Here is a 57671-nt window from a genome sequence, read left to right on the forward strand (position 1 = left end):
ACCGTCCCACCAGCCCACCAATCCCCACGAGGGGTCAGCTTGTGCGCCGCAGACTGGCTTTTTATGACATCGGAATGCCAGCCCTCAAGCCAAGGTGTTGGATCATTACCTTCCGCGAAGAAGGCAAGCCGAAGTCCTGCCAGTCTCTCCTCACGAGTAGATTTTGGATCACTAATCACAGTAATTGCATCCGAGAGTTCAGAAGGCCAAGATTTCGCAGCCCCTGCCAGAAGCACTATGCCGCGCGTCATTTCGGGATAATCCGAAGCAATCGTCTTGGCGATCCAGTGACCATAAGCATGACCAGCCACGATTGCCTCGCCACCTTCCGCAGCGACCACCGCCGCAAAATCGCCGGCAAAGTCGTGGAAAGTCACATTCTTCATCGAACCGGTCGATCCTGCGATTCCGCGTGGTTCAGGCAGAGCCACGCGATAACCTCGCGCCACCAGTCGATCTGCAAGCGGCGCGAATTCTGCCGTTCCCCGCCCTGTTGAAGCGATTATCATAATCAGAGGTCCCTCCCCGCGCACCGAATATTCAATTGATGTCGCGCCATTAGTGACAGTTTTCTGCTCTGTTTCCGTGGCCGAAACGGGCTGCGCGACGGCGAACACAATAACCAATAAACCCAATGCAAAGACGAACTGTCTCATTTTTCCTCCCTTACTGCGTTAATTACCTATTACGTTGAAGATTATCCAGACTCGCACCAAGATCCGTACAAAATCAATAAATTTATAATAGGGTTCCTATATTACACATACGACTGGAAAGACAATGCTGAAAATCCCTCTTATTGAACAGAATACATTCGAAATATATTGCAATTCAAAGATTATATTAGCAAAGAGCTATTTGTATGGTGAAAAATAAACAGAAAGATCAAATGAGAAATATATACCCAATAGATTTCAAGATGCATCGCGACGGCAAGGGAGCGAATCCCCAGGAGCATAGATAACTATGTGACTGGGGTGAGTGAGTGCAGCCAACAAAGAGGCAACTTGAAAGATAACAGGTATAAACATGATTAAGCTACATAGTAACTTAATCTAAATAACTTATTCTATCATGTGTATACATTCTCAAAGAAAAAAATAACCATATAAAATAATAACGTGAAGATAATAAATCAAACAAAAAAAGAATAACCTTTTCATAGCAATATATGAATCGTGATATAAATCACAGTTAATTTCATAACTAATTATTAATTAATAAATATTCGTATTAGTTAGCATAATAATTTATTTCATATGATAAACCACAATAAACCATGAAAAAATCCTGTTTAGTCTTTAACTATAGATAAAAATATTAAATGCAGCATATTATCGAGTCATCCTTTGGATTCTTACGAATTAATCGCTATTATCACTCACACCTTATCCTAAATAAGAAACGCCGAACAAAATATAGTCTGGACTATGGCTCTTATTACTGGATAAAAATTTTAGATATTTACATGCTGTATTGACATTTATACCCAATAGATTTCAAGATGGATCGCGACGGCAAGGGAGCGAATCCCCGGGAGCAGAGGTAACTATGTCATAGAGAACTCTGTGACTGGGGTGAGTGAGTGCAGCCAACAAAGAGACAACTTGAAAGATAACAGGTATATACAGTTTCGGTTAAATCAATTTTTCTGTTTCCCTGACATAATACTCGCCAGAGTTAGGATCTATTTAAAATGAAAGCTAAACTGATTATTTCATCCTTACTTGCATCTTCTGTATTTATTTCCGTAGCAAATGCAGCTGACGGAAGAATCAACTTTACAGGTAATATCATCACTAATGCTTGTAAAATCGATACCAATTCTGCAAACCAAAACGTGAATATGGGAACAATTAGCTCAAGTGCATTTAATGGTGTAGACAGCACCGCTGCCGCAACACCTTTCAGCATTAAACTGAGTGATTGCCCATCAGACTACAGCAATGCACAAGTTAAATTTGATGGGCAAACAGATAGTAAAAATAGCAATCTTCTAGCCCTATCCAACGATACAGGTCAAGCCGTTGCTGATGGTGTCGCTATTGGTATTTATGAAGAAGATAACTCAACGTTGATTCCTTTAATCAAGGCATCCAAATTCCAAGCGTTTACTGATCAAAAAACGGCAGAATTGAAGTTTATTGCAAAGTATATTGCAACAGCTCAAACGATTAGTCCTGGCTCTGGTGATGCAGTCGCTAACTTTACTATTGTTTATAATTAAGACAATCAAACTGAGTAACAAAAAAATATGGGCATGGATGCCCACTAATCCCACAAAATAACGTATACCCAACAATGGATTTCAAAATAGATCGCAACGGCAAGGGAGCGAATCCCCGGGAGCATAGATAACTATGTCATAGATAACTCTGTGACCTGGGTGAGTGAGTGCAACCAACAAAAAGGCGACTTGAAAAATAACGGGTATATAAACGGAGAACTTACCGTGCAGTACCAACGTTTATTGACAATGATATTTCTATATATTATCAGCATAAATTTTGCTATCGCGGGCGTCGTCATTGGCGGAACCCGCATTATCTATATCAGTGACAAAAAAGAAGCATCCATTTCTATACACAACCCAGAAAAAGATGCACCTTATCTGATCCAGTCCTGGATTCAAGATGAAAACGATAATACGAAAACCCCCTTTATTGTTACCCCGCCGATTTTTAAGCTCACAGCAGGTAATGAAAATATCCTGCGCATTGTCAAAACAGGAACTAACCTACCTGACGATCGGGAATCACTTTTTTGGCTCAATGTGAAATCTATTCCTGCCTCGGTAAAATCAGATCAAAATCAATTACAGATTACAGTTAAATCAAAGTTTAAATTATTTTACCGTCCTGTAAATTTAGTGGAAAAGTCAAGTATCGCCCACAAACAGCTAAAATTTCGATCAGAAAATAATATATTAGTTGCAGAAAACCCTACCCCTTACTTTATTTCATTATCGTACCTTAAGGCTGATCAACATGAAATAAAACCGGCAGGAATGATTAAACCTTTTAGTCAACTGAATTGGCACTTACCTGTAAAGAACATAAAGCAAGTTAGTTGGAAAGCGATTAATGATTTTGGTGGTGTAACTGCCGAAGAAAAAACAAGCATTTAACAAAGTAGTTACATTAATGTATTCTATGCTAGAAAATTAATTATGGAAAAGTACTCACGGCATAAAATTAATAAAAATCCATATCATATTGAACACCCGTGGTGCTTATTACCTCTATTTATGACAATTGGAGCGCTTTTTCACTCTACTAACGTTTATTCTGAAGATTATTTCAATATTCATGCCTTAGAAACAGGTACTGATTCCCCCGAAGATATTGATCTCTCTATTTTTACACAAGATGACTACCCTCCAGGTACTTACTGGGTAGATATTTATCTTAACAAAGATAAAGTCAATACCCGAAACGTGACCTTTGTCATGATAAATAACAAATTGCTGCCTAAACTGACAATTCAACAATTACAGGATATGGGAGTAAAAATAGATACATTTCCAGAATTAGTCAGTTTACCGCCAGAAACAGAGCTGTCTGATTTGGGACAATATATTCTATCAGCAAGTACAGCTTTTAATTTTAGTCAGCAAAGGCTGGATATCAGTATTCCCCAAGCGGCGTTAAACAATCAGGCAAGAGGTTATGTTTCACCTGAACGATGGCAGCAAGGATTAACTTCATTGTTAATTAATTACAGTTATAGTGGATCAAATAGCTGGCAAGACAACAAATCTGGCTCTAAACAAACCAACTATCTGAATCTCCGAACAGGTGCTAATTGGCAAGCATGGCGCTTACGTAATTATTCCACCTATACCAGCCGTAATAAGAGCTGGAAAAGTATTAACACCTATTTACAACGGGATATTCATTCACTGAAAGGACAATTAACCTTAGGTGACAGCTTTACATCCTCCCATATTTTTGAAGGTAACCAATTTCGTGGTCTACAGCTAGCTTCTGACGATAATATGTTACCAGACAGCTTAAAAGGGTTTGCTCCTACTGTCCGTGGAATTGCGCAAAGCCATGCGCAAGTTACGATCAGGCAAAATGGTTATATCATTTATCAGGCTTATGTCGCACCTGGCCCATTTATCATTAATGACCTTTTCTCAACCACATCAAGCGGAAATTTGGAAGTTATTATTAAAGAAGCAAATGGTCAGGAACGTCGATCTACCCAATCATTTTCGACTGTTCCCATCATGCTACGGGAAGGGGGAATTCAATATTCGGTGACGCTGGGTCAGTATCAATCATCAAATAACCGTGGAAGAGAACCTAATTTTACCCAAAGCACATTAATCTATGGTCTTTCCAATAATCTCACCACCTATGGCGGTACTATTTTATCAAAAGATTATCAATCAATTGCTTTGGGATCAGGCTATAATTTGGGTACATTAGGTTCTCTCTCTTTTGATATAACCCACGCAAATACTGATTTACAGTCAAATACCCGTACCGAAGGACAATCTTACCGTTTTCAATATGCAAAAGATCTTTCATTAACAGGGACTAATTTTACTCTGGCGGGTTATCGCTATTCAACACGTGGCTTTTATGATTTTAAAGAAGGCAATGATATAGATAATTCTAATAATAGTGACTGGCATTATCGCACCAATAAGAGAAGTAAGCTGCAATTGCACGTTAATCAGTCTCTGGGTAATTTAGGGAGTTTATATCTATCTGCTTTTCAGCAAAATTATTGGCAACAAAATGGCTATGAACGCAGTATCAATGCCGGCTATAGTATCAGTTATAACAACATCAATTACAGTCTGAATTATACTTACAACCAACTCCCCGATACGAATAAAAACGAGCAACTTTTTTCATTTAGCATACAGGTTCCATTAGATCGCTGGTTGAAAAATAGCTGGGCCTATTACAACCTGAATACAAATAAAAACAAAGATATTTCCCACCAAACAGGTTTAAGTGGTTCGGCACTTGAAGACAATAATTTAACCTATAGCTTGCAACAGAGTTACGCAAATCACGGCACCGGTGTTGGTGGTCATGCTCATGCAGAATATAAAGGATCTTATAGTCAGATTAGTGCCGGTTATAGTTATGACCGACATTCTCGCCAACTGAATTACGGACTTCAAGGCGGAATTGTTGCCCACCCATATGGCATCACTCTTTCACAACATTTAGGTGATACTTTAGCATTAGTCAGGACTGATGGTGCTAAAGGAATAAAGATCCATAATAATGTGGGTATTACGACCGATTGGAACGGCCTCGCGATTATTCCTTATGTTAGCAGCTACCGAAAAAACCGCATTGCACTCGATACCCATTCATTAGCTGATAATGTCGATATTGATGTTAATGCCCAAACGGTTATTCCTACTCAAGGTGCTTTAGTTCTGGCTAATTTCCAAACCAGAATAGGTCATAGGGTTCTGATAAACCTATATTATCAAAGTAATCCTATTCCTTTTGGAGCGATTGTTACGTTAGAAAAACGCCATGAAATTGATGAAACAAACAGTGCAATTGTCAGTCATGAAGGACAGGTTTACCTCACTGGTTTACCCGATAGTGGACGATTATTGGTTAAGTGGGGTTATCAGGATATTCAGGAATGTAGTGTCAATTACAAGTTACCAGAAAAAAAACCTCTATCTGGCATCTATATAATAGAAGCTCACTGTGAATAACGACTTTCAGGAAAATATGATGCTTAATATTTACAATATAATTAAACATTTACTAATGATCACTCATTTATTTATCGGTTTAACAATGAGTTCTTATATTTCTGCCGCTAGCTGCCAGTTTGACAAAGAATTTAAACCGGAAATTACTAATCTGTCTTTTGGTACCTTATATGTACCAAGAGATCACGCTATTGGTACAACCATTTATGAATATCGTGCTGATGAATTAACCAATAAGGGCAATATCTTCTATTGCGATACAAGTGTTAAAACATCATGGGGATATACATCCTATAAAAGCGCCGACTACAATAAGGACGCTATTTACGAATCCGGTGTTCCTGGTGTTGGTATAAGAATAAATACTTGGGGTCCCGGTTATGGTTTGGACTGGTTACCCCGTATTGTTCACGACCCTATAAGCTGTGACAATTCAGCCCATTGGTATTGTGGTAATACATGGGGATATCTGACAATTCAACTGATAAAAATAGCACCAACAACCGGCTCTGGCTTTGTTAAAAACGGTCAGTTAATTCAGGCACGAATAAATGATAACATCGTTCATACCTACCGCTTGGGAAATACCCGGATTATGACTAAAAGCTGTTCGCTAAAAGATACCAATATTATTGTTCCTATGGGCGATATCAAAAAAAGCGATTTTTCTGGTGTTAACAGTACCGCAGGAGGAAAGGATTTTGAGGTTATTTTAGATTGCGATGATGATGTTAATATTCAATTAATGCTTGATGGAAAGCAAGCAAAGAATAACTTATATCATGTCTGGGCACTCGATCAGGATAATAACCAGACAACAGCTTCCGGTGTTGGTCTACAAATACTTCACAACAATCAACCCGTAATTATTCATTCACAAATCAATATCGGTAACAGCTATTCAGGTGGGAAATTATCTATTCCCTTACATGCTCGCTATTTCCAGATCGATCGCAATATAACTCCCGGACAAGCAAATGTGACCGCAACAATCACATTAACCTATCAATAATAAATTAATCTGCATCAGCTATAGGAGATTTAATTTCTTAGCTGGCGCACTGTTTGTGATTAATTTTTTATCAAGATTAAGGGCAACAAACCTTAGCGTTTCATTAAGAAATTTGGTGAATACCATTATACTTTTTCGAGGTTTTCATTCGACTATAATTCAGGTTTATCTTACAACAATATTAGTTCTTAATTTATTGTTTTAAATAGCCATATTTACAAAAATATTATATTTTTTACATAATTATACTTTAAAAAATTTTATTACATTTAAATTAATCCCCTTGGTTCATATAAATTTTTAATGAGGATAAATATGACTTGGCAATATTCACAAGGCACTGGCGTATTGACACATAATGGCTCTTTTATCGCAAAAGGCTATAGCGGTCATGGCGCTGGGATAAATAATTCATCTATGCAGGACGTATACTTAACAGGCCCCATTCCACAAGGCCATTATAGAATTAATGGGTACAATAACCATAAAGGTCCATATACTGTAAAACTTGTTCCCATTTTAGGAACAAACACTTATGGGAGAGACGTTTTTAGAATCCACGGAGATAGGAACGATGGTTCATACCATCAGGCTTCTGAGGGTTGTATCGTTATAAATGGTGCAGCATTGAGAAAAAGTATTGCTTCATCTAGCGATGATATATTGGTTGTAGTACCATGAAAAAATCACTTCCAATAATAGTTTTAACCCTTTTGACTTTTAATTCTTTTGCAGCTGAGTTAAAGAAACATAATCCATACCCTAATCTGACACCAGAGCAAGTTGCTGAAAAAGTAAATTCAATGGGAGCAAGGAAGATTGAAAAAGAAGTCGATTCGTCATCACCCTATCTTTATAAGGCATTAACCACAGGGCAAACATTAAAATCAGCAGAGTTAAAATGGTATAAAATAAATGAACATGGGCAAGAAAAAGAATACTTCAATACTTTCATGGAGAATGTAAAAGTGGTTAATATTGTTCCTGTTATGCTCGATATAAAGGACGCATCAAAAGAGAAATTCAATCATATGGAAATCGTTGAACTTCGCTATGAAAAAATCACTTGGAAGCATAATGATGGAAATATAATTCATGCCGATAGCTGGAATGAGACAATCTGAATAAGATCATAGAATATGGTCTTTCTATATTATTCCATTAATGACGACAATTTAATGATTATGCATTATCACTGATATGATAATACCCATTTCCTTGCATTGCCCTCTAACTATGGAATATTTAAGTAAATATAATAGACGATGAAGTGCTCCCTAATTTTTAAGCGTTCAACTTTCTGGGTTCACTTCAGTCTTAATCAGACAGATATAGAAAACCCGTGAGAGATAAGTTTATGAATGAAGATCTTTACTAATGATGTTAACTATATGGTGGCAAGATTCGGGAGATAAAGGTCTTGGGTCCCACTTAGATAACTCACTAACAGGCAAGTCTAAAGCACTCCAAGGAATAATACCATTAATCCCTATACCATATGGAGTTAATACATCTATGAACTGTTTTTTAATAACGTCGTAAATACGGACATCACCCAACTTAATAATACCAGAAGCCCACAAAGAACCACCCGCTAAACTCTGAATATTGTCGCAAATAATATGTCCATGTTTTAATAACAAGGTGTTATAAATCGAACGAGCCAAACCAGATCTCCGAAAATCTTCTGATATTTCAATGGCTCTTATTTGCTTGCCAGTTTTGGTTATTCCTTTATTGACAAAGTTAAAGTCATTATATGCAATTCTGCCAATCAGAGTGTCCTCTGATCCCTCATGCATATCAAGAGAAAGCAATTCATTAATAATCCGCTCAGAGCTATACCCGCATTCTTTTAAGTGTTCGGCATATTCAGAATAGAAATTAGAGGTCGAACACCCCACATAAACTATTTCTGAATAGTAATGATATTCACTCCCGATAAGGGCGTACTCTGTAATTTTCAACAAATCATCTTCCAGTGATAAATGATGAAATTCGTCAATAATATTCTCTGAAACACAACTTGGCTTTCTGCTCAAATCCTTTGAATATGAACTAATAAGATTGGGAGCCATCGCTATCCCTGTAAGATTTAATGGACAGTCGTTAGTTTGAAATTATCAATAAAATTCTTAACAACGGATTCAATATGTTTCATGATAACATCAATATTGCCATTGTATTCTGGATATTGATTCTCAGGAGAAACAAGATATTTCACTCTTTCCCTTCTGACAACTAATTCGGCGAATGGGACCACATAGAAATTATCACTCTTATTATCATCTTTAAGAGTTACTATGAATAACTGCTTATTAACATCTTGTCGTTCACTGAGACGGAGAACAAAAAAGAATTTATTTGTATTAAAATCTTTAAAAGAGTCAATAACTTCTGTTGAGTGGCTAATAGTCTGTATAGATCTGGTGTGTTCAGTTCTCATTATAGCCTCCTAACATTACATTATGAAATTCAAGCGAATAGATGATTAGCAGTTATCAAATTGATGTCACTTAACATGATATAAATTTATATCACATAATATGATAATAGTTCGATCGCTCCCCTAGTTCAACAAATTTAACAACCAGCATGGTGTTCTACTGTTCTGTAAAGCCACCTCTAAAAGAGGTGGCCTCGCTCTGTTTATAAAAAACGACCTCGCCGAAACCATGAACAGTTTCCGGCCTTTCTTCTCATCAGGAAGCAATTTGCTCCATTGCTTGCAAAATTCTCTTATCAGAAACTGGATATAGTGTACCCAGTTGCTGGGCAAACAAACTAACCCGTAATTCTTCTATCATCCAACGAATTTCTTGTACCTCAGGTAGCTGTTTCTGTTGCAACGATAATTTCGCTAGCCATTGCTGCCATTGTTGCTGAACATTCTCAATACGTCCCATTTGTGTCCGGTCCCGATGTGGGTCAACGGCCAATTTTTCCAAACGACGCTCAATACCATGCAAATAACGCAAAACATCGGGCAAACGTTTCCAGCCATTAGCGGTAACAAATCCTCTGAAAACCAAACCAGAAATCTGTGCTTTGATATCAGACAACGCTAACGCCAGTGAGATATCGACCCGGCCTTTAAGACGTTTGTTAATAGCAAAAACGGTAGTGAGTATCTGTTCTACCTGCTTAGCAATTTCCACAACCGTATCATTTAGCTCAGCCCGAACCTTATCCTGTAACTGAATAAAAGCCTGCTCATTCCAAACCAGACCTCCATGCCCTGCTATCAATTTATCAACACCACAGGCAATACAATCGTCGATTAAATCCAGCACTTTGCCATAAGGATTAAAATAGAGACCCAATTTGGATTTGTTAGGTAATTTCTCATGTAAGTATTTTATTGGTGAAGGAATATTTAGCAATAGCAGGCGACGAGTGCCTTCCCACATAGCAATCTGTTGTTCAAGTTCAGTTTCAAACAACTTAATACCAATACTCTCTTTTTCATCCACCAATGCTGGAAATGCTTTGACGGAATAACCCCCACGCTTTTGCTCATACCGTTCCGATAATTCACCGAAGCTCCAAATATGCAACCCACTCTGTTCAATACCATCATCAGCAACGGCTGAAAGTGTCTCCTGAACTTTGTCTTTCAATCGTAATTTCAACGCAGATAAATCTTTGCCTTCAGCAATAGTTCGGTTCTTCTCACCTACAATTCGGAACGTCATTTTAAGGTGATCGGGGACTTGTCCTAACTGCCAATCATCACGTGACACTGTCACACCCGTCATGCGCCGTAATTCTTTCTCAAGACTATCCAGTAAGGTAGATTGTGGCTGAGATACTCGTTCCATAAATGCCTGAGCATAGTTTGGCGCAGGTACAAAATTACGACGAACCGGTTTCGGCAATGATTTAATCAAAGCAACGACGAGATCGTAACGAATACCTGGGATTTGCCAATCAAATCCGTCATCTTTAATCTGATTCAGCACTGGCAGCGGAATATGAACTGTCACGCCATCGGCTTCCGTACCCGGTTCAAACTGGTAGCTTAACCGTAATTTCAGTGCATCCTGATACCAGTAATTAGGATAATCCAATGCGCTGATTTTATCTGCATCACCTTTGATCAACATATTTTTTTCAAAGCTGAGCAGCTCTGGCTGTTCTTTCCCTGTCTTCTGCCACCAGCGATCAAAATGGCGGGCAGAAACTACATTCTGAGGTATACGTTGATCATAGAAGCTGAACAAGGTTTCATCATCCACCAGAATGTCGCGACGGCGGGATTTATGTTCCAACGCTTCAATCTCTTCACGTAATTTCAGATTCGAGCGGAAAAATGCGTGCCGAGTTTGCCAATCACCTTCCACCAGCGCATGGCGAATAAACAATTCACGGCAGAGCATTGGGTCAATTTTACTGTAATTAACCTGACGGCTAGCCACAATTGGCAGGCCATATAAAGTGACTTTTTCCTTAGCCATTACCGCGCCCTGAGATTTTTGCCAGTGCGGTTCGCTGTAATGATATTTCACCAAATGTACCGCTAACGGTTCAACCCACTCAGGCTCCACTCTGGCAGCAATACGCCCCCACAAGCGGCTAGTTTCAACCAGTTCCGCCACCATTGCCCATTTAGGCGGTTTTTTAAATAAACCGGAGCCAGGGAAAATAGAAAAACGAGCATTACATGCGCCGGTATATTCCTGTTTATCTGTATCTTTCTGGCCGATATGCGATAACAACCCGGAGAGTAACGAAACATGAATACTGCGGTAATCTGCATCCTGGCTATTTACTGGTAAACCAATTTCTTTCACTACTTGCCGTAACTGGGTATATATATCCTGCCATTCTCTGACTCTCAGATAGTTAAGATAATCCTGACGGCACAATTTACGAAATTGCGCAGAAGATAGCTCCTTTTGCTGCTCTTTCAGAAAATCCCATAATTTCAGGAATGCGATAAAATCGGAGTCTTTATCAGCAAATCGACGATGTTTCTCATCGGAAGCCTGCTGTTTCTCCAGTGGCCTTTCTCTTGGATCTTGAATAGACAACGCAGCTGTAATGACCATCACTTCACGCACACAACCATGATTGCGCGCTTCCAGTACCATACGCGCCAATCGAGGATCAACGGGAAGCTGAGCCAATTGGCGCCCTATTACAGTAAGACGGTAATTACCCTGAACAGTTGCTTTCTGATCAATAGCACCAAGCTCTTCCAGCAGCCGGATACCATCCTGAATGTTACGTTTATCAGGAGGTTGCACAAACGGAAACGCGCTGACATCCCCAAGACCAATTGAAGTCATTTGTAGAATGACCGATGCCAGATTAGTACGCAGGATTTCTGGATCAGTAAATTCTGTCCGTGAAAGGAAATCATCTTCTGAATACAAGCGGATACAAATCCCATCAGATACACGCCCGCAGCGCCCTTTCCGTTGATTCGCCGATGCCTGAGAGATTGGCTCTATCGGCAATCTCTGGACTTTCGTCCGATAACTGTAACGACTGATACGCGCATAACCAGTATCAATCACATACTTAATTCCCGGTACCGTCAAAGACGTCTCTGCCACGTTAGTTGCCAATACAATTCTCCGGCCAGCATGTGACTGAAAAATCCGGTTCTGATCACTGTTAGAAAGACGCGCAAACAACGGCAATACTTCGGTATGACGCAAATTCAGTTTATTCAAAGCATCAGCGGTATCGCGAATTTCCCGTTCACCACTCATAAAGATCAGGATATCCCCAGCCCCTTCATGACTCAACTCATCAACAGCATCAATAATTGCTTCAAGCTGATCCCGTTCTCCATCATTATCATCCCCCATAACAGGCCGATAACGCACTTCTACCGGATAGGTTCGACCAGAAACTTCAATAATCGGTGCATGATTAAAATGGCGAGAAAAACGTTCAGGATCGATAGTCGCTGAAGTGATGATGACTTTCAAATCAGGACGTTTTGGCAGTAACTGACGTAAATAGCCCAGAATAAAATCAATATTCAGGCTACGTTCATGCGCTTCATCAATAATCAGAGTGTCATACTGTTTAAGCCATTTGTCATTTTGCAGTTCCGCCAGCAAAATACCATCCGTCATCAGCTTAACCAATGTATTATCGCCTACATGGTCACTGAAACGAACTTTATAACCCACAGCCGAACCTACTGAGGTTTCTAATTCTTCCGCCAGACGGTTAGCAACAGCACGAGCCGCCAACCGTCGAGGTTGAGTATGGCCAATCAATCCTTTTATTCCCCTACCCAGTTCAAGACAGATTTTCGGGATCTGCGTTGTTTTACCTGAACCGGTTTCCCCAGCGATAATCACAACCTGATGGTCACGAATAGCCTTATAAATATCATCTTTCTTCTGGCTGACAGGCAGGTTTTCTGGATATTTGATTGTTGGACAGACAGCCTGACGATTAATGATTTTCTGAAATTCTTTCACCTTACATTGGTCCTTTGATTTCTTATTTTGCTGATTAGCCAGTGTTTATTGATAGCTCAGTTTTTATTGGCAACATAGCTCTTATTGGCAATATAGTAGCACATCCTAATTTATTGGAGATAATTTCAGCGAGTACTCCCGCGAATGGGTATTGGTACGGGTAAAGTTATTCAATAAATTTGAATTCTAATCTCTAAATATTGATCTGTTACCAGAAAGTAATAACTCATAGAATGACGGTGTCGTGATTAACAAGTGAACTATCAAAAGTTAATTTAAGGAATAAAAATGAGTAAAGTTCTGGTTCTGAAATCCAGCATTATGGCGCAACATTCACACACTAACCAAATGGCAGATTTCTTTATTGAAAAATGGCAAGCTAACCACGCTGATGACCATATCACAGTACGCGATTTGGCAGCACAACCTGTCCCTATTCTGGATAACGAACTGGTTCATGCATTACGTCCAACGGGTAATGAAATGACTGCTCGTCAGAAAGAAACTCTGGCGTTATCTGACGAATTCATTGCTGAATTGCAGGATCATGACGTCATTGTTATGACCGCGCCTATGTACAACTTTAACATTCCAACCCAACTGAAAAGCTATTTTGACCTGATAGCCCGAGCGGGTGTGACTTTCCGTTATACCGAGAATGGCCCTGAAGGTTTGATAAAAGGCAAACGTGTAATTGTTCTAACCAGTCGCGGGGGTATTCATAAAGACGGCCCTAGTGATCTGTTAGTACCTTATCTAAGTCTATTTCTGGGTTTCCTTGGTCTCACTGATATAGAATTTGTGTTTGTTGAAGGTGTCGGATTAAGTCCTGATACCGCAAATCAAGCGCAACAGGCTGCCCGTGAAACTCTGGAAAAAATAGCGACCAGGTAGTCATTTTTATTCATCATTCACACGTGACTTTATTATTTTGCGCGCTACCTAGCGCGCTTTTATTTCTTTAGCCATTGACCATTAATACCCTGTACATACTCTCCAGGCTCTGCTCTATTTACCCGTTTTTCACCTGCCAGTTTAACGACTTGCTCCGCAGAAATGTTATTACTGGCAGCAACCTCAGCGTATTTTCTCTCACGAGCCTGATTTATTTTTATCACCAAAGCCTGTGCCTGAACATCTGTTTTCACTATAGCCAAATAACCATTGAAAGTTTCACCTACCAGCCCCTTCTGCTTTGCCTCATTCAGAAGCAAAAGAACTGAACAATACGCCAGTCAACAACAATATGCCCGCCCATCTCTTTTTCATATGCCAAGCTCTTGGAATAAACCCACATTATTCTTAAGCATCTCTTCAACCTGTCTGTCTATCTTTACATGAATTTCATGCTCAATTTTGACATTCATATTAATTGGCTTCTCAGGTGTTACCACTTCAAGGCGTACACAACCTGACATTATTCCATATTTTAGCAGACACACCTCAAACTAAGACATTGATTAATAAGAAAATTATGTTGAACATATAGGGAGAAACGAGCAATACATCTATAGAGTTAATTAATTTATCGGTTTATTTAACCCTTTACGTCAGCAATAATTTAAGCCCTAAACAATTTATTAGCTACTTAAATTATAGCGGAGATAATTCCATGAAATTAGTCGTTTACAGTACCAAACAGTATGACCATAAACATCTGGAGCTGGTTAATCAAAAACTCGGGTTTGATTATGATTTCGAGTTTTTCGATTTTCCTCTCAGTGCACAAACCGCTAAAAACGCTATTGGTGCAGATGCTGTTTGTATTTTCGTTAACGATAATGCTGACCGTGAAGTACTCAAAGAATTGGCTGAAATGAATGTAAAAATCCTCGCATTGCGTTGTGCAGGTTTTAATAATGTTGACCTAGATGCAGCTGAAGAGCTGGGTATTCAGGTTGTACGGGTGCCAGCCTATTCCCCCGAAGCAGTTGCCGAACATGCCATTGGGTTAATCCTGTGCTTAAACCGCCGTATTCACCGAGCTTATCAACGCACCCGTGACGCCAATTTTTCTCTCGAAGGCTTAATTGGTTTCAATATGCATAACCGCACAGCGGGAATTATCGGAACCGGTAAAATTGGTGTCGCAACTCTACGTATTCTAAAAGGGTTTGGTATGCACCTGTTGGCTTATGATCCATACCCCAATCAAGCTGTTTTGGATCTCGGTGCTGAATATGTCGATCTGGATACGCTATATGCACAATCCGATGTGATATCTCTTCATTGCCCGTTGACATCAGAAAACTATCATCTGCTGAATGAACTTGCCTTCAGTAAAATGAAAAACGGCGTAATGATCGTCAACACCAGCCGCGGAGCCCTAATTGATTCCGTTGCTGCTATCAACGCATTAAAACAACAAAAAATTGGCTCTCTAGGTATGGACGTTTATGAAAATGAACGCGACCTCTTCTTTGAAGACAAATCTAATGACGTGATTCAGGATGATATTTTTCGTCGCTTGTCTTCATGTCATAACGTGCTGTTTACCGGTCATCAGGCATTTTTAACAGAAGAAGCACTGACCAGTATCAGTGAAACTACGCTGAGAAATATCCAGCAATTAATCAACGGGGAAAATTGCCCGAATATTGTTAGTAAGTACCCTTAAAATAATATATTAGGAGATAAATATGAAAAAAATACTACCTTTGGCAACAGCAACTTTATTGCTCGCCACATTTCAAGCCTCAGCGGTAGAAAACGTGTCGGTCGGTGATTTACAGCATCACAGATTTGTCCTGGTAAGTGTTAATGGCGAAAGTGCGAAAAATCAAGATGGTCGCGTACCAACCATTGAATTCGGTGAAAAAATGCATGTTTCTGGTTCTATGTGTAATCTCTTTATGGGCCAAGGCAAACTGAAAAATAGTATATTGACCGTTAAAGATTTGGCCAGCACTCAGATGCTTTGCGCTGATGATAAATTGAACAAATGGGATTACCTGATTGGTAAGGTATTGGCTGATGGCGTTAAAGTCACACTAAAAAATCAAAAACTGACACTATCCCACGATAATAATACGCTGGTTTATAAATTAAAGGATTATGTTCAGTAATTAGAAAAATAAGTTATATGGCTAGCATTAAACGTTTTTAGGATTAGGATTTTCGGGATTAATCTGGATAACACTTTCTTTATTAAAACGTTTTTTGTTTCAGGTGCCGGAAAACATTCTCCGGCACCGCCAGAAATGAGTATCTAAATTAATATATTCATTTTTGAATATATTAAACCAAGATCGACAAAAATAGATATAGATAATACAGCTTATTTTTAACTTATTTCTACCAATTTACATAAATAATTCTATACTTTTTTAATTTAATAAATAGTTTACTAACTAAATACAAGGAAATAATCCATGTCCGATATTACACTTACTGATATCCAATTTATCGACCTAATGAACGAAATGCGTCAACACGCAAAACGTATATTAGATAATCCTAACATTAAACCATTTGCACCATCGACACCTGAACTCCAGGAATATGCAAATATACTTGAGGAACAATATGAAAATATAAATATTACCGAAAATAAGGAAATAGATGGTATTGTTAATGAATTGAAAGATTCAGTGAAATCTGGTGCTAATTCAATAACAAAAGTTTCTAAGACAAGTGTAACTGACAGCACCCAGAAATATCAAAACGCGATTATCTCTGATCCAGATAATGCAGACCAAGACTGGATCGATAATATGAATAAATCTCGCCAAAGAACCAAAGACGAGAATAACAGACAAATTGATTCAAGTTACGATAAAGCGATTAAATTTGGCTTACAATACCCGGAAGCCAGAGCGGCAATACAAAGCTTTATGGAAAAAACTAGCACATTTTTTTCCAACCTGTTTGGTAGAATTTCCAGCTTTATTCTTGAGGCGGCCCGGCAACTCACTGAATGGCTAAGTAAAGCATGGGAATCAATTAAATCTTTCTTCGAGAGAATTAGTTCTTGGGTTTCCAGTGCTTTCTAATTAATCTTTCTAATTAATTGATAATGGTTCGAGTTAGTTCGAACCATTATATTAACCTCAGATATAACATAGTACAATTAATTACTTATCAGGTAATTTGATCTTGGAAATAATCGCTAATCTATCCATATAATACTCTGCATCACCCCATAGCCAACTCTGCTCTTTACCAACATCATCCTCAGTTAAGATATTTCTCAATTCACAAGTCATAACATCATAACCGTAAACATAGAGCCCAAACTGTAATGCTTCATACATTCGAGCTTGCCAAAAAGAGATATCATCTATTATTTGGTTGACGTTTGAAGCAACTACATCATATGTTTTAATTAGATAGTGGAAAAAGATTTTAGCTGCTAAATCACTTAACGCCGCTTTATGTTTTGGTTTTTTCGTTCGCCACACAAGCGTTTGCGACGCAGGACTGCAATTAAGCACCAAATCATTCATCACAATGACTTTGTTGTAATAAACAACTTCTTTTGCATCGTCACTCAGCAACGCTAATTCAAAGTGAGGCTCATCTATATCCAAATCTAACCTGCTATCAACCCTGACCAATCGGTAGCCCGGTGGAAGAATGAGCTCATTCACATCCTGCACAATATCAGTACCAGAGGAATCAAAAATACTATAAAGAGCACAGTTGAGCTCTGGCTCATTTAACCAACTGAAATCATTGGTAATTTTTTCTATGTTTTCCGAATATCTTGGCATATTTTATGCTTCCTCTAATAAACCACAGGTTTAATTACCTAACGGTAATAGTATAGATGCAATTATATACAATCAACCTTTAGTTAATTTCGATAGATACACCCCTTGGATAACTAGCTCTGGAGCAAGATCCCAAACAGCTCCACGGGGAAACATAGAAACATAATTTATTAAATTACAGTCAATTAAATCATTATTCTGGCTTATTAATGATATGGTCTTCCCATTCCACAACATCAATTTCCCGTACTGCAATATGCCTGACAGAAATCCTTTCGCTATGCATTGCTGATTTAGAACCTCTAATCAGTGGATGCCAAGGTAACAAAGACTTTCCTTCTTCAAGCAAACGATATGCACAAGTCATTGGCAACCATTCAAAAGTTGGCAAATTGTAACGAGTCAGTTTGATACAGTCCGGCTCATATCTAAAACGGTCTTCATAATTTTTACACTGACAGGTTTTTATATTGAGCTGATTACAGGCAACGTTAGTGAAATAAATCTCATCGGTATCATCATCCATCAACTTATGCAGACAACACTGTCCACATCCATCACATAATGATTCCCATTCTTCATCCGTCATCTGATCCAGAGTTTTTACCTGCCAGAAAGGCTGAGACATAACTTCTACTATTCCTTATATTATTCAAATCACTCTTGTGGTGAGTGAATTATCATTCAGAGTAACCTTCAACGTATCACCGGATTCCAGTGATCCAACACCTTCCGGTGTACCAGTGAGAATCACATCTCCTGGCCGCAAAGTGAAAAAGTGCGACATATAGCTGATCAGAGGAATGATAGGGGTCAACATATCGTTGGTATTACCATTCTGCCGCAGTTCATCATTAACTGTCAGTGAAAGCTGAGCATTTTGTGGATCACCAAAACTACCCATCCGAATAAAGCCAGATATCGGGCAAGAACCATCAAACGCTTTACTTTTTTCCCACGGCTGACCTATTTTCTTAAATTTAGACTGCAAATCACGCAAGGTAAGATCCAATGCGACAGCAAAACCAGCAATCGCTATACCAACACGCTCCTCATTTGCTTGTTTCAACTGTGTACCAATCAGCACAGCCAGTTCAACTTCATGATGAACAACACCAAAATCTTTTGGAATTGCAATTGGCTGATGTATATCACACAGCGCAGTTTCCGGTTTAATAAAAATGACCGGCTCTTCCGGCGGTTGAAAACCCATCTCTTTAATATGTTTGGCGTAATTACTGCCAACGCAAACAACTTTATTGACTGGAAGATCCAGTAATGCGCCCTGCCAGTCTCTGTGCTGATACATACCCATTTCTCACTCTGTCTGGTTTGTCAGGTACCTCTGATTATAGCATTTGTTACACTACATCATCAGGAATAACGAGTCTGCGGCATTCAGAGGAAATTTATCCTCTATACCCAATAGATTTCAAGATGGATCGCGACGGCAAGGGAGCGAATCCCCGGGAGCATAGATAACTATGTGACCGGGGTGAGTGAGTGCAGCCAACAAAGAAGCAACTTGAAAGATAACAGGTATATATTGATTGCTCGATGGCCCAACCGGTACAACTCTACGTTATTTTCCCTTGAAACACCGTACCCGTTAATATTGAAGTGGTTAATAAAACCACAATGACGGTCAATTTCACCCATCAAATCCTCAGATTTTCCTTATTTTTCCATCTGGTTCAAATGTTGATTCATTAAGTTTTCGACCGGAGGTGGGATTTGCAGGTAAAAACCCTGTTCAATTAACGATATTTTTACTTTTTCTATATCAGCACCTGCCAGTTTTTTCCTGTCTGCTAGGGAAATCATCATTGCATATTGAGGCCGACCAAAGCTTTTCAGTAACTCCTCAGGAACACGAGAGAAATTATCTCTTTTTTCAACATAAAGATATGTTTGCTCCCGCTTCGGGCTTCTGTAAATCACACAAATCATTATAATAAACTCTTTTAAATTAAGGCTGCGACTTGCTTGAATAATTCAGTAATTATAACATGCTTATTGTATTTCAAAATATCGCATCCCAGATGTTGTTTCTGGGGATCTCAAATTTGCTGAATCTGAGTCAGGATAGATGTCACAGTCGCCAATTGAGCTAAAAGGCAGTAATTTTACACTTTCAGTCGTTCATCTATACAATGATCAACCTGAAATTATTCTACAGGCCCTACAGGGAAAGGTGGAACAAGCACCGGATTTCCTGAAAAATGCGCCTGTTGTCATTAATATCTCCGCTCTGCCGGCAGAAGCTGATCTAAAAGCTCTACATCATGCTATTGATTCAGCAGGATTCCGTATTGTCGGAATTAGCGGTTGCCGTGATGAAAAGCAACGCCAGGCGGCAATAAAAGCATCCTTACCGCTGTTGAATGAAGGCAAAAAACAAAAAGTTCCGGTACAGGAAAATAAACCGGCAGAACCTACGGCTAAAAAAACTCGCATAATTAATTTACCTGTTCGTTCAGGCCAGAGAATTTATGCGCAAGGAAGTGATCTTATTGTCACTAGCAATGTGAGTGCCGGTGCAGAATTGATTGCGGACGGCAATATTCATATCTATGGCATGATGCGAGGCCGAGCATTAGCCGGTGCATCCGGTGATCAGGAATGCCTGGTTTTTTGCACTCATTTAAACGCCGAGTTAGTCTCTATCGCAGGACAATATTGGCTCGGCGATAAAATCCCAACTGAATTAGCAGGAAAAGCCGCAAAACTTAGCCTGATAAATAATGAATTAACTATCGAACCTTTAATCTAGCCCTTTTAATAAGGAATTACTTCATGGCACGCATTATTGTTGTTACATCAGGTAAAGGTGGCGTTGGCAAAACCACTTCAAGCGCGGCCATTGCTACTGGCCTTGCTCAAAGAGGTAAAAAAACCGTTGTTATCGATTTTGATATCGGTCTACGTAACCTCGATCTCATTATGGGATGTGAACGTCGCGTGGTTTATGACTTCGTAAACGTTATTCAAGGTGACGTCTCACTTAATCAAGCATTAATCAAGGATAAACGTACCGAGAATCTTTATATCTTACCTGCATCACAAACCCGCGATAAAGATGCTCTCACTTCTGAAAGGGTCGAGCAAGTTCTGCTCGATCTGGATAAACAAGGTTTTGATTTTATTATCTGTGATTCTCCAGCCGGAATTGAAAGTGGTGCATTAATAGCACTCTATTTTGCTGATGAAGCCATTATCACAACTAACCCTGAAGTCTCTTCAGTGCGTGATTCAGACCGCATTCTGGGCATTTTAGCCTCTAAATCACGACGCGCTGAACGCGGTGAAGATCCAATTAAAGAGCATCTACTCCTAACCCGTTATAATCCAGGGCGTGTAAGCCGTGGTGATATGCTCAGTATGGAAGACGTTCTGGAAATTTTATGCATTCCTTTAATTGGTGTGATTCCTGAAGATCAATCTGTGTTGCGTTCATCCAACCAAGGAGAGCCTGTTATTTTAGATACGGAATCCGATGCAGGAAAAGCGTATGCAGATACTGTTGAACGTTTATTGGGCGAAGAGCGTCCTTTTCGTTTCATTGAAGAAGAGAAAAAAGGCTTCTTAAAACGCCTGTTTGGGGGGTAAAACATGGCCTTACTAGATTTTTTTCTGTCGAGGAAAAAGCCGACAGCCAACATCGCTAAAGAGCGACTGCAAATCATTGTGGCGGAACGACGCCGCGGTGATTCTGAACCAGCCTATCTGCCTGACATGAAACGGGATATTCTGGCTGTAATATGTAAATATATACAAGTAGATCCTGAAATGCTCTCAGTGCAATTTGAGCAGAAAGGTGATGACATCTCCGTACTGGAGTTGAATATAACATTACCTGAAACAGAAGAAGCTCAGAAATAACGTGGGTAAACAAGGTTGTTTTATCATTATAGCCAAGATAGCCAAGTCGATTATGTGACAGCCTGAGATGGGGTAACTCTAAATGAGAACCCCACCCACGTGCTTTAGCCTGATATCGAGCAGGCTAAAGCAACTGCTCTCATCTGATGCGTGTTAATTAGGATAATTCGACAGAATCTCTGCGACGGGTTCTGCCAACCATTCTCCTCGCCACCCACTGAGCAATTCAGGTTTGCCATTTAATCGCTTCAACTTCCAGTGAGCACTGAGTAACTGATTAATCTGACGACGAGACGCCAGTAATTCTGAATTAAATTTATGCCATTCACTTATCTGACTGATCAGTGCCTTAATATCCTTAAACGCTTGGCGATAACCAGGTTGATCAATCAAGTTTGTCACTGGTGGAGGACACTCGCTTTCTGGAATCTTTTCACTTTCAACCACCATTGCCAACAAGCGACGCCCATGACAACGAATCTCCTGCCCACTTAACCCCAATGCATCCAACTCCGCCAAAGAGGTTGGCATATAACGCGCTACCTGCCACAGATTTTCTTCACGAATAACAAAATTCACAGCCAAATTACGCTCTCTGGCCTGATTCAAACGCCATGCCGCCAGCTTTTTCAAACACGCAAGCTGCTGGGGACGTAATTGACAGATATTACCTATCTGTTTATAAGCACATTCCGGGGCTAATATTTCCCTGCGACGTTGACTGATAAGCTCACATTCCCCAATCGCTGCCTCCATATATCCGGCTTGCGTTGTTGCAGTCATCAAAATATCAGCCAAAGGCAGCAGATAATAAACATCCGCTGCCGCATATTCGCACTGCTTTTCACTTAACGGACGAGCAAGCCAGTCAGTACGAGATTCGCTTTTATCCAGTTCGACATGGATATATTCAGCCACTAATGCGGCAAAACCACATGAAAGAGGATGCCCGATAAAAGCGGCAAGGACTTGAGTATCTACCATCGGCTCCGGTAAACATTGAAAAGCATTCAGAAAGACTTCCAAATCTTCACTACCCGCGTGCAAAAACTTCAATATCTGAGGATTGGTAATTAATTCACGAAAAGGTTGCCAGTTGGTGATATTAAGTGGATCTATCAGAGACAGTTGCTCGCCATCATACAGTTGTATCAAACCTAATTGTGGGTAATACGTCCGTGTGCGTACAAATTCAGTATCCAATGCTATTTTTGAGTGTTCTTTCGCTCTTTCGCAGACTTGTTGCAACTGAGCATCTGTGGTGATCAACTGATAATTCAAAACATAGTTCTCTTAGCCATTATGGAGTAAGCACGACAACGCCGGTTTTATCCGGCGTTGTCGTGCTCATAAGTATTATGAAAAGGATCAAGCTACAATCGCATTCCTTACTTTTTCCTCTTCACCTCGTAGTTCCCTCCGAAGAATTTTACCCACATTAGATTTAGGTAATTCATCCCGGAACTCAATGATCTTAGGTACTTTATACCCAGTCAAATAACGACGACAATGCGTTTTAAGCTCATCCTCGGTCAATCCAGGCTCTCTGCGAACCACAAACACTTTGACGGTTTCACCTGAGCTTTCACTTGGTACGCCTATTGCTGCTGACTCTAGCACTTTCGGGTGAGCTGATACAACATCTTCAACTTCATTAGGATATACATTAAAACCAGAAACCAAAATCATATCTTTTTTACGATCTACGATATGAATAAAACCTTGCTCATTAATATTCGCAATATCACCCGTCGCGACCCAACCATCTTTCAATACCTCTTCTGTCGCATCAGGACGATTCCAATAACCCACCATAACTTGTGGGCCACGGACCCACAGCTCCCCCTGTTGGCCTATTGGAACCTCATTACCATCATCATCGGTAAGTTTGATTTCTGTTGAAGACACTGGAAAACCTATACTACCCGTGTAATTTTTCACGTTGTAAGGATTACAGGAAACTAGTGGTGAACACTCTGTCAAACCATAGCCCTCAAGAAGAGTCCTTCCAGTCACTTCAGCCCACTTCTCAGCCACTGTTTTCTGAACTGGCATACCACCACCAACAACAAGACGCAATTCGGAAAAATCAAGCTTCTTAAATTCTTCGTTATTCAACCAGGCGTTAAATAACGTATTCACTCCAGTCACTGCAGTAAATGGATAACGACCCAATTCTTTAGCTGTCCCTGAAATATCACGCGGGTTAGTAATCAGAAGATTACATCCACCCACGTAAATAAGTAGCAAACAGTTCACCATTAACGCGAATATATGATAAAGCGGCAACGCAGTAACTATTAGCTCCTGACCTACACGCAGTAATGGTGAATAAACTGCTTTTGCCTGTTCAAGATTCGCTAGCATGTTACGGTGACTCAGCATTGCCCCTTTAGCAACGCCAGTAGTGCCGCCAGTGTATTGCAAGAAAGCCAAATCATCACCGTTAATATCCGGCTTCACATATTGCATGCGATAACCTTTGTGTATCGCACAACGAAATGAGATAGCATCAGGCAGGTGATACTTCGGTACCAGTCGTTTGATATATTTCACAGCAAAATCAACCAATGTACCTTTAGGACGAGCTAGCTGATCACCCATACGAGTCAAAATAACATGTTTAACTCTGGTATTAAAAACGACCTTTTCCAGTGTATGAGCAAAGTTAGAAACGATCACAATGGCTGAAGCACCACTGTCATTAAGCTGATGTTCAAGCTCACGTGGCGTATACAACGGGTTGACGTTTACAGCAATCAAACCTGCGCGCAAAGCACCAAACAGAGCAACAGGATATTGCAACAAGTTTGGCATCATCAGTGCAATACGATCCCCTTTGCTTAATCCCAAACCATTTTGTAAATAAGCGGCAAACGCCCGGCTACGCTCTTCTAACTTACGGAAGGTCATAACCTCACCCATATTTATATACGCAGGTTGATCTGCATAGTGCGCAACGGCATTTTCAAACATCTCAACCAATGATGCATAACGATCCGGATCAATTTCCATAGGGATATCTGCCGGATAATGCTTTAGCCAGACTTTCTCCAAGGTAGTACTCCTGAAATTTTATAATTGCTATGTTATCACTCGCCTAATAAATAACGCACGCCTTGTTTTAACAAATTATTAACTCAGCGTACCAGTTTAAAAAAGAAACATTGTTCAGGTTGAGATATACATCACTAATTTAATGTTAACTCTTCATACAGAAAACGAAGAGAACTGTGCCGTCTGTAAATTATTTTTAATTATCAGTATATTATTGCCATGGTTAACATTTAACCTTGTAGCTATTGATTATACATTGACCGATACATTTTCACTTAAGATAGCATTTTTAGAATAGTATTTATTGCTTTCATCTATTCCAATACATTATTAAAAAACCAAAACTAATAAAACATGATTATGAACAACATAACGATCAGAATGGCGAGCTATGAAGATGGTGTTACCATCAGCGATATATACCTGTTATCTTTCAAGTTGCCTCTTTGTTGGCTGCACTCACTCACCCCAGTCACAGAGTTATCTATGCTCCTGGGGATTCGCTCCCTTGCCGTCGCGATGCATCTTGAAATCTATTGGGTATAGAACGACAAGCGGCTTCCCTTTTTCCAGATGAACTACTGCCGAAAACACTCTGTAGTCAAACCTTGCCTGTACATGAAATTGAATCAGCAGTTCAAGAACAACGACTTTGGGTAGCAGAAAGTGATCAAAAACGGGTCGGATTCGCGCTAATCCGCTTTTCAAATCAATTAACTCTGTTAGCTGAGATTGATGTACTACCTGAATATAATGGCAAGGGCATTGCCAGTGCCCTTCTTAATTCAATCATCGAAAAATTAAAGCAGCACGACAAAACGGCACTTTATCTCACAACTTTCCGCGATTTTATGCCAAGCCGCAGATTATATGATAAATTTGGTTTTGTAGTACTATACCCTTCATCTTTCAAGCTGCTGCTTTGTTGGCTGCGTTTACTTACCCCAGTCACATAGTTATCTATGCTCCTGGGGATGCGTTCACTTGCCGCCGCACTGCAACTTGAAATCTATTGGGTATAGAATCGGGTGATATTCCTGATGAATTACGGAAAACTTTGGCTAAGGAAGCAACCGCTGGCTTGGGTACAAGGATTGCAATGAAGTTAACGATAATACCCCCAAAAATAGCGACATAAATAACCGCCACATAAATGCGGCGGTTTCAACAAAATTAGATTACGGCACCCATAAACTGCTTATTAACAGTTCCCGGTATTGAAATTAGCTCACCGGGTCAAAATAGTCTCAACAGACGCTGGATCGGGATAATACCAATTCCATCCCCAACCTGAATAATATGGATAACCATAATAATTCCAGGCCCCAGAATTATAAGGCACCAATACCCGCTGAACAGTCTTCCAACGTTGATAGCCCGTTGCATTAATCACAACATAGGCGTGATCCGCATGACCAATTTTACCCTTCTCCAACCCCATTATCGGGCCAACAACAGTGACGTAATTTCCTTTAAAATCATCAGGCTCAAGAAAGTTATTAACATAAGCATAGACACGACCGAAAGAAGGCTCATGCAATTCTGGACTGGCATCTGATGCTAATGGCAATGACGATATCTCCAGACGGGTACGATGATTTTCATTCACCACATCAAGTACCTTACCACCAAACCTCCCTTCCTGACCGATAAACAACTCAGGTGCATTCTTAACAGAAAGCAGATCTTGAACTGGTGATGGTGACGTTCCTTTTACTGAATCAGGAACAGAGATACAACCTGTGAGCATGACAACAGCTAATACGACTAGTGCTTGAATACTCATTCGGCAGTTTATTACTTTTAACATAACCACCTTCTCCTGAAAATTGATCCAATAATACGATCAAAATAACTCTATTTATTTGATGCTTTGTTTTACTACAAGTTTCATCAATCGATGCTTAACGGCCCGGTAATTTTTTCCAAGTAACTTCATTACGTAAGTATACCGGTTCAGCGTGTTCTACGGCCGTTATCTCACCGTTCCGCCACATCTGCACAGCCAGGGGTAACATATCTTCAGCATGAGGTAATGTGATATCACTATCAGTTAGCGTTAAATGACTTGTCACCAATTGAGGATAAGCCTGCCAGCCAGTACCAGCAATCACCCAATCTCCATTCAATGAAGCCATAATCTCCTGTACCCGCTCCGGTTTCAGCACGGCTTCTGTTTCATTGCCCTGCCATTCACCTCTCTGATTACGAACATATTGCCCCCAGTAAATTTCCCCCATCCGGGCATCAATAGCCGTTAATACTTGGGTTGATCCTGTCAGACGAAAAACACCTTGTGCCATTGTATTGAGCGTTGAAACACCAATTACCGGCAATTCAGCTCCCAGAGCCAACCCCTGAGCAATACCAACACCAATACGCACACCAGTAAAACTACCCGGTCCACGACCAAAAGCTAGGGCATCAAGTTGCTGTAAACTGACACCCGCTTCTGCCAGAACAGATTGGACCATAGGTAAAATACGTTGTGTGTGTTCACGTGGAGAAATTTCAAACTGTGCCAAAACGGCACCATTATTCCAAAGAGCAACTGAACAGGCTTCCGTTGCAGTATCAATAGCCAGAATTCGTGTGGACATGCCTTAACCTCGGCAAGTAATATATAATTCGAAATAAGGCGCTATCTTATCATAACTTTGTCTATTTTACCCAGCAGACGGCCATAAGCCGGCTATTTACTACTTTCACAACATGGAACATTCTTAATTACGTTACGCAATGGCCTGAATACCATTCTTCTTAACTATCGTAAGCAACCAAGAGCCGGCCCTCTGTTTTTTTTGTCCCTCGCTCCCAATCCGATATAAGATTTTTACTCACATTTAAATACCGGGCAAAAACAGGTTGTGACAAATGTTCCCGCTCACGAAGAAAACGTATTTCCTCTGGAGATAATGATTCTATGGGGGGCAAACAGGCGGCATCAAACTCACGCATAGTTTGCTTATTGACACCCCCTATTTCACTCAATGCCTCCATCGTTTCGTGAATTGCAGCAAATGCCCCACTACGATACTTTTTAACCCTATTTAATCACCTCTGAAAAATGCCCCTTTTCAATTAACCTATCTTTTTCCTCTTTGATTCAAGAAGATTGCCGAGCCTCAAGGAAAGCAACGGCTTTTGTTAAATCACGAGTTCGTGGCGAAGGGGGTAAACTGCTAAGAAACACTTCGCCATAAGGACGCATCACCAGTCGGTTATCACAAATCACGACCACACCATAATCATCGACATCACGAATAAGCCGCCCGACACCTTGTTTCAGGCTGATAACCGCATCTGGCAGCTGAACTTCATTAAATGCATCACCACCTTTTAGCTGACAATCTTCAATACGCGCTTTTAATAATGGATCATCCGGCGCCGTAAATGGCAACTTATCGATAATGACACAAGAAAGCGCATCACCCCGCACATCTACACCTTCCCAAAAACTGCTGGTTGCCACTAATAACGCATTGCCGGCAGAAATAAACTGCGAAAGTAGCTGACTTTTGCTGGTTTCACCCTGAACTAAAATCGGCAATGTCATGCTGGCACGGAACTCTTCAGCCAAACTGCGCATCATCTGGTGTGAAGTACATAAAAAGAAACAACGGCCTTTATTAGTTTCAATCAGCGGCTTAAGCATCTTCGCCAACCATTTTGCACCACCCGCCTGATTAGGTGACGGCAAATGCCGAGGAACACAAAGTAGTGTCTGACTCTGATAATCAAATGGACTTGGCAATAATAAGGTCTTTGCTTGTTTTAGCCCAAGCCGTTCGGTGAAATGTGAAAGCTGTTCGTTAACAGATAATGTGGCTGACGTAAAAACCCAACAGCTGGATTGCTCATTAATAATTTCACTGAATTTGTCGGAAACTGACAAAGGTGTCAACGCCAGAAGAAAATGGCGACCATAACTTTCAAACCAATAACTGTAACCGGGGATGGTCACCTCTTTCAAACGCTTAAGGCGATTACGATAAACTGTCGCTCTTTCAAATGCAGCATCCAGCATAACTGAACGCCCTAAAGATAATTTCATCACGTCATAACAAAGCTCAAGTGCATCATCAAGCAATACGAGTGCCCGTTGCACATGCGTATTTTGCAATAACTCTCGCAAATTGCCACGATAACCATTCTCGCCCAACGCCAGCCGGAAATCCTGTGTACTCTGACTTAGGCGATCTGCGCTCTTTTGTAACTGAGCTTGATCCCGTACTTCCGTGCGGTACGCCATAATAATATCTCTGGATAGATCCATTAGCTGGCGACTGCTTAATTGCTGACCAAAATATTGACTAGCGATATCGGGAATTTGATGTGCCTCATCAAATATCTTGACTTCCGCTTGTGGGATCAACTCACCGAATCCAGTTTCTTTCACCACCATATCCGCCATAAACAGATGATGGTTGACAACGATCACATCCGCATCCATTGCCCGACGACGAGCTTTCAAAACAAAGCATTCCTGATAACTCGGACAATCACTGCCAAGGCAATTATCATTAGTGCTGGTTACCAACGGCCAAACCTGGCTATCTTCCGCTATCTGATGGCAAGTGCTGATATCCCCCTCTTCCGTTTGCGAAGACCAGCTTTTCAATCGAACCATATCTGACAGAACTTCCGCTTCCAGTTGCCCTCCGCTAAAAGAATTCTGTTCCAGTCGTTCCAGGCAAAGATAATTTGAACGGCCTTTTAACAGTGCCAGTTTACCAGAGAAATTAATTGCCTCAGCAACAGTCGGCAAGTCACGATTATAAAGCTGATCCTGTAATGCTTTGGAACCAGTAGAAATAATCACTTTTTGCCCAGAACGCAATGCAGGCACCAGATAAGCAAATGTCTTACCCGTTCCTGTGCCCGCCTCTACCACCAATTGTTGATGGTTTTTAATTGCACACTTAATAGCAACAGCCATTTCTCGTTGAGCATCACGGGGTTTGAAACCTTTTATTGCTTTAGCAAGCGTACCGTTTTTCGCAAAATCGTCTGACACAGACCGTCTCTTTTAATAGAATGGATGGAGATTATGCCAATACTATTCCCTGATCACCACCCAAAATCCGGCAGATATAGTCGTTAACTTAAAGAGGTATCCATGAAAATTGAACGTATTGATCCACAAGATCGCTGGTCCGAAGCAGTAATCCACAACAAAACCATTTATTACACCAGTGTCCCAGAAAAACTGGATGGTGATATTACGGAGCAGATGGCTGATACACTGGCCGCTATTGATATCATGTTACAGCGCCTTGGTTCTGATAAAAGTAAAATTATCGATGCCACTATTTTTCTGGCTGATACAGAAGACTTTGCCGGTATGAACACCGTCTGGGATGCATGGGTTGTCGCAGGAAGTGCGCCCGTGCGCTGCACAATTGAAGCCAAACTGATGAACCCCAAATATAAAGTCGAAATAAAAATTATCGCGGGAATTTAATATTAATCTCGGGATATTCCTTATTACCCGTAGTTATCCCGTTATCTTTCAAGTTGCCTTTTTGTTGGCTGCACTCTCTCCCTTGCCGTCGCGATCCATCTTGAAATCCATTGGGAATATATTTTACTGTTTCAGATATATTCCCAGCTTTGCAGACAATAGCTGACAAAAATTTGATACCAAAACTTACTATAAATCAATCTCTCAGACCAAAACATCGACTCTAACAATGGCCCTTTTTTAAAATAACTTTAAATTATGCCATGTTTAAGTAACTAATAAGACTTTAATAATAAATTTAAACAAAATAATCACCACTACTGTTTATAATAAAGAGAGTTTATTTCATCTGACAAAGTTAATACACCAAACGGATTTTCTATATTTACACTTCAAATATTGAATTATGCTTATGAGTCATCCATACTTTCTAATAAGCACATAAGTGCCTGGCCATTGTTTAGTGAATATCAACGTGGCCTAACTTTTATCACTTGGTATGGAGCATTCTATGGATGTTTGTTCAAGTTGTAATTGTTCCTTTCATGATTCAATTGTTGCAGAACTAGAAGGCAAGCTCTACAAAAGTTGCCCATCTTGTTCTGTCTCAATTGGTCAACACATTTTCTATCGCTATGAAGACTTTGGCATGAGGGATATGGGTGATGGTCTCCATATCGTTCAATCTTGGTGCCCTGGCTGTCGTTCGAAAGATGGTCATACACCAGATGTATGTTTTACTTGCTAAAAGTCATTTTATCTATATCTGCTGGCTATTATGCAAAATAGTTGTATACCAGCAGATATATATCTTTGCCCTGATTTTTAAAATTAAAGAGGGAGGCGACATACAGTATTTAATTAAAATATCTGAGCAGAGAAAAAATAATTATAAGCTGCATCAGAAGCTAAAAAATTAAAACAATCGCTGTAAATCACACTCCCCCAGATTGGGTTACACTATGGCTTAAGCCATCTTGATCATCACCATCCCCAACAGCAATAAAGCAATTCCCCCCCAACCTTTACAATTCAAACGTTGATTAAACATAATCCAACCAGCTGCAACTGTTACGATAATACCGAAAGCCCCCCACAAAGCATAAGCAATAGAAAGCTCAATTCCCTTCACTGCCTGAGCAAGCGCACTGAAAGCCCCAAGGACAGCAATAAGTGAGAGAATGCCCATCCAAGGACGTCTGAAACCATCAGAAAATTTTAGTAAAATATTCGCTAAAATTTCTAACACTACAGCAAGAAACAGAAACGCAGCATGCCACCATTCAAATTGTTGCAACATGTTATGCCTCCTTTATTTTACTGTTTTTGGTGGTTGCGGCACTGACAGCCTTACTTGCCATCTGTTTCATTGCCTCAGCTGATTTTTTGACCGTGGCTTTTTTAGTGCCAGATTTAATCAGCATAATTCCTGTCACCAGCAGAGCCAAACCGCCCACTTTCATCAATGACAGTGATTCATCAAACCACATCACACTAAAAACAGTAATAAATAGAATGCCAACACCTTCCCACAAAGCATACGCAACGCCCAATGCAACTTTTTTCACTGCCATTGCCAGCAAGATATAGGATGTGGCGATCATGATGTACATAACTGCCATGCCAGCTACACCACCGGAAACACTGGCATGTTTCATCGATAAGGTACCGATAACTTCGGTAACAATTGCCATTGCAAGGAATAACCAATAAATCATTTTCTTTCTCCTGAACACGCAAATATGCACGTCAAGACACAAGTCACAAATAATCTAATCCCACCTACGCATGAGATGAAAAATAAATAACCTGATGTTTTGACGAAACAGAAACACCGGTTGAAAACCGGTTAACAGGAGTCAGACGCTACAATGCACCGCACCAGTAATGTTCACTGGATAAAATGGCAGAAAGGAAAAGTACGTGGGTGGAACTTTGAAACTTGACGCTTTTGCCGCTGTTCATGGTATTTTATTCTTTCATCGCACCGACAATCTGTGCGATATACTAAGAATCCTCATAGTTATAGTGTCGGTTACTTTGATACTTCTACCATATGGAATAATAGAAAGCAATTATTCAATTTTATTCTTTTCTCGTCTAACATCACAAAATGAATAAAAAAACAGCGCAGATATCAGTATAAACCGATAAGACCAAGCCGCTTATAACGCGGCTTGAGCCTCAATGAAGGTATACCCTTCATCTTTCAAGTTGCTGCTTTGTTGGCTGCGTTCACTTGCCGCCGCGCTGCATCTTGAAATCTATTGGGGTTATGCGTTCCTCATTTATTGCCGGTTACTCAAACTCATTCCACGAACGGCCATCACGAGTGATCATAGCAACAGAAGCAACTGGCCCCCATGTTCCCGCCTGATAAGGCTTAGGAGCGTCATTATCTGCCACCCATGCCTCCATAATGGAATCAACCCACTTCCAGGCTTCCTCCACTTCATCACGACGAACGAATAACGCCTGAATACCACGCATAGCTTCCAGCAGCAGCCTTTCATAAGCATCTGCTAACGGAATATGATTGAAAGTTTCAGAAAAACTCAGATCCAGCTTGGTGGTTTGCAAACGGTGCTTATGTTCAAGCCCCGGTGCTTTATTCAGCACTTCAATATCAATACCTTCATCCGGTTGCAAACGAATAGTCAGCTTGTTTTGCGGTAATTGTTGATAAGATTCAGAAAACAGATTCAACGCTGGTTTCTTAAAATAAACCACCACTTCAGAACATTTAGTTGGCAATCGTTTACCGGTTCTCAGATAGAAAGGCACCCCGGCCCAACGCCAGTCATCAATATCGACACGGATAGAGACAAAAGTTTCTGTCCTGCTAGACTGATTCGCGCCCTCTTCTTCCAGATAACCCGGAACTTTACTCCCTTGTACAAAACCGGCGGTGTACTGACCGCGTACCGTTTTCTCCCGCACATTGGTGCGATCAATACGACGCAGGGAACGCAATACTTTCACTTTCTCATCACGGATATGGTCTGTTGTCAAATCTGCCGGTGGGGACATAGCAATCATAGTTAGAATTTGTAACAGATGATTTTGAATCATATCGCGCATCTGCCCGGCTTGATCAAAATAACCCCAACGACCTTCAATACCGACTTCTTCCGCTACTGTAATTTGTACATGATCAATTGTCCGGTGATCCCAGTTATTGACAAACAACGAATTGGCAAAACGCAGTGCTAACAGGTTTAATACCGTTTCCTTGCCCAGATAATGGTCAATGCGGTAAACCTGACACTCATTGAAATATTTAGCAACCTCATCATTAATGGCTTTGGATGACTCAAGATCCGTCCCCAGAGGCTTTTCCATCACAACTCGGTTTGGCTCTTTATTCAACCCCGCAAGACCCAATCCGTGGCAAACAGCACCAAAAGTGCTTGGTGGCATCGCAAAATAGTGGATTGCAGGCCGGTTATCTTGCTTAAGAATTTTTTTCAGTCTGGTGAAATCTTCCTTTTCGTTCACATCCAGGTTACAAAACGCCAAACGTGCACTCAACGTCTGCCATAACTTTGGATCTAATTCTTCCGGCAAAAATGTATTTAAAGCTTCTTCAACAACTTTGGTATAAGCTTTTTTATCCCAATCAGCCCGACCCACACCAATAATCCGTGTTTCAGGATGGATATAACCCGCTTTCTCGAGCTGATAAAGGGAAGGTAATAATTTCCGGCGAGCCAAATCCCCTTTAGCCCCAAAAATTACTAAATCACAAGCCTGAGCTGTGGAAGTAACCGCCATATTGCATCTCCTCATTGCGGGATATTGTAATTTTGTTACAGCCTTAACCAATAATGTACCCTTTTGGTTATAGCGCGTAAACAGCTATAGTAAATAACTCTAATCTTCCATTAACAACGGGGGCTACCACCACTGAATAGTTATATTCATATGTAATTTTGCAACTTATATGAAAGATAATTACTAATATGAAAGTTAGACACTTGTCATACTTTTATGAAAAATATTAAATTATTGTGATTTCCTGCTGCCAGCTTCAATTTACTAGTAGTATATTTTCATAAAACTTACATAGATTTCTCCTTTGAATGAAATCGTTAAAACCATAGGTAACTACGTTTTATGAACACACTGGAACGGGTGCAAAACAGTATTGAATTCTTGAGTAAATCAGAAAAAAAAGTGGCGCAAATTATTCTGGCTTCACCGCAAACAGCAATTCATTCCAGTATTGCAACGCTGGCAAAAATGGCACAAGTCAGTGAACCAACCGTTAACCGTTTTTGCCGTCGTCTGGATACCAAAGGTTTCCCCGATTTCAAACTCCATCTGGCCCAAAGCCTTGCCAATGGCACGCCTTATGTAAACCGTAATGTTGAAGAAAGTGACACTGTTAGCGCCTACACCAATAAGATATTTGAATCAGTAATGGCGACGCTGGACACGGTAAAAAACAATTTGGATATCACTGCGGTTAATCGGGCTGTCGATTTACTGACTCAGGCCCGGAAAATCTCATTTTTTGGCTTAGGTGCTTCTGCCGCTGTTGCTCATGATGCAATGAATAAATTCTTCCGGTTCAATATTCCGGTTATTTATTTTGATGACGTTGTGATGCAACGGATGAGCTGTATTAACAGTGCCGAAGATGATGTAGTCGTGTTGATATCCCATACTGGCAGGACGAAAAGCCTGGTTGAAGCGGCACAACTTGCGCGTGAAAATAATGCAACGGTCATCGCGATTACCTCACAAAATTCCCCACTTGCTCGCGAAGCAACGCTCGCCATTCTTCTGGATGTACCGGAAGATACGGATATCTATATGCCAATGGTTTCAAGAATCGCCCAATTAACTGTTATCGATGTTCTAGCTACCGGATTTACCCTGCGTCGTGGCACAACATTCAGAGATAACTTAAAAAGAGTCAAAGAAGCACTACGAAATTCACGTTTTGATAAGATTGGCTTTCCCCCGGTCTGAAACCTTTACTGTCAGGCTGACTCGCAACGATTGCGCAGTCAGCGATCGCCTATTGCTCATTGAGTGTCTGTAAATAATCTGCACTGGTCAATTTACCAATGTCATCCCCACATTCTAAACGATATCGTAACTATCGGCCCCATCAAGCCACACTACGCCTTCTTGAGTAGGCCAAATTCCGACCAATAAACGTGCTAATGTGGATTTTCCGGATGCGCTGGGACCAATTATTCCCAAAATTTCACCGCTGTTTAGAACGAAATTAAGATTTTGCAAAACATAGGCATTGTTTTTCGGCGTCTGGTTTTGATCTGAACGTACTGTTCCGGGAGGCATTGCAGATACATTCTCTAACAACAATGATCCCTTAGGAGGAGGCAATGATATGCCTTTTTTACGTTCGGGTTGGGCTTGCAATAATGTATCTAACCGCTGCCATGATAAACGTGCGGCACTCCAGCTCTTCCATGCCTGTATTAGCTGCTCAATCGGAGATAACGTCTTTCCCATTAAAATAGAGCCTGCAATCATCATTCCTGGTGTGATATTTCCTTGAATTGCCAACCAGCCCCCCAAGCCCAAAATCAACGACTGTAAAGCCATACGTACTGTTTTAGTTAACGCTGTAATGGACGCGGCGCGTTCACTGGCAATACGCTGAAAATTCAGAAAACGCTCATGCAACCCAAACCAACGATGACGCAATGCGGATAACATTCCAAGCGCTTCGATGACTTCGGCATTACGCAAATTAGTACTGGCTAAATTAGTTGAGCGTAAAGAAAGCTGACTTGCTTCAGCTAAAGGAGACTGAGATAACCACGGGTTCAATACCGCTAGAGAAATCAGAATAATAGCGCCAACTAATGCCAACAAACCTAAATACGGGCTGAATAAAAAAATGACACACAAATAAACGGGAAACCAAGGGGCATCAAAAAAAGCAAACAGCGCATTTCCTGTGAGAAACTGGCGGATAGTCGCCAAATCATTGAGCATCTGGCCGGCATTTGTTGAACCATTTTTTAAGTTGGATTCATACGAAGCGGTATAAACTCGTTGATTCAGATTCATATCAAATTGATTACCAATGCGTATCACTACCATGCTTCGGATATATTCCAACCCGCCCATGATGGCAAACATACCAAGAGTAATCAGCGTCAACATTAACAAAGTCATTTCATTACTGGAGGGCAATACTCGATCATAGACTTGCAGCATATAGATAGAAGGAACCAGCATCAGAAGGTTGATGAAGGCGGTAAATAAACCGATAGTCCAAAATATTTTGCTGCGCGCACGGATAACGTCCGTGATTTCCCCTTTCGGAAAGTGTAATTTCACAATAATTCCTTCACCATCACTAACGTGAGACTTGCAAAAATATCGATAAAATGAGTATTAACTAATTCAGTCCGATGTCTTTTCCATTTTTTTAAACTCAGCATTCCCTTGCTGCTTGAAATATCTCAACATACTTTTTTACCTGTTTAAAATTAATTAGTTCTAATTAACAACAAAAATAGCAATAATAAATTTTTAATTCAGTTTTTTATTCATCATCTGCGGCCATTATTTCCTTCTTTTATCAAGAAGGAAATTTTAGCTGCCGTATTTTTAGATGATTTTAATCAAAAAAAATTACGCCATTTATTTCAAGTCGAAATTTATTTTTCTGATTTTTTTAATTTAACAATTTCATCCCAATTATTAATAAAACGTGTACATTCATCACATCCAATTTGACTTGCTTTCTTATAATATTCCGCCGCCTTATTAAAGTCTTGGGTTACTCCTATACCATTCAAATAATTAGTCCCAATAGTACGATAACCTTCAAAATTACCACTTTCTCCGGCTTGTTCAAAAAGAGACCGAGCTTCAAAGAATTTATTTTCTTTTTCAAGAATAAACCCTAAGTTAACCATAGACTCTGTCTTATATTTATCATTTCTGGAAATAGATAAATGATACCGTTCACTGGCCTCCTGATAATGACCTACAGTTTGTTGTATTACAGCGAGCATCCAATTTGCTTCTGGATCTCCGGCGTCTGCTTTACTTACCAACTCAAAATAGTCATTTTCATTTTTAGGCATCGGGATAGATAATGCTGATAAAAAATCATCCGGGTAATTAAATATAGCTGATGGAATATTATGTCTATTCATGTGAGCACTCTGCACCGTAAAAGCTAAAAGTAACAAAGAAAAAATAAAGTTCTTTTTGTTTTTTAAAAAAAAATTAATCATAAAATGGCTTCACTCAAGGTCTCATTTACCCCGATGATGTCAACGTAAGGGGTAACTGAGTCAATGGTGTTATTTTTATTCACTGCAAAATACACATCCACTATCTGAGTCACATTTCCATTATCCCAGTTCACGGTACTTTCCAACCCATGGATATTACCGTTAACATCTTTGAATCCATCTTCTTTATACGCAAGATTGATAGATGAAATCCCTGATTCACTTAATTTATGTAACTCTCCGCTGTCAGTTATCGCATCACGATTCGCATCAATCCATAACTCTAATGAATGCCATAGGCTATCATTCTGGTCAAAAATACCATCACCGTTATCATCCAGATCAGCTAATGCCGTGAATCCATTATCTGCTTTGTTTCCATTCTTTAATATTGAGTTATTCCCAAACAACTCACTTCCATTGTTTATTTTCCCATCTTTATTTTTATCCCACACTAAAAAAGCACTGCTTGACTCTATCCATCCCGAACTTTCAATAATGCCGTTATTATCGTGATCAAAAAAGAGATTACCGTTTTCTAGTATCGTAGTAATGCCGTCACCGGTCAAGTCAATAACAAGTGGTGTTTCTTTGTTTTCAAATTCATCAATGTGTTGTTCAATAATCTCTTTCACCTGATTTGGATCTAAATCTAAAAGATGTATCACCCCATCTGGAGTTAATCCGTGTAATGGTTGAATGTAATCTAAATAATGTATTTCATTATCATACTCTGTGATTTCTAAAATAGAGTTTACAAAATCGATACAATTATTAGTCAGGAGATTATAATCTTTTTTGAAACCTGAAAAGTTACCATTTTTCAATTCATAAATGTATCTCTCTATATTACCAACAACAGGTTCTGAATATAATGGATATGTGACACTGACAACCTTTGATGGATCGTAGGCCATAGAGTCTCGAAATGTAAGGTTATCAACCCCTCCGACTTTCTTATCGTCACCTAAACCCCATCCGATAGATTCTCCCTGGAATTCAACCCATGCGTGCCCAAATGGAGATTTACTAACAACTCCCGCAGCATTTGTATATTCCGTTCCTGATGGCGCTACCTTTATTGTTATACCACCATGGTATGGTAATAAGTCGGCGTCAGTTTTGTTAAAATATGTGCCTGGAGACTTTCCACGCATGACGTCGTAGGCTCCAATAAATCCATATGAGTGTCCAGATGGCTTAAATGGAAAGGGAAAAACTGGCATAACTGTTTCCTTGTTGAAAGTAAAAAAACCGCCGATTAAAAATAATAACAATCATATTGATATTTATTATTAATTACAAATGATAATGATTATCTATAATCTTGAAGTGTTAGTTTGATATTAACCATTCTTAGTGGAAAATTCGGAGAGTAGGGTATTCTCTCTGGTTAAATAGCTATTGAGTGAGCAATCGAATGACCACGCTGTTATTCTCGGTTCATCTCCGTAGATACGAAGAACAGGTACTTAGGATTATTAGGATAGAAAACATCAGGATTTACCCGCTGACATAACAAAGCGATAATCCATTGTTCATATTTAGATAGAGTTGGCAGATAACCCTTATCAAGTTATTTTATTTTCCAGTCACCAATAGCATTGCTACTGATATTCACTCGACCCTGAGGTTAATTCCGTTCTCATCCCCGTGAGCACAGGGAACAGTGGTTGAAATAAATTGAACTATCACTTCATTTATGGTTCATCTCCGTAGGTACAGAGAACATATGACTGAATACTATGTAGGATAGACTGAATTAAGGTTTACCCGGTGACATGACAGAGTAAAATATTATCCATCATTTATTATGAATAATGAATTAGCTTAGGCAGCTACTCATTGTCAAGTTATTTGAGTTTTCTTTAAGCCAGCACGCTCATCCACCAACTGGAACTCTATCCTGTGTTTCAGAATGTTCGCACCGTTAATGCAATCCAACGGACCTAATTTACTCATCAATATCACTGCCCCTTCTTCTTGGTGACGACATTCATCCAAAAATACCGATCAAACATCATCGGTTATCCCCGATCAGTATGCCATAGGAAGCCTTACTACCTTCCACACTGCGCCATTTAGCATAAAAATGCTAATATATACAAATATTTAAGCTATTATATAAATAAGAACAAAATAAACAGATGAACAAATGGCACGTATACTAGATAAATAACTTCTAGAATAATGCTGTGTTTTTGTTCACTATTTATTAAATTGTTAGACTGATAGCATATACTAACGGTAATTTTAAAAATGTAATCTGTAACCAGCCTTGATAGTTGGATTGCCGAAGAGGTTTTCTTACTCGTTTTATAGGATAATTAATAGATTATTGATTATTTTTATCTATACCCAATGGATTTCAAGATGGATCGCGACGGCAAGGGAGCGAATTCCCGGGAGCATAGCTAACTCTGTGACCGGGGTGAGTACAGCCAATAAAGAAGCAACTTGAAAGATAACGGGTATAACCAATACTCACAGGTCAACGGAGTAATACATGTCCAGACGGCTCAGAAGAACGAAGATTGTTACTACCCTTGGTCCGGCTACCGACCGCGATAATAACCTTGAAAAAATTATTATTGCTGGTGCAAACGTAGTCCGCCTCAACTTTTCCCACGGCACGGCAGAAGATCACCTCCAACGTGCCAATAAAGTCCGCGAAATAGCAGCCCGCCTGGGCCGCCATGTCGCTATTCTTGGCGATCTTCAGGGACCTAAAATCCGCGTATCAACATTTAAAGAGGGCAAAATTTTCCTGAATGTCGGAGATAAATTTCTACTTGATGCCAACCTTAACAAAGGCGAAGGCAATAAAGAGAAAGTCGGTATCGATTACAAGGGATTACCCGCTGATGTTGTACCGGGTGATATTCTGCTGCTGGACGATGGACGTGTTCAACTGAAAGTATTAGAAGTTCAGGGCATGAAAGTATTCACGGAAGTCACTGTTGGCGGCCCGCTGTCTAACAATAAAGGAATCAACAAACTCGGTGGAGGCTTATCCGCTGAAGCTCTGACCGAAAAGGATAAAGAAGACATTATCACCGCCGCCAAAATTGGCGTTGATTACCTCGCCGTCTCTTTCCCTCGCACTGGCGAAGATCTCAATTATGCCCGCCGTCTGGCGCGGGATGCCGGCTGCGAAACGCAAATCGTGGCAAAAGTTGAACGTGCAGAAGCCGTCAGTAGTGATGAAATCATTGACGAAATTATTCTGGCTTCCGATGTTGTAATGGTTGCCCGTGGTGATCTCGGCGTAGAAATCGGTGATCCAGAACTGGTCGGTGTTCAGAAAAAATTGATCCGTCGTGCCCGCCAATTGAATCGCGTCGTCATTACCGCTACCCAGATGATGGAATCCATGATTACCAATCCAATGCCTACCCGTGCAGAAGTTATGGATGTAGCGAACGCAGTGCTTGACGGTACTGACGCAGTGATGCTTTCCGCTGAGACAGCCGCAGGACAATACCCGGCTGAAACGGTTGCTGCCATGGCTCAGGTCTGTTTGGGGGCAGAAAAAATGCCGGGACTCAATGTATCCAAACATCGGTTAGACACTATTTTCGAAAGCACCGAAGAAGCCATTGCCATGTCTACCATGTATGCAGCAAACCATCTAAGAGGTGTGAAGGCAATTATCGCAATGACCGAATCAGGTCGCACCACTCGGATGATGTCCCGCATCAGTTCTGGTTTGCACATTTTCTCTATGTCGCGTCATGAAAAAACGTTGAATCAAACGGCGCTTTACCGTGGCGTTACACCCGTTTATTGCAGCAGTCATACTGACGGCATAACAGCCGCTAATGAGGCCGTTAACCGTCTGCGTGATAAAGGTTATCTGATTTCCGGCGACCTTGTTCTGGTTACTCAAGGCGACCAAATGGGGACAATTGGCAGCACTAACACCTGCCGTATTCTTGAAGTGGAATAAAACATTACTACGGAAATTAAGGGGCGCACCCGAACTGCGCGCCTTAATTTTATATTGATATCGACCAGAAATTTAATCGGTAATTTAATGATCATAATCCAATAATTTTGATCTCTGCTAATATTTTACTGTAGAAATATTTTAATTTTATATTATAAAACATGATATTAAATTCAGGCTAAATACATTTACCTTAAATAACAGTAATAATAACGGCTTAAATCAATTCTCATGACTTATAAAATTAAATCCTACAAGACGATACTTATCTGATATACCCTTCATCTTTCAAGTTGCTGCTTTGTTGGCTGCGTTCACTTACCCCAGTCACAGAGTTATCTATGCTCCTGGGGATGCGTTCTCTTGCCGCCGCGCTGCAATTTGAAATCTATTGGGTATACATACAAAAATCCAGATTTTTACTTCTTAAGCGATGTCATAAAAGACAACAAAACACATTGACAATTCTTTAACATAGTACTATTAATTAAATGCTGATATCAGCATTTTTCATATGGATATAGAACAAGAGACATCCTGATAATACATTTGTATTTAAAGGTAATAATCAATAACTTAACTAATCATCTGAAAATGTGAGCGGAGAATATCATGCAAAACATTCCTATTGAAACCTGTAAAGATCAAGAGTTACTAAATTCCCTTGTCACATCATTCAAAGGGACAGAACTATCAATTACGGAAAAGGCATTGGACGAATTAGCCAATAATACCGAGATCCCTGAAATTAATGCTTGGAACTGGACAAAAAGATTCCCTATCTAAATAAAAAGGGATGTTATTAATCTTTAATCGCAAAGTAATAACTTGACATATCTAAAAGAATTAATTTTTATCTTCTAGATTGAGTCATAAAAAACAGAAAAACACATTGACAATTATTCAACATAGTATTAGTAATTGGACGTTGATATCAGCATTTTCCATATGGAAGTAAGAATTTCCTGACCATGTTTTTATCCGAAGGAAATAGGAAGTTATCTCATTAACCATCTGTAAAACAAAATGGAGATTATCATGCAAAATATCTTAGTTGAAACTTGCAAAACTCAAGAAGCATTAAATTCCCTCGCTGCATCATTCAAAGAAACCGAACTTTCAATTACTGAGAAAGCGCTGAATGAATTAAGCAGCAAACCAAAAATTCCTGAAATCACTGCCTGGAATTGGTCGAAAAGCTTTCAGGAAATTTAATTCTTCAAATTAAGACATTTATTAAACCTTAACCATAGGGTAACCCTATGAATTCATTAGGATTACCCTAAATAATCTCATCATGTTAATATGATAATTTGAACAATATAGATAAGTGTTTTACGTTTAAAATTTTACCCTTGAATATTACTACCTTTTACCACTAATATTATTAAACATTCTAATTTCCACATAAAAATATAATACATTCCAGTAACTAAAAAGAGTAAAAACACGATAAAAAATCAATATTGACAGAAAAAAACATTTTAGTTGGATCTTCATGCATATTATGTGAAATACTCAGAAACAGAGACGAAGATATCGGTATCTAAATACTATATACCCAATAGATTTCAAGATGGATCGCGACGGCAAGAGAGCGAATCCCCAGGAGCATAGATAACTCTGTGACTGACGAGGCAACTTGAAAGATAACAGGTATAGTTTAATCTCAAGAAAAGGAACGTTAGCAACAAAATGAACGCTATTAACCTCTCAAAATCCATGAAGCGTTTCAACATATCGGTATCGATACTCTCGGTGTCAATAGCAATTTTAGCCCTTTATTTACTTTCTACCGCCTTCTATTCAGATACTCAAATCGATAACTATTACCAGGATAATAGCAACCTTTACCGGATAGAAACCACATTCAATTTGCCTAACGGAGAAAAAGTAAGATCGGCAAAATCTCCACTGCCACTCATTGAGGAACTAAGAAAAGATGCAAGAGTAAATCATGTAGACTACATTTTCAAACTTAATACGACCATTGAACTACAAGGTAAAAAGATCACTAAAGTTCCGGTATTTGCCGTGAGCCATGAATTCCTGAATACCTTATCTCCCTTTAAGAAAGCAGATAACACTCTGGGAGCAAATGAAATTTATATCACAAAAGATTTCAACAACCGATATCTCGGCTTGGAAGATCCCAAAGGAAAATCTATTACTCTGGATAATGAAACCTATATCATCAAGGATATCTTAGAAAGACGTCATGACTCTAGTCTTAATATGGATGCTATTATTTCATTCAAACCAAACCTTATAAAAGACTATAATAAAGAAATATTCAATTGGTATGATACACACGCTTATATTTTTGTGAAATTTACTGATAAAAACACAATATTTAATAAAGATACATTTCTCAAAAATATCATTGAAACAAAAGCATCCAATCTTCCCGGTGCGCCATTTACCGCCAGTGAATTTATTCATTTATCATTAAAGAAATTAAAAGACATTCATTATCAGGATAAATTGCCTGATGAAATTGCTATTGGTTTATCAAAGGAAGTCATCTATAGCTCATATATAGCCTTCGCATTTATTTTATTTGCTGCGTTAACAAATTATTATAATTTAACTTCCGCTGATTCATCAGAAAAAAGGGATATCTATCAATTAAAAAAAGCGTTGGGTGCATCAACCTTCAATATTATTTGTGATTCGCTACCAACAATGTTAGTAAGAATGGTATTTTCCACTCTTATTTTCTTATTACTTATCATAACCATATTCAATACATCCCTATATATAAAAAACCTATTTTACACTTTAGAAATAAACAATTTAATATATCTCGGGGTATTTTCTATTCTTATTGCGTTTATTCTTGTTTCATCAATACATTTTTCATTCTCATTACGCTTCTATATTTATCAGAGAAACCGAAAAATGGATATGAGATATGAGTCAACCTTGTCCTCTTGGTTTAGGAAATCATCATTAGCTATTCAATTGCTTGTTTCTGGCATCTCTATCTATTTAGTCACTGGATTAGTTAATCAGTATATCCATCTTGTTGATGTACATACTCCATATGATAATACCAAAACAATATCGATCACCATTAATAATGACAATAATAAGAAATTAAGTATTAATGAATTAAGCTATGACCTTACTAGCAAATATAGCACTTCGAAAATAACACTTAGTAACTGGCAACCATTTGATATGTCAAGAGACAATATAACTATTTATTATTCTGGTCAACAAGATATAAATAATTATATATCTTCAAATGTCATTATTGCAGACGAGAACTTTACTGATGTTTGGAAAATGAAGATATTAGCGGGTAATGACAAACGAATATACCAAAGCGATAATACGGATGTTGTTAATGCATTAGTTACAAAAGAGTTTTTGAAACAAAATGGAATTATCAAGTACGATGATATTTTTAACAACTACTATTGGTATACAATCGAAGGTAAAAAAATCCAAATCAGGTTTATTCAGATTATAGAAGATTTTAATTTAGGTGCTATAGATGAACCATTCAAGCCAATAGTTATTTTTATAAAAAAGGATCAGAGTAAATATGCTTCACTAAATTTAAATAGCATAAATAACCTTTCAGCGGTATTTAATGAATTATTAGCACATGGCTTTGATAAAAATGACATTAATTTAACCAGTGATTTATTCAGTTCTTATTATGATAATTATTTAAAAGTGATAAAATTATCATCTGCTGTCGCTATTTTCTCAATATTATTATTGATTATAGCCTGCTTTACTACCAGCATGACTGATTTCAACCATATGAAAAAGGAATTAAGTATAATGGAGTCTATTGGGGGTTCTATTTATACAAATCTTATCCATTTTTTATCGAAAAGCGTCATTCCTATAATTGCATCAATTTTCATAGCATATATATCAGGAAGAACCATTTTGGTTTATTTACTCGGCGAATATAATGTGATTTACACTGATTCTTTTGTATATAGCGCTCTCGCCTTATCTGCAACAATGATATTCACCGTTATTATAATGATCACTACCTATCTGATGAATTATAGAAAATTATCTGCTACTAAATTTTTGTGAGATTAATCATGGATATAGAAATCAGAAAAAAAGGCACACATAATAAAGAGAAGTTATTAATTCTTATTTTCTTTATCGCTTTTATTTCATTTGTCGTATTTATTGCTTATTATGTTATTTCATCTAAAGAAGCTTCCGTAAATGGAAATGAGGTCAAAAAATTTCGTATCAGTAGCAAAATAGATAGTGATATTTTAAAAACAAGAGCGGTTGTTGTTCCTAATAAAAGTGTATCGATCTCAACAGAGATTGGCGGAATCGTTACCGATATAATGAAAAAACCATCACAAAATGTCTTAAAGGGAGAAGAAATAGTTAAATTATCTAATTTTAATTTCACATTGAATAATTCTGCCATGTTAGCAGACGTTACAGACAAGCTGAATAATTTAATAAATATAAGAATAAACTTGCAATCTGATTATAGAGATATCAATAACAGATTCTTAGAAGCATCCAAAGAGTTAAAAGAAACAGAAGATAAGTTAAGAAGATATAATAACCTGGTAAATAAAAATTATGTTTCTAAAGAAACCATTTCTGATTTAAAGATTAAAAAAGACTATTGGCATGATGTTTATTTATTTTACAAAAAATTAAAAAATGATAAAGATCGTGACATATCAAAGCAATTAAAAGAGATAGACGAATTTGTTGAAAAACAAAGAAAACTCTCTGAAATCATTGAAAATGGTTTTGAACAACTTTCAATAAAATCACCTATAGCAGGTAATATAAGTTCATTAGATTTAATTTTAGGTCAACGGTTAAAACCCGGTGATCAAATATCCATTGTTGATGATTTATCAAGTTTTTATTTCGAATCAGAGATCAACGAATACTACTTGAAAAAAATAACATACAACTCATCTGCTAATTTAGTCTATAACAACGGAAAAACACCTTTGCTTGTGAAATTGATTTCATCTGAGGTGAATAATGGAACTTTCAAAGTTAGATTTGAATTAGAAGATAAGAAAGCTCTTGACTTCAAACGAGGTCAATCGGTTGATATTATCATTAAACTTGATGAAGATAGGAAAATATTCTCTGTACCTTCATCTATGGTGTTTTCCATTGACAACAAGAGCTATGTGTTTATTTACCATCCAGATAAAAAAATTGCCCAGCGCATTCAGGTCTCCACTGGCCAAGATAATGGCTCTGATATTGAGATCAAAAATGGTGTTACTGAAGGGCAAACAATAGTTAGCTTTGGTAAGAATAGATTAGTTAATAATGATACTGTAAGGATTGAATAAAATGATTAGCATGATGAATGTCTGTAAATCATATAAAACGAAATTCATTCAGACAAATGTTTTGAATGAAATAAATCTCAATATAGATAAAGGTGAGTTTATTTCTATAATGGGAGCCTCTGGATCAGGGAAATCAACATTACTGAATGTTATTGGTATGTTCGAAACCATCGACAGTGGTCAATTGACACTGAATAATAATAATATTTTAAAGATGAAATATTCTGAGAAAATATCATTCAGACGCGAATTTATTGGCTATATTTTTCAATCATTCAATCTATTACCCAATCTAACTGTATTTGAAAATATAGAATTACCTTTGAAATATAGAGGTTTTTCTAAAAAGCAGAGAAAGAATAAAGTACTTGATGCAATAAATAATTTTGGATTAGAAAATCGGGGAAATCATAAACCGATACAATTATCTGGTGGGCAACAGCAACGTGTCGCGATCGCCAGGGCAATGATCTCAAACCCGACTATTTTATTAGCTGATGAACCAACGGGGAACCTGGATAGCATAAATGGTCAAAATATCTTGTCTTCACTGAAAAATCTGAATGAAAACGGCACGACTATTGTTATGGTAACCCATTCCGTAGAAGCGGCTTCATTTTCTGACAGAATATTAACAATGAAGGATGGCCATTTGCTTGTTTGAGCATAACTTGTTTGAGAATAAATAACATGAAGGAGTTCGTTATGGATACTATAATCCCAATAAAACATTTAGATTCAGACGGATCATCGATTCTCAAGAAATCGCCTAAAATTAATTATAGGCAACTAGCTTGTAGAATTATTGGTGAAATTCCTGCCGAAAAAATATTAGATGATGATGAACTGGCTCTATATAATGAGGAAATTGGTATACAATTTAGCCCTGAAGTGGTCAATGCCAATAAGTTAGTTGTTGTTGTTAAAGCTACAAGGCTTTGCAACTTGAGGTGTACTTATTGTCACTCCTGGGCTGAAGGAAAAGGGAATACCTTAACGTTTTTTAACTTGATGCGCTCTATGCACCGTTTCTTATCCATACCCAATATAAAGCGATTCGAATTCGTTTGGCATGGTGGTGAAGTCACTTTATTGAATGTTAATTATTTTAAGAAATTAATCTGGTTGCAGGAGCAATTTAAAAAGCCAGATCAAGTTATCACTAATTCGGTACAAACCAATGCCGTCAACATTCCCGAAGACTGGTTGGTATTCCTTAAAGGTATCGGAATGGGAGTCGGTATAAGCGTTGACGGTATTCCAGAAATACACGATAGCAGAAGATTAGATTATAGAGGAAGACCAACATCTCATAAGGTTGCTGCGGGTATGAAGAAATTGAGAAGTTATGGCATACCTTACGGTGCACTGGTTGTCGTCGATAGAGATGTTTACGAATCTAATATCGAAAAAATGCTCTCTTATTTTTACGAAATTGGTTTAACGGATATCGAATTTCTGAATATTGTTCCAGATAACCGGTGTCAACCCGGTGACGATCCTGGAGGAAGTTATATCACTTACCATAATTATATCAATTTCCTTTCTAATGTTTTCCGGGTCTGGTGGGATGGTTATAAAGGTAAAATAAATATTCGTCTGTTTGATGGATTTATTGACAGTATTAAATCATCTCAAAAGAAAATATCAGATTGTTATTGGGCTGGTAACTGCTCTCAGGAAATCATTACATTGGAACCCAACGGTACTGTATCAGCATGTGACAAATATGTTGGTGCCGAAGGGAATAATTATGGTTCAATTATCGATAATGATCTTGGGAATTTATTAGTTAAATCAGATACAAATAAAAACCATCTTATAGAGGAGAGGGAATCATACGAAAAAATGCATCAATGCAAATGGTTTCATTTATGTAATGGCGGATGCCCCCACGATCGAGTGACTAACAGGAAGCATAATCCAAACTATGATGGTTCTTGCTGTGGAACGGGCGGTCTGTTAGAGACAATCAAACAAACCATAGCCGCATAAATGTTGTCCTGATATTTCAAGTGTAAGTAAAATGCTTCATCATATACCCCCCCCTAATCACTGGATATATTATGTCCAGCATTAGGGGTACAATTTAAATTTTCAAACTGTAATGATGACTTAGAGCCTATCTCAATAGGCGTAATTGTTGCAGGCAGTTTGAACACGGACAGCGCGGAAAAACCGGAGCGTACACGTAGTACGTGAGGATTTTGAGCACTGCCCAGGTTCGCTCTTTATGGCAAAGAAGGGCAAATAAAATAGCCCTATTGGGATAGGCAGTTATGATTAGAATCACAGATCTTCTCTATTATACGGCTCAATATCACCCTGTTTCCGGGTCTTAAGCAATTTAAGTATCCATGTGTACTGTTCAGGATTTGGTCGCACTAATTGTTCTAATTCTTCATTCATCCGACGAGCAATAAAAGCATCATCTTTGCCATCAATATCATCCATTGGTGGACGAATATAAATATCAAGCTGGTGAGTACGGTAATTATAAACCGGAAACAAGGGAACAATAGCCGCACGACAAACTTTCATCAATCGCCCAATTGCCGGTAATGTTGCTTTATAAGTTGCAAAGAAATCAACAAATTCACTGTGTTCTTCACCATGATCCTGATCAGGAAGATAATATCCCCAGAAACCCTGGCGAACAGAGGCGATAAAAGGTTTAATTCCCGCATCACGGGAATGTAAACGACCACCAAATTGACTGCGAGCTTTATTCCACAAATAATCTGATACTGGATTTTTTTGATGATGAAACATAGCCGCTGCTTTCTGTCCATTCGCCGTCAGCAATATCGCCGGAATATCCACAGCCCAGCCATGAGGAACCATGAAAATAATGTTTTTTCCCTGCTCTTTCAGTTGAAGAGTAATCTCTTCGCCATGCCAATGAGTCCGGTTTAACGCTGATTTTGTACCACGTAAATACATTTCAGCTAGCATGACAAAAGGTTGAGGCGCGGTAGAAAACATTTTATCAATCAATGCTTCGCGCTGCTGCCCAGTCAGTTCCGGCATACAGTAACACAGGTTTATTCTCGCTCTGCGCCGCGCCCCTTTTGCAAACTTACCCGCCAACCATCCTATTTTCGCCAACAAAGGATCACGCAGTTTAACTGGAACGTAAGCTAGCCCAGCCAACACCCCCACTCCCGCCCATATTCCCCAGTAACGAGGATGCAGGTAGGATTTATGGAATGTCGGTACATAACCCACTTTACTGTCTGTATCTGTCTCTTTATTCATGAGCTAACTCTTTAAAACAAAACGATAATTTGCCATTTTAGTACTGGGATTTATATCAGCAGATGTCAACATCTCTTGTTTTGCAATACAAAACGACAGCGGATGATATCAATCATCCGCTTTAAAGTCTGTTATTTATGATCAGTTAAACTCAATCTAGCAAAAGCTGAGGCGTCACCTCTTTCACCGTTGCCAAGAATTCTGTGCGTTCTTTACCACTCAGACCACCAGAACGCGGCAATTTCGCGGTTAATGGATTGACTGCCTGCTGATTGTTCCAGAATTCATAGTGCAAATGAGGGCCAGTAGAACGACCGGTACTACCAGACAGTGCGATACGATCACCACGTTTTACTTTCTGCCCCGGTTTCACCAATAGTTTTCTCAGGTGCATATAGCGGGTGGTATATTGGCGGCCATGCCGGATAGCAATAAAGTTACCTGCGGCCCCATTATATTTAGAGACAATAACCTCGCCATCCCCTACCGCCAAAACAGGTGTTCCCACTGGCATGGCAAAATCCACGCCTTTATGCGGCGCAATTCGACCTGTCACCGGATTCACACGCCGGGGATTAAATTGTGACGAGACGCGGAATTGTTTGGTTGTTGGAAAACGTAAAAAACCGCGCTCAAGACCGGAAGCCTCTCGATCATAAAAACGACCATCTTCCGCCCGGATTGCATAATAATCTTTACCACCACTGTTCAGACGAACGCCAAGTAATTGACTTTGTTCACTGTGACCATCCAATATTTCACGGGAAAGTAGTACAGAGAAACGATCGCCTTTGCGTAATTTACGCAAATCTATTTGCCATTGTAGTGCCTTAGTGACTTCACGAGCTTCGCCACTGGTTAAGCCCGCATTTAAAGCACTGCTGGTAAAGTTATTATCAACAACACCTATAATAGCGCTATTTTTCCATTCACCTTTTTGAAACTCTTTCGTCTCTTTAAATACATCACCTTCACGGGTATAAATGCGGGTTTCCCGACGGGAAACGTCCCAGATCAGGCTTTGCAAGTCTCCCGCGTCGTTTACTGTCCATGACAATGGCTGTCCAATATTAAGCCCCCGTAACACCCGGTGCTGATTAGCCAGTAACGCCACATCAGAAGAGTCGATACCAAATTGAGTCAGAATACTACTAAGAGTGTCACCGTCAGAAACAATATATTCATGCGGAGTTTGAGCTGTAGCTTCCGAATTGGTTTCCTCATCAGGAATACCTTCATCCGGCAGCTGTTCACTGCTATCCGCAATAATCTCATCGGTATTTGCTGCGGAAGTATTGATAGCAATGCTATCCGTTGTGATTTCTTCTTGTTCATGATGATAAGCAATCGGCTGCCACATCGTGACAACCAATGTTGCTACAGTCAACGAACCAAGCATAATCTTATGCGGTCGCGGTAACTCCCTATACACCAGAACGATAGTTTTAACTATCTGTTGCACTAATAGAATTCCTTATTACTCTAATTCAGGCAACCTGCGTACTGTTCCGACAACTGGGTTATAAATTTCATATAGCTGTCCTTATCCAATACAATGCGGCTTCCTAACGGGTCTAAAGTGCCCATCCGCACTCCCGTATCTTTCGCGACAACATTTATCACGGTCGGCCTGAATTGTGGCTCAGCAAAAATACAGGTTGCTTTTTGCTCAACCAATTGTGTTCGTATTTGATGTAATTTTTGTGCGCCAGGTTGTATTGCAGGGTTAATCGTAAAATGCCCTAATGGAGTCAGGCCATAATGCTGTTCGAAATAACCGTAAGCGTCATGAAAAACAAAATACCCCTTACCGCGCACCGGTTTAAGAATATTAGCAATATTTTTGTCAGTTTGCGCAAGCTGAGTGTTGAATTTACGTAGGTTTACGTCCAGTGCAGCTTTTTTATGCGGATAGTGCATCAATAATTGGTCATGGATGGCCTGAGCAGCCTGTTTCACTATTTCTGGCGACAACCAGATGTGCATATTATATTCGCCATGAGAATGATGTTCATGACCGTCCTCATGTTTATGCTGATCCGGTTCGGGTAAATCTTCATCATTTTTCAGCAATAATGGTTTAACCGTCGGTAATTGTGCTAAAGCCAGCTGCTTATCTTGTGGAACTTTGGCTAACGGTTTAGACAAAAAGACTTCCATATCAGGTCCAACCCACACAACTAAATCTGCCTGATTAATTTTCTTAAGATCGGACGGTTTCAATGCATAATCATGCGGTGATGCGCCATCAGGTAATAGTACCTGTGTATCAGTGACCCCATCAGTCATTGCAGCAGCAATAAAACCTAACGGGCGGATTGATGTTACGACATCAGCATTAGCTGATTGTATTGTTCCTGACATTAAAACAGTGGCAATCGCCGCTTTGCAGAAAAATTTATGCGTCAGTTTATATGATTTGTGTAACATAATGTAAATATCTCGTGGACATAAGCAAGAATTGTTATATTATAACATCTCAATGTTCACGCAAGATATATTTAACATGTCTATACTTATCGCCTTAAAAAATGTTGCCGTTACCTTTGGCAATCGTCAGGTACTCAACAATATTTCCCTAAGCTTACAACAAGGGAATATTCTGACGTTGTTAGGGCCTAATGGTGCCGGTAAATCAACATTAGTCCGTGTTGTTCTGGGGCTTATTGGGCCGTCATCCGGCACCATTGAACGTACCGAGGGGTTAAGAATCGGCTATGTTCCACAAAAGTTACATCTTGATCCCACCCTGCCACTAACCGTCAAGCGCTTTATGATGCTGAAACCCGGTGTAAAATCTGCCGATCTATTGCCAGCACTTGAGCGGGTCAAAGCTGCACATCTATTGCAGCAACCCATGCAAAAATTATCCGGCGGAGAAAGCCAACGGGTTTTATTAGCCAGAGCGCTATTAAATAAACCCCAGTTATTGGTTCTTGATGAACCAACACAAGGAGTTGACGTTAATGGTCAATTAGCACTCTATGATTTAATCAATCAAATCAGAACTGAACTGAATTGTGCTGTACTTATGGTATCCCATGATTTGCATTTGGTGATGGCGAAAACAGACGAAGTTTTATGTCTTAATCAACATATTTGCTGTTCCGGTACTCCTGAAGTCGTTTCTATTCACCCTGAATTTATCGCTATGTTTGGTCACCATGGCGCCAAGCAATTAGCAGTATACCGACATCAGCATAATCATCATCATGATCTGAAAGGGGAAATTGTTTTGAAAAAAAATAGGGAATGTGCCACTGATGCTTGAATTATTACTTCCCGGTTGGCTGGCAGGAATATTATTAGCCATTGCAGCTGGGCCATTAGGTTCATTTGTTGTCTGGCGCAGAATGTCTTACTTTGGCGATACTCTGGCGCATACCTCATTACTCGGCGTTGCTTTCGGATTATTGCTAAATATTAGCCCTTTTTACGCGATTATCGCTGTCACGTTGATATTAGCAATCATTCTGGTCTGGCTGGAAAAACGCCCTCAACTGGCAATTGATACTTTATTGGGAATTATGGCCCACAGCGCATTATCATTAGGACTGGTAGTTGTCAGTTTAATGTCTAATGTGCGAGTTGATTTAATGGCTTATCTGTTTGGTGACTTACTGTCAGTCACTTATGCCGATATTTGGTTGATTGCGATCGGTGTCGCTATTGTCACCACGCTACTGTTTTGGCAATGGAACGCCCTGCTTTCTATGACCGTCAGCCAAGAAATGGCTTTTGTCGATGGCATTAAAATACAGCGATTGAGAGTGCTGTTAATGTTGGTAACCGCGTTGACCATTGGCCTGGCAATGAAGTTTGTCGGCGCTCTGATTATCACCTCCCTGTTGATTATCCCCGCTGCTACCGCCCGCCGTTTTGCCCGTACACCTGAGCAAATGGCGGGTATTGCCATTGCAACGGGTATCGTCGCCGTCACTGGCGGATTAGCCTTTTCTGCCCTTTACGATACCCCAGCCGGGCCTTCTGTTGTTCTGTGCGCTGCGGTGTTATTTATTATCAGCCTGGTCAGTAAAGCAAGAAAATAATCTATCTCACTGATATTCCCATTCCCCAATTTCTTATTTTTACAAGTAAAACAAGAATGGGATGCCCTTGAAAGCGTCCCCATTCCTGTTACTCCTGATCTTTAACCATGCCAAAATGACGATAAGCATGATTAGTAGCAATTCGTCCGCGAGAAGTACGCTGAATAAACCCTTGCTGGATCAAGAATGGTTCCAGCACATCCTCGATGGTTTCCCGCTCTTCACCAATAGCGGCGGCAAGGTTATCCACCCCAACAGGCCCGCCCATAAATTTATCAATGATGGCAATCAGTAACTTACGATCCAAATAATCAAAACCCGCAGAGTCTACACTCAGCATATCCAGCGCCCTGGTAGCAATATCACCATCAATAGCACCATTCCCTTTTACCTGAGCAAAATCACGTACCCGACGCAATAAACGGTTGGTTATACGCGGCGTCCCACGAGAACGCATAGCAACCTGCCGCGCCCCATCGTCAGTAATATCGACTCCCATAAAACGAGCGCTGCGTGAGACGATACTTTGTAAATCATCCACGTTATAAAATTCAAGCCGCTGCACAATACCAAACCGATCACGCAGTGGAGAAGTCAAAGAACCTGCACGGGTGGTAGCCCCAATCAAGGTAAAAGGAGGCAAATCAATTTTTATCGAACGGGCTGCCGGACCCTCACCGATCATAATATCCAATTGATAGTCTTCCATTGCCGGATAGAGAATCTCTTCCACTACCGGAGACAAACGGTGAATTTCATCAATAAACAACACATCGTGAGGCTCAAGATTCGTCAACATTGCCGCCAGATCGCCCGCCTTTTCCAAAACAGGGCCAGAAGTTGTTCGGAGGTTCACCCCCATCTCATTAGCAACAATATTCGCCAGCGTTGTTTTCCCTAATCCTGGTGGGCCAAAAATCAGCAGATGGTCAAGAGCATCCCCCCGCTGCCTGGCAGCCTGAATAAAAATCTCCATCTGTTCACAAACTTGCGGTTGCCCGACATATTCAGACAACAATTTAGGTCTGATGGCCCGGTCAATGGCTTCATCATCTTGCAAAACTTCCGCAGAAACCAGACGGTCAGCTTCAATCATGGCTTACCCCTACCAACTAAAGAACTGCGCGAAGCGCTTCGCGGATAAGTGTTTCACAATCCGCCCCCGGTTTAGCAACCTTACTGACCATTCGGCTCGCTTCCTGTGGCTTATAGCCGAGAGAGACTAATGCAGCTGCGGCTTCTGCTTCTATATCAACATCAGACGTTGTCTGTTTAGCCGTTGCAGGCAAATCAATATCACTGTTCTGATTGAACAAATCGCCATTAAGCCCTTTAAAACGATCTTTCATTTCAACCACCAGCCGTTCAGCAGTTTTCTTGCCCACACCGGGCAGTTTAACCAGAGAAGCAATTGCCTCTTTCTCAATCGCAGAAACAAATTGCTGGGCAGACATGCCTGAAAGAATCGCCAGTGCCAATTTAGGCCCCACGCCATTCACTTTAATTAATTCACGGAACAGCGCCCGCTCTTGTTTATCATTAAAACCATAAAGTAATTGCGCATCTTCACGCACCACAAAGTGAGTAAACAAGACAGTTTCCTGTCCAATATCAGGCAATTCATAAAAACAGGTCATTGGCATATGCACTTCATAACCCACACCATTCGTTTCCAATAAAACTAACGGTGGTTGTTTCTCCAGCACAATTCCTCTGAGACGCCCTATCACTTGTTTACCCCCTGAAAATAAAACTGATTATTCTGCTCATGCTTATAACACAAAAAAGGCTGGATGCATATCCAGCCATTATTTTAAACGTCCACGTGCCAGAATTAATCTGGGGTCACCAACACGCAAAAGATTCTGATTAAAATGACAATGGGTGATCGCAATTGCCAATGCATCTGCCGCATCTGATTGCGGATTAGCAGATAATTTCAGCATAGAACGCACCATATGCTGAATCTGACTTTTTTCAGCGGCCCCGGTTCCAACAACGGTTTGTTTAACCTGTCGGGCGGCATATTCAAAAACCGGTATCGATTGATTGACTGCGGCAAGAATAGCCACCCCACGCGCCTGTCCTAATTTCAGGGCTGAATCAGGGTTTTTCGCCATAAATACCTGCTCGATAGCAAAAGCGTCCGGTTGGAATTGCGTAATAATTTCAGTGATACCGGCATAAATGCGCTGTAATCGGCTCGGTAGATCATCAACTTTAGTGCGGATACAACCACTGCCAAGATAAATCAGATGGCGCCCTTGCTGACGGATCACACCATAACCGGTGACACGGGAACCTGGGTCGATACCTAAGATGATCGCCATATTTGCTTATTCGCCTTTACTCCATCAATAAAGGGGATAAAAACGTTAGAGAAAGTGCCCTGCATAACAGCACACTTTCTCTACGCTATACAACTCGATTGAAATTACAGCAACGCTGCAACTTCATCAGAGATTTCACCGTTATGGTAAACCTCTTGCACATCGTCTGAATCTTCCAGCATGTCGATCAGACGCATTAACTTAGGGGCAGTTTCCGCATCCAGTTCAGCTTTAGTCGAGGGAATCATTGCAACTTCTGCTGATACAGCAACAAAACCCGCTGCATCCAACGCATCTTTCACATCACCAAAAGTTTCTGGTGTCGTGTAAACATCAATAGCGCCATCATCATAAGTTTCTACATCATCCGCACCCGCTTCCAATGCCGCTTCCATAACCGCATCTTCATCCAGCCCCGGAGCATAAGAAATCACCCCTTTCTTGGTGAACAAATACGCAACAGAACCATCAGTTCCCAGATTACCGCCAGTTTTGGTAAAAGCATGACGAACGTCAGAAACAGTACGGTTACGGTTATCACTCAAACACTCAACCATCACCGCAGTACCACCCGGACCATACCCTTCATAAATGATGGTTTCCATGTTATCCGCGTCATCGTTGCCAACACCACGAGCGATAGCACGGTTCAAGGTATCGCGAGTCATGTTGTTGGACAGCGCTTTATCAACTGCCGCACGCAGGCGTGGGTTAGATACAGGATCGCCCCCCCCTAAACGAGCAGCCGTTACCAACTCACGGATAATTTTGGTGAAAATCTTACCGCGTTTCGCATCCTGTGCAGCCTTGCGGTGTTTGGTGTTGGCCCATTTACTATGACCTGCCATAAGGTTCTCCGATAAAATATCTATTCATAGACTCAAAACCTAATTTCAATAGATTTTTAATCAATCACAAATTCTTCAATTGCCTGCCGATTGCTCCATGACTTAGTGAGCTTTGCTGCTTTATCCGCATCCAGCCACTGATAAGCCAAGTGTTCAGTCAACAGAAATTCACGCTCTTCAGGCAATGCCAAACAGAACCAGTACTCTTTATTACGCGTGACTCCCGGAGCATAACGATGGCGCAAGTGGGTAAAAATCTCAAAATAAAGAGAACGTCGGCAATCTATCAGTTCAAGATTTTCACCTATGATATTAATGCCAACTTCCTCTTGCACTTCGCGCAATGCCGTCTCACACGGCGTTTCATCTCCGTCAAGACTGCCAGTCACAGACTGCCAAAA

General features: G+C 39.8%; 52 protein-coding genes and 3 pseudogenes (2 of these 55 cut by a window edge). 25 read left to right on the forward strand and 30 right to left on the reverse strand.

Translation table 11 applies throughout. The annotated features are described in order from the left end of the window. Positions 1-656: the 5' portion of an alpha/beta fold hydrolase gene (locus AM629_RS04490; RefSeq protein WP_054476528.1), read on the reverse strand. It extends 190 nt beyond the left edge of the window; 656 of the gene's 846 nt are visible here — the first part of the coding sequence; it begins with the start codon at positions 654-656; its stop codon lies beyond the left edge, outside the window. A 1040-nt stretch (positions 657-1696) separates the two neighbouring features. Between AM629_RS04490 and AM629_RS04495 the strand changes: the two genes are divergently transcribed. From AM629_RS04495 to tssD, 6 genes and pseudogenes are all read left to right on the forward strand, one after another. Then, positions 1697-2227, forward strand: a complete 531-nt coding sequence (locus tag AM629_RS04495; RefSeq protein WP_054476531.1) for a fimbrial protein — start codon at positions 1697-1699, stop codon at positions 2225-2227. Positions 2228-2377: 150 nt separating this feature from the next. Continuing rightward, positions 2378-3127: a fimbrial biogenesis chaperone gene (locus AM629_RS04500; protein WP_420806654.1), complete on the forward strand. Its 750-nt coding sequence runs from the start codon at positions 2378-2380 to the stop codon at positions 3125-3127. Between the two features lie 42 nt (positions 3128-3169). After that, a complete protein-coding gene (locus AM629_RS04505; RefSeq protein ID WP_054476537.1) occupies positions 3170-5704 on the forward strand; it encodes a fimbria/pilus outer membrane usher protein in 2535 nt (844 codons plus the stop codon). Positions 5705-5789: 85 nt separating this feature from the next. Continuing rightward, positions 5790-6716: a fimbrial protein gene (locus AM629_RS04510; protein ID WP_235525396.1), complete on the forward strand. Its 927-nt coding sequence runs from the start codon at positions 5790-5792 to the stop codon at positions 6714-6716. A 315-nt stretch (positions 6717-7031) separates the two neighbouring features. Next, on the forward strand, positions 7032-7397 hold the full coding sequence (locus AM629_RS04515) for a tlde1 domain-containing protein (protein WP_054476541.1): 366 nt from the start codon (positions 7032-7034) through the stop codon (positions 7395-7397). A gap of 74 nt (positions 7398-7471) precedes the next feature. Next, positions 7472-7840 (forward strand): annotated as a pseudogene (gene tssD, locus AM629_RS04520) (type VI secretion system tube protein TssD); the annotation flags it as partial. A gap of 231 nt (positions 7841-8071) precedes the next feature. Here the strand turns inward: tssD and AM629_RS04525 are convergent. The 3 genes and pseudogenes from AM629_RS04525 to hrpA all read right to left on the reverse strand — a co-directional run. Next, positions 8072-8794: a hypothetical protein gene (locus AM629_RS04525; protein WP_054476543.1), complete on the reverse strand. Its 723-nt coding sequence runs from the start codon at positions 8792-8794 to the stop codon at positions 8072-8074. Between the two features lie 17 nt (positions 8795-8811). Beyond that, positions 8812-9162 (reverse strand): hypothetical protein, encoded by a 351-nt coding sequence (locus tag AM629_RS04530; protein WP_054476545.1) that lies wholly within the window; start codon positions 9160-9162, stop codon positions 8812-8814. Between the two features lie 256 nt (positions 9163-9418). Continuing rightward, positions 9419-13150: pseudogene (hrpA, locus tag AM629_RS04535) on the reverse strand (ATP-dependent RNA helicase HrpA); the annotation flags it as partial. Between the two features lie 300 nt (positions 13151-13450). Between hrpA and AM629_RS04540 the strand changes: the two are divergent. Continuing rightward, positions 13451-14056 carry an FMN-dependent NADH-azoreductase gene (locus tag AM629_RS04540; protein ID WP_054476549.1) on the forward strand — a complete coding sequence of 202 codons (606 nt, stop codon included), beginning with the start codon at positions 13451-13453 and terminating at the stop codon, positions 14054-14056. Between the two features lie 59 nt (positions 14057-14115). On the opposite strand, the gene AM629_RS04545 is transcribed toward AM629_RS04540, so the two are convergent. Together AM629_RS04545 and AM629_RS21880 are read right to left on the reverse strand one after the other, a co-directional pair. After that, positions 14116-14376, reverse strand: a complete 261-nt coding sequence (locus AM629_RS04545; RefSeq protein WP_235525397.1) for a YdbL family probable chaperone protein — start codon at positions 14374-14376, stop codon at positions 14116-14118. A gap of 51 nt (positions 14377-14427) precedes the next feature. Next, positions 14428-14580, reverse strand: a complete 153-nt coding sequence (locus AM629_RS21880; RefSeq protein WP_083451873.1) for a YnbE family lipoprotein — start codon at positions 14578-14580, stop codon at positions 14428-14430. Positions 14581-14774: 194 nt separating this feature from the next. Between AM629_RS21880 and AM629_RS04550 the strand changes: the two genes are divergently transcribed. The 3 genes from AM629_RS04550 (at position 14775) to AM629_RS04560 (ending at position 17154) form a co-directional block, all read left to right on the forward strand. Further along, the gene (locus AM629_RS04550; protein WP_054476552.1) at positions 14775-15779 is read left to right on the forward strand and encodes a 2-hydroxyacid dehydrogenase; all 1005 of its coding nucleotides are present in this window, start codon (positions 14775-14777) and stop codon (positions 15777-15779) included. A 22-nt stretch (positions 15780-15801) separates the two neighbouring features. Continuing rightward, the gene (gene hslJ, locus AM629_RS04555) at positions 15802-16227 is read left to right on the forward strand and encodes a heat shock protein HslJ (RefSeq protein WP_054476554.1); all 426 of its coding nucleotides are present in this window, start codon (positions 15802-15804) and stop codon (positions 16225-16227) included. Between the two features lie 306 nt (positions 16228-16533). Further along, positions 16534-17154 carry a hypothetical protein gene (locus AM629_RS04560; RefSeq protein WP_054476556.1) on the forward strand — a complete coding sequence of 207 codons (621 nt, stop codon included), beginning with the start codon at positions 16534-16536 and terminating at the stop codon, positions 17152-17154. Between the two features lie 81 nt (positions 17155-17235). Here AM629_RS04560 and AM629_RS04565 read toward each other — a convergent pair whose 3' ends face one another. From AM629_RS04565 to AM629_RS04580, 4 genes are all read right to left on the reverse strand, one after another. After that, a complete protein-coding gene (locus AM629_RS04565; protein ID WP_054476558.1) occupies positions 17236-17874 on the reverse strand; it encodes a hypothetical protein in 639 nt (212 codons plus the stop codon). Positions 17875-18067: 193 nt separating this feature from the next. Then, positions 18068-18502, reverse strand: coding sequence for a cysteine cluster protein YcgN (locus tag AM629_RS04570; RefSeq protein ID WP_054476560.1), 435 nt, complete (start codon positions 18500-18502; stop codon positions 18068-18070). 24 nt (positions 18503-18526) lie between these two features. Further along, complete coding sequence (locus AM629_RS04575) at positions 18527-19183, reverse strand: fumarylacetoacetate hydrolase family protein (protein WP_054476561.1); 657 nt, start codon at positions 19181-19183, stop codon at positions 18527-18529. A 368-nt stretch (positions 19184-19551) separates the two neighbouring features. After that, the gene (locus AM629_RS04580; RefSeq protein WP_054476563.1) at positions 19552-19824 is read right to left on the reverse strand and encodes a YcgL domain-containing protein; all 273 of its coding nucleotides are present in this window, start codon (positions 19822-19824) and stop codon (positions 19552-19554) included. A gap of 139 nt (positions 19825-19963) precedes the next feature. Here AM629_RS04580 and minC point away from each other — a divergent pair, with 139 nt between their 5' ends. The 3 genes from minC to minE are packed head-to-tail and all read left to right on the forward strand — an operon-like array spanning position 19964 to position 21756. Beyond that, positions 19964-20647 carry a septum site-determining protein MinC gene (minC, locus tag AM629_RS04585; protein WP_054476565.1) on the forward strand — a complete coding sequence of 228 codons (684 nt, stop codon included), beginning with the start codon at positions 19964-19966 and terminating at the stop codon, positions 20645-20647. Between the two features lie 23 nt (positions 20648-20670). Beyond that, positions 20671-21483, forward strand: coding sequence for a septum site-determining protein MinD (minD, locus tag AM629_RS04590; protein ID WP_054476567.1), 813 nt, complete (start codon positions 20671-20673; stop codon positions 21481-21483). Between the two features lie 3 nt (positions 21484-21486). Continuing rightward, a complete protein-coding gene (gene minE, locus AM629_RS04595; protein ID WP_054476569.1) occupies positions 21487-21756 on the forward strand; it encodes a cell division topological specificity factor MinE in 270 nt (89 codons plus the stop codon). Between the two features lie 153 nt (positions 21757-21909). Here the strand turns inward: minE and rnd are convergent, their stop codons facing one another. Next, complete coding sequence (rnd, locus tag AM629_RS04600) at positions 21910-23037, reverse strand: ribonuclease D (RefSeq protein WP_054476571.1); 1128 nt, start codon at positions 23035-23037, stop codon at positions 21910-21912. An 87-nt stretch (positions 23038-23124) separates the two neighbouring features. Then, positions 23125-24813 (reverse strand): long-chain-fatty-acid--CoA ligase FadD, encoded by a 1689-nt coding sequence (fadD, locus tag AM629_RS04605; RefSeq protein ID WP_054476573.1) that lies wholly within the window; start codon positions 24811-24813, stop codon positions 23125-23127. 536 nt (positions 24814-25349) lie between these two features. Between fadD and AM629_RS04610 the strand changes: the two genes are divergently transcribed. Continuing rightward, a complete protein-coding gene (locus AM629_RS04610) occupies positions 25350-25769 on the forward strand; it encodes a GNAT family N-acetyltransferase (protein WP_054476574.1) in 420 nt (139 codons plus the stop codon). Between the two features lie 272 nt (positions 25770-26041). Here AM629_RS04610 and AM629_RS04615 read toward each other — a convergent pair whose 3' ends face one another. The 4 genes from AM629_RS04615 to AM629_RS04630 form a co-directional block, all read right to left on the reverse strand. Then, on the reverse strand, positions 26042-26623 hold the full coding sequence (locus AM629_RS04615; protein WP_054476576.1) for a Slp family lipoprotein: 582 nt from the start codon (positions 26621-26623) through the stop codon (positions 26042-26044). Between the two features lie 94 nt (positions 26624-26717). Continuing rightward, a complete protein-coding gene (tsaB, locus tag AM629_RS04620) occupies positions 26718-27413 on the reverse strand; it encodes a tRNA (adenosine(37)-N6)-threonylcarbamoyltransferase complex dimerization subunit type 1 TsaB (protein ID WP_054476578.1) in 696 nt (231 codons plus the stop codon). A gap of 160 nt (positions 27414-27573) precedes the next feature. Then, positions 27574-27813: a helix-turn-helix domain-containing protein gene (locus tag AM629_RS25180; protein WP_420806655.1), complete on the reverse strand. Its 240-nt coding sequence runs from the start codon at positions 27811-27813 to the stop codon at positions 27574-27576. A gap of 106 nt (positions 27814-27919) precedes the next feature. Next, a complete protein-coding gene (locus AM629_RS04630) occupies positions 27920-29830 on the reverse strand; it encodes a DNA repair helicase YoaA (RefSeq protein ID WP_054476580.1) in 1911 nt (636 codons plus the stop codon). A gap of 102 nt (positions 29831-29932) precedes the next feature. Here AM629_RS04630 and AM629_RS04635 point away from each other — a divergent pair, with 102 nt between their 5' ends. Continuing rightward, positions 29933-30277, forward strand: a complete 345-nt coding sequence (locus tag AM629_RS04635; RefSeq protein ID WP_054476583.1) for a RidA family protein — start codon at positions 29933-29935, stop codon at positions 30275-30277. 967 nt (positions 30278-31244) lie between these two features. On the opposite strand, the gene mdtI is transcribed toward AM629_RS04635, so the two are convergent. The 3 genes from mdtI to zwf form a co-directional block, all read right to left on the reverse strand. Continuing rightward, the gene (gene mdtI / locus AM629_RS04645; RefSeq protein ID WP_054476587.1) at positions 31245-31577 is read right to left on the reverse strand and encodes a multidrug/spermidine efflux SMR transporter subunit MdtI; all 333 of its coding nucleotides are present in this window, start codon (positions 31575-31577) and stop codon (positions 31245-31247) included. Position 31578: 1 nt separating this feature from the next. Next, the gene (gene mdtJ / locus AM629_RS04650) at positions 31579-31995 is read right to left on the reverse strand and encodes a multidrug/spermidine efflux SMR transporter subunit MdtJ (protein ID WP_054476590.1); all 417 of its coding nucleotides are present in this window, start codon (positions 31993-31995) and stop codon (positions 31579-31581) included. A gap of 580 nt (positions 31996-32575) precedes the next feature. Then, positions 32576-34051 (reverse strand): glucose-6-phosphate dehydrogenase, encoded by a 1476-nt coding sequence (gene zwf / locus AM629_RS04655; RefSeq protein ID WP_054476592.1) that lies wholly within the window; start codon positions 34049-34051, stop codon positions 32576-32578. 342 nt (positions 34052-34393) lie between these two features. On the opposite strand from zwf, the gene AM629_RS04660 reads away from it, so the two are divergent. Next, positions 34394-35254: a MurR/RpiR family transcriptional regulator gene (locus AM629_RS04660; RefSeq protein WP_054476594.1), complete on the forward strand. Its 861-nt coding sequence runs from the start codon at positions 34394-34396 to the stop codon at positions 35252-35254. Between the two features lie 126 nt (positions 35255-35380). On the opposite strand, the pseudogene AM629_RS04665 reads toward AM629_RS04660, so the two are convergent. The 3 genes and pseudogenes from AM629_RS04665 to AM629_RS04675 form a co-directional block, all read right to left on the reverse strand. Beyond that, positions 35381-36601, reverse strand: a pseudogene (locus AM629_RS04665) (type I secretion system permease/ATPase); the annotation flags it as partial. A gap of 323 nt (positions 36602-36924) precedes the next feature. After that, positions 36925-37428, reverse strand: a complete 504-nt coding sequence (locus AM629_RS04670) for a tetratricopeptide repeat protein (RefSeq protein ID WP_235525398.1) — start codon at positions 37426-37428, stop codon at positions 36925-36927. Positions 37429-37505: 77 nt separating this feature from the next. Next, positions 37506-38735 carry an SPM autocatalytic domain-containing protein gene (locus tag AM629_RS04675; protein WP_235525399.1) on the reverse strand — a complete coding sequence of 410 codons (1230 nt, stop codon included), beginning with the start codon at positions 38733-38735 and terminating at the stop codon, positions 37506-37508. A 1280-nt stretch (positions 38736-40015) separates the two neighbouring features. On the opposite strand from AM629_RS04675, the gene pyk reads away from it, so the two are divergent. From pyk to darE, 7 genes are all read left to right on the forward strand, one after another. After that, complete coding sequence (pyk, locus tag AM629_RS04680; protein WP_054476597.1) at positions 40016-41458, forward strand: pyruvate kinase; 1443 nt, start codon at positions 40016-40018, stop codon at positions 41456-41458. A 612-nt stretch (positions 41459-42070) separates the two neighbouring features. Next, a complete protein-coding gene (gene darA-b, locus AM629_RS23885) occupies positions 42071-42244 on the forward strand; it encodes a peptide antibiotic darobactin B (RefSeq protein ID WP_161804209.1) in 174 nt (57 codons plus the stop codon). 252 nt (positions 42245-42496) lie between these two features. Further along, the gene (gene darA, locus AM629_RS23890; protein WP_161804210.1) at positions 42497-42673 is read left to right on the forward strand and encodes a darobactin family peptide antibiotic; all 177 of its coding nucleotides are present in this window, start codon (positions 42497-42499) and stop codon (positions 42671-42673) included. A gap of 507 nt (positions 42674-43180) precedes the next feature. Further along, on the forward strand, positions 43181-45523 hold the full coding sequence (gene darB, locus AM629_RS04685; protein WP_244866576.1) for a darobactin export ABC transporter permease subunit: 2343 nt from the start codon (positions 43181-43183) through the stop codon (positions 45521-45523). Between the two features lie 8 nt (positions 45524-45531). Further along, entirely contained in the window at positions 45532-46785 is a 1254-nt protein-coding gene (darC, locus tag AM629_RS04690; protein WP_054476600.1) for a darobactin export ABC transporter periplasmic adaptor subunit, read from the forward strand. A gap of 1 nt (position 46786) precedes the next feature. Beyond that, a complete protein-coding gene (gene darD, locus AM629_RS04695; protein WP_054476601.1) occupies positions 46787-47449 on the forward strand; it encodes a darobactin export ABC transporter ATP-binding protein in 663 nt (220 codons plus the stop codon). A gap of 41 nt (positions 47450-47490) precedes the next feature. Continuing rightward, a complete protein-coding gene (darE, locus tag AM629_RS04700; RefSeq protein ID WP_054476603.1) occupies positions 47491-48780 on the forward strand; it encodes a darobactin maturation radical SAM/SPASM protein DarE in 1290 nt (429 codons plus the stop codon). A gap of 294 nt (positions 48781-49074) precedes the next feature. Here the strand turns inward: darE and lpxM are convergent, their stop codons facing one another. The 3 genes from lpxM to znuA form a co-directional block, all read right to left on the reverse strand. Continuing rightward, positions 49075-50043, reverse strand: a complete 969-nt coding sequence (gene lpxM / locus AM629_RS04705) for a lauroyl-Kdo(2)-lipid IV(A) myristoyltransferase (protein ID WP_054476604.1) — start codon at positions 50041-50043, stop codon at positions 49075-49077. Between the two features lie 151 nt (positions 50044-50194). Further along, a complete protein-coding gene (gene mepM, locus AM629_RS04710) occupies positions 50195-51505 on the reverse strand; it encodes a murein DD-endopeptidase MepM (RefSeq protein ID WP_054476606.1) in 1311 nt (436 codons plus the stop codon). A 20-nt stretch (positions 51506-51525) separates the two neighbouring features. Next, entirely contained in the window at positions 51526-52473 is a 948-nt protein-coding gene (gene znuA, locus AM629_RS04715; protein ID WP_054476607.1) for a zinc ABC transporter substrate-binding protein ZnuA, read from the reverse strand. Between the two features lie 76 nt (positions 52474-52549). Here znuA and znuC point away from each other — a divergent pair, with 76 nt between their 5' ends. After that, positions 52550-53314: a zinc ABC transporter ATP-binding protein ZnuC gene (znuC, locus tag AM629_RS04720; protein ID WP_054476609.1), complete on the forward strand. Its 765-nt coding sequence runs from the start codon at positions 52550-52552 to the stop codon at positions 53312-53314. Then, positions 53307-54092, forward strand: a complete 786-nt coding sequence (gene znuB, locus AM629_RS04725) for a zinc ABC transporter permease subunit ZnuB (protein ID WP_054476611.1) — start codon at positions 53307-53309, stop codon at positions 54090-54092. The genes znuC and znuB overlap by 8 nt, the downstream gene beginning before the upstream one ends. Before the next feature lie 88 nt (positions 54093-54180). Here the strand turns inward: znuB and ruvB are convergent, their stop codons facing one another. The 5 genes from ruvB to nudB all read right to left on the reverse strand — a co-directional run. Next, entirely contained in the window at positions 54181-55188 is a 1008-nt protein-coding gene (gene ruvB, locus AM629_RS04730; RefSeq protein ID WP_054476613.1) for a Holliday junction branch migration DNA helicase RuvB, read from the reverse strand. A gap of 16 nt (positions 55189-55204) precedes the next feature. After that, entirely contained in the window at positions 55205-55822 is a 618-nt protein-coding gene (gene ruvA, locus AM629_RS04735; RefSeq protein WP_054476615.1) for a Holliday junction branch migration protein RuvA, read from the reverse strand. Between the two features lie 78 nt (positions 55823-55900). Then, complete coding sequence (ruvC, locus tag AM629_RS04740) at positions 55901-56422, reverse strand: crossover junction endodeoxyribonuclease RuvC (protein WP_054476616.1); 522 nt, start codon at positions 56420-56422, stop codon at positions 55901-55903. Between the two features lie 104 nt (positions 56423-56526). After that, complete coding sequence (locus AM629_RS04745; RefSeq protein WP_054476618.1) at positions 56527-57270, reverse strand: YebC/PmpR family DNA-binding transcriptional regulator; 744 nt, start codon at positions 57268-57270, stop codon at positions 56527-56529. A gap of 56 nt (positions 57271-57326) precedes the next feature. Next, positions 57327-57671 carry the 3' portion of a dihydroneopterin triphosphate diphosphatase gene (nudB, locus tag AM629_RS04750; RefSeq protein ID WP_054476620.1) on the reverse strand. Its footprint extends 93 nt past the window's final position, so the window shows 345 of its 438 coding nt (coding positions 94-438); its start codon lies beyond the right edge, outside the window; the stop codon is at positions 57327-57329.

The sequence above is a fragment of the Photorhabdus heterorhabditis genome (genome assembly GCF_001280945.1).
Taxonomy (GTDB): domain Bacteria; phylum Pseudomonadota; class Gammaproteobacteria; order Enterobacterales; family Enterobacteriaceae; genus Photorhabdus; species Photorhabdus heterorhabditis.

Excerpts from the sequence above, each read along its gene's own strand:
- AM629_RS04495 (WP_054476531.1), top strand. The coding sequence starts at position 1,697 with ATGAAAGCTAAACTGATTATTTCATCCTTACTTGCATCTTCTGTATTT.
- AM629_RS04505 (WP_054476537.1), top strand. The coding sequence starts at position 3,170 with ATGGAAAAGTACTCACGGCATAAAATTAATAAAAATCCATATCATATT.
- AM629_RS04510 (WP_235525396.1), top strand. The coding sequence starts at position 5,790 with ATGAGTTCTTATATTTCTGCCGCTAGCTGCCAGTTTGACAAAGAATTT.
- AM629_RS04515 (WP_054476541.1), top strand. The coding sequence starts at position 7,032 with ATGACTTGGCAATATTCACAAGGCACTGGCGTATTGACACATAATGGC.
- AM629_RS04525 (WP_054476543.1), bottom strand. The coding sequence starts at position 8,794 with ATGGCTCCCAATCTTATTAGTTCATATTCAAAGGATTTGAGCAGAAAG.
- AM629_RS04530 (WP_054476545.1), bottom strand. The coding sequence starts at position 9,162 with ATGAGAACTGAACACACCAGATCTATACAGACTATTAGCCACTCAACA.
- AM629_RS04540 (WP_054476549.1), top strand. The coding sequence starts at position 13,451 with ATGAGTAAAGTTCTGGTTCTGAAATCCAGCATTATGGCGCAACATTCA.
- AM629_RS21880 (WP_083451873.1), bottom strand. The coding sequence starts at position 14,580 with ATGTCAGGTTGTGTACGCCTTGAAGTGGTAACACCTGAGAAGCCAATT.
- AM629_RS04550 (WP_054476552.1), top strand. The coding sequence starts at position 14,775 with ATGAAATTAGTCGTTTACAGTACCAAACAGTATGACCATAAACATCTG.
- hslJ (WP_054476554.1), top strand. The coding sequence starts at position 15,802 with ATGAAAAAAATACTACCTTTGGCAACAGCAACTTTATTGCTCGCCACA.
- AM629_RS04560 (WP_054476556.1), top strand. The coding sequence starts at position 16,534 with ATGTCCGATATTACACTTACTGATATCCAATTTATCGACCTAATGAAC.
- AM629_RS04565 (WP_054476558.1), bottom strand. The coding sequence starts at position 17,874 with ATGCCAAGATATTCGGAAAACATAGAAAAAATTACCAATGATTTCAGT.
- AM629_RS04570 (WP_054476560.1), bottom strand. The coding sequence starts at position 18,502 with ATGTCTCAGCCTTTCTGGCAGGTAAAAACTCTGGATCAGATGACGGAT.
- AM629_RS04575 (WP_054476561.1), bottom strand. The coding sequence starts at position 19,183 with ATGTATCAGCACAGAGACTGGCAGGGCGCATTACTGGATCTTCCAGTC.
- AM629_RS04580 (WP_054476563.1), bottom strand. The coding sequence starts at position 19,824 with ATGATTTGTGTGATTTACAGAAGCCCGAAGCGGGAGCAAACATATCTT.
- minC (WP_054476565.1), top strand. The coding sequence starts at position 19,964 with ATGTCACAGTCGCCAATTGAGCTAAAAGGCAGTAATTTTACACTTTCA.
- minD (WP_054476567.1), top strand. The coding sequence starts at position 20,671 with ATGGCACGCATTATTGTTGTTACATCAGGTAAAGGTGGCGTTGGCAAA.
- minE (WP_054476569.1), top strand. The coding sequence starts at position 21,487 with ATGGCCTTACTAGATTTTTTTCTGTCGAGGAAAAAGCCGACAGCCAAC.
- AM629_RS04615 (WP_054476576.1), bottom strand. The coding sequence starts at position 26,623 with ATGTTAAAAGTAATAAACTGCCGAATGAGTATTCAAGCACTAGTCGTA.
- tsaB (WP_054476578.1), bottom strand. The coding sequence starts at position 27,413 with ATGTCCACACGAATTCTGGCTATTGATACTGCAACGGAAGCCTGTTCA.
- AM629_RS25180 (WP_420806655.1), bottom strand. The coding sequence starts at position 27,813 with ATGGAGGCATTGAGTGAAATAGGGGGTGTCAATAAGCAAACTATGCGT.
- AM629_RS04635 (WP_054476583.1), top strand. The coding sequence starts at position 29,933 with ATGAAAATTGAACGTATTGATCCACAAGATCGCTGGTCCGAAGCAGTA.
- mdtI (WP_054476587.1), bottom strand. The coding sequence starts at position 31,577 with ATGTTGCAACAATTTGAATGGTGGCATGCTGCGTTTCTGTTTCTTGCT.
- mdtJ (WP_054476590.1), bottom strand. The coding sequence starts at position 31,995 with ATGATTTATTGGTTATTCCTTGCAATGGCAATTGTTACCGAAGTTATC.
- zwf (WP_054476592.1), bottom strand. The coding sequence starts at position 34,051 with ATGGCGGTTACTTCCACAGCTCAGGCTTGTGATTTAGTAATTTTTGGG.
- AM629_RS04660 (WP_054476594.1), top strand. The coding sequence starts at position 34,394 with ATGAACACACTGGAACGGGTGCAAAACAGTATTGAATTCTTGAGTAAA.
- AM629_RS04670 (WP_235525398.1), bottom strand. The coding sequence starts at position 37,428 with ATGAATAGACATAATATTCCATCAGCTATATTTAATTACCCGGATGAT.
- AM629_RS04675 (WP_235525399.1), bottom strand. The coding sequence starts at position 38,735 with ATGCCAGTTTTTCCCTTTCCATTTAAGCCATCTGGACACTCATATGGA.
- pyk (WP_054476597.1), top strand. The coding sequence starts at position 40,016 with ATGTCCAGACGGCTCAGAAGAACGAAGATTGTTACTACCCTTGGTCCG.
- darA-b (WP_161804209.1), top strand. The coding sequence starts at position 42,071 with ATGCAAAACATTCCTATTGAAACCTGTAAAGATCAAGAGTTACTAAAT.
- darA (WP_161804210.1), top strand. The coding sequence starts at position 42,497 with ATGCAAAATATCTTAGTTGAAACTTGCAAAACTCAAGAAGCATTAAAT.
- darB (WP_244866576.1), top strand. The coding sequence starts at position 43,181 with ATGAAGCGTTTCAACATATCGGTATCGATACTCTCGGTGTCAATAGCA.
- darC (WP_054476600.1), top strand. The coding sequence starts at position 45,532 with ATGGATATAGAAATCAGAAAAAAAGGCACACATAATAAAGAGAAGTTA.
- darD (WP_054476601.1), top strand. The coding sequence starts at position 46,787 with ATGATTAGCATGATGAATGTCTGTAAATCATATAAAACGAAATTCATT.
- darE (WP_054476603.1), top strand. The coding sequence starts at position 47,491 with ATGGATACTATAATCCCAATAAAACATTTAGATTCAGACGGATCATCG.
- lpxM (WP_054476604.1), bottom strand. The coding sequence starts at position 50,043 with ATGAATAAAGAGACAGATACAGACAGTAAAGTGGGTTATGTACCGACA.
- znuA (WP_054476607.1), bottom strand. The coding sequence starts at position 52,473 with ATGTTACACAAATCATATAAACTGACGCATAAATTTTTCTGCAAAGCG.
- znuC (WP_054476609.1), top strand. The coding sequence starts at position 52,550 with ATGTCTATACTTATCGCCTTAAAAAATGTTGCCGTTACCTTTGGCAAT.
- znuB (WP_054476611.1), top strand. The coding sequence starts at position 53,307 with ATGCTTGAATTATTACTTCCCGGTTGGCTGGCAGGAATATTATTAGCC.
- ruvB (WP_054476613.1), bottom strand. The coding sequence starts at position 55,188 with ATGATTGAAGCTGACCGTCTGGTTTCTGCGGAAGTTTTGCAAGATGAT.
- ruvC (WP_054476616.1), bottom strand. The coding sequence starts at position 56,422 with ATGGCGATCATCTTAGGTATCGACCCAGGTTCCCGTGTCACCGGTTAT.
- AM629_RS04745 (WP_054476618.1), bottom strand. The coding sequence starts at position 57,270 with ATGGCAGGTCATAGTAAATGGGCCAACACCAAACACCGCAAGGCTGCA.